This is a genomic window from Neorhizobium sp. 05N33, assembly GCF_056397445.1.
In genome coordinates this window covers 721,208-774,929 of record NZ_JBFTNK010000002.1, presented here as the reverse complement: position 1 = coordinate 774,929, position 53,722 = coordinate 721,208, and the positions used below count along the sequence as shown (strand labels likewise).

Genomic DNA, 53,722 nt, shown 5'->3' with positions numbered 1-53,722 from the left:
TGCCATGGCAAATTCGCGGCTGCGTGAAAAGCTGACCAGCGAATCGATCGTCCGCCTGTCCTTCCTGGGTTTCGCCGCGAGCGCCGCGATCATAGGCCTGAGTTCAAGCACGGCGCTGACGGCGATCGTCCTCCTCGTGCCGGGTGCCTGCTGGGTGCTGGCTCTGTCGTTGTTCAACACGACGGTGCAGCTTTCGACGCCGCGTTGGGTGGTCGCCCGCGCGCTTTCTTTCTACCAGACGGCGACGTTCGGCGGCATTGCCGGCGGCAGCTGGGTGTGGGGCATCCTGTCCGATACGTTCGGAGTGTCGATCGCGCTGACACTGTCGAGCCTTGTCATGCTGCTTGGCGCCGTGATCGGCATGCGCCTGCCGCTGCCACAGTTCAGCGATGCCAATCTCGATCCGCTCAACCGGTTCAACGTGCCGCTGCTGAGCCTCGACCTGCAGCCGCGCAGCGGCCCGATCGTTTCCCTGGTGGATTACACCATCGCCGACGAGGATGTGCCGGAATTCCTGGCACTGATGTCGCAGCGACGCCGTATTCGCATTCGCGACGGTGCGCGGCAATGGGCGCTGATGCGCGATCTGGAACATCCGGAAATCTGGACGGAGACATACCATACCGCGACCTGGGCCGATTACGTACGCCACAACCAGCGCCGCACCCAGGCGGATGCCGAGGCCTGGGATGCGATCCGCAGTCTTCATCGCGGCGAAGAAGGCCCGCGCGTCCACCGGATGATCGAGCGACAGGCGATCCCGCCGAGCGACGACATATTCCATAAATCGCCCCCCGACCTGCACCACTGACTATCTGATCTTTCCCTTGAGCGACGGATCGGGAAAACACGTTGGAGCAAGGCCGTTCTTTGCCTGCCAGTCGCCGAGCGCACGGCGGGTCTTGTAGCCCGGCAGGCCGTCGACATTGCCCACGTCATAACCCTTGGCGACCAGCGCCTTCTGCATCGCGAGAACGTCGGAGCGCAGCATCTTGCCGACATCGCCCCAGGGTGCCTGGAATGGTCCTGCGCCCGAGGCGATCCGGTCGGCGAGATTGCCGATGAACAGTGCGTAGAGGTCGGAATTGTTGTATTCCTTGATCACGTAGAAATTCGGCGTGACGACGAATTCCGGTCCACTGCGCCCCGCCGGCACCAGCATCATGCCGTCCGCCTTGAGGTCTGCCGCGGGAAAGCCCTTGCCGGAAATGCGGGTGATGCCGGTTGCCGCCCAGGCCGAGATCGGCCTGGCAAGATCCGGCCCTTCCTGCGCGCAGGAAACTTTTGCGGGGATCGTCACTTCGAACCCCCAGTCGCGGCCGCGCTGCCAGCCTTCCTTCTGCAGGTAGTGGGCGATCGAGGCAAGCGCATCCGGCACCGAATTCCAGATGTCCGGGCGACCGTCGCCGTCGAAGTCGACGGCATATTTCAGGTAGCTCGACGGCATGAACTGCGGCTGGCCGAGCGCGCCGGCCCAGGACCCCTTCATCGTCGCCGCATCGACATCGCCTCGTTCGATCATCTTCAGCGCTGCGATCAGCTCTTCGCGGAACATGTCCTTGCGGGTCGACATGAAGGCCTTGGTGGCCAGAACCTGCACGGCGGAATAGGGCATCCGCGCCTTGCCGAACCCGGATTCACGGCCCCAGATAGCGACGACGATCTCGCCCGGCACGCCATAGACCGCCTCGATCTTCTTCAGCGTCGCCGAATAGGTGGAGGCAAGCCCGCGGCCGGTCTCGGCGAGCCCCTGCAGCCGCTTTTCGGAAAAATAGGCGCCGGGCGAGGAAAATTCCGCCTGGCTCTGGTCCTGCTGCTTTGGCGGCTCCGAACCCGGCGGCACAAGGTCCGGCAGGTCCCAGTTGAGCGTCACGCCCTGGAAGGCGGCCTTCATCGTCTTCTCGGAGATACCGGCCTTCTTGGCCACCGGAGCCAGATCGCCGGTGATCCACCGTTGGAACTGCTTTTCGACGTCGGGACGGTTTTGGGCGAGCGCGGGGAGGGGGAGGAGGGTTGTGAATATGGCGAAAGCCAATGCTACCGCTCGTCTGGAGGCACCCCCCTCTGTCCTGCCGGACATCTCCCCCACAAGGGGGGAGATTGACCTGTTGCGACGCCTCGACCACCTCGAGCGCAGCGATAGAAGTGATGCCGGTGCCTCGGGCCGATCTCCCCACCCGTGGGGGAGATGGCCGGCAGGCCAGAGGGGGGCGGGCTTGCTCAACGTTATCCTCATCAAGGCTCCAACCAGCGAGGCAGATGCGGCACGTCTCCACATACTCAAGGCCTTCCTCTAAATCACCGTCCGCGCCCGAAGCGCGGCCGTCAGCGTGCCCTCGTCGAGATAATCAAGCTCTCCGCCGACCGGCACGCCATGCGCCAGCCGCGTGATCTTCACATCGATGCCGGAGAGCTGGTCGGTAATATAGTGGGCCGTGGTCTGCCCCTCGACGGTCGCGTTGACGGCGATGATGATCTCGCGGATGACGCCCTCGTTCACCCGGTCGATCAGTCCGCGGATGTTGAGGTCGTCGGGGCCGATGCCGTCGAGCGGCGAAAGCGTGCCGCCGAGCACGTGATAGGCGGTGTTCATCGCGCCCGTCCGCTCCAGCGCCCAGAGGTCGGAAACGTCTTCGACGACGATCAGCATCGTCTGGTCGCGGTGGAGATCGGTGCAAACGGTGCAGGGGTCGACGGTGTCGACATTGCCGCAGCGCGAACAGATCTTCACCTTGTCATAGGCCTCGCCCATGGCGCTCGAAAGCGGCCCGAGCAGCTGTTCCTTCTTCTTGATCAGATGCAGCGCCGCCCGGCGCGCCGAGCGCGGTCCGAGACCGGGGACCTTTGCCAGAAGCTGGATGAGTTTTTCGATTTCGGGGCCGGTGACTCGCTTTGCCATTTTCTCCCTTTAGCCCATATGCCTTAAAAACGGAATCGCGGAAGGGCCGCTTATGAAACTTCTCGCCGTCTGCCTCGGACATCCGGAAAGGCTACCGGGCAAGAGCTTCAAGACCGGCATCTACAAACACGCCGTCAACGGCGCCGTCATGATCGATAGCCTCGGCCTCGTCGGCGATGCGGTCTGCAACACGAAACACCACGGCGGCGAGGATCAGGCGATCCTGCTCGAAGGCTCGCTGACGTTGGACTGGTGGGCGGCCGAACTCGGCCGCGATTTTTCGCCCGGCACGTTTGGCGAGAACCTGATCGTCGAAGGCCTCGACAACCGCGATGTCGCCGCCGGCGACCGTTTTCACATAGGCGAAGTCGTCCTGGAAGCCAGCTGCGCCCGCTCTCCCTGCAACACGCTCGCGGTAAAGATGGGCGATCCGAAATTCCTGAAGACCTATACCAAAGCCGGCCGCCCCGGCATCTATTGCCGCGTCATCAAGCCGGGCATGGTTTCCGCCGGCGATCCTGTCCGCCACGAACTTTATGCCGGTGAGCGCGTCATGATCGCGGAAATGCTGGCGGCCGTCGGCAGAGCCATGTCCGACACCGAAAGAGCCCGCTTCCTGGCCGCACCCATCGGCCACCGCTGGAGGCCGACGTTCGAGACCTAGCGCGTCGCGATCGCCGCTGCCGCACTGGCCATCGCGCCGGCCGAAACCCGGTTGGCGATCCTCACGGCCCGAGGGCTCTTCAGGAACTGACGCGCCTTGGCGGCAAGCAGCACCCATGCAAGATCGACGACCACGAGCACCAGGAACATCGCGACGACCAGTTCCAGCCACCCGGTCAGCGTCACGCCGCCGAGATCGATGATCGAAGGCAGCAGCGCCACATAGAACATCATGATCTTCGGGTTGCCGAGCGTCACGGTGAGGCCGGCGAAAAACATCTTCGGCACGGAGCGATTTTCCGGAAGGTCTTCGCCGGAGCCGGCGGGTTCGGTGAACCACATCTTCCATGCGAGATAGAGGAGATAGGCGACACCGATCCACTTGATTGCCACGAACACGACATGAAAGCTTTCGGCGATGGCGGCAAGACCCGCGACCGCAAACGAAAGCCACACGGCTTCGCCGACCCACATTGCCGCGAGAAACGGCAGTACGTCGCGATAACCCTTGGACAGGACGCGCGCTACAAGCGCAGCGATGCTGGGACCGGGCGAACCTGCGGCGACGAAAAGTGCTGCCGCGAAAACCAGAAGCGATGCAAGCGTCATCAGAGCCTCCCTATTCCATCAGACCAGGATCAGAACGGCATCTTGAAGCCCGGCGGGATCGGCAGGCCGGCGGTCAGTTCCTTGGTCTTTTCGGCGGCGATCGCCTCGGCGCGCTCCTTGGCGGCCTTGTGGGCGGCGACGATCAGGTCCTCGAGGATCTCGACATCGTCTTCCTTGAACAGCGACGGATCGATCTTGAGGCCGAGCATGTCGCCCTTGCCGTTGAGACGCACGGTCACCAGCCCGCCGCCCGATGTGCCTTCGACGTCAAGAGCGGCGATTTCCGCCTGCATCTGCTCCATCTTGGCCTGCATTTCCTTGACCTTGCCCATCATGCCCATGATGTCGCGCATCTGTCTGTCCTCTTCTCTTATAGCTCGATGTCGTCGCCGGGCAGGATGTCGCCCTCTTCGGATTCCGCGGTCGCCGCTGCCGGCATGTCCTCGGCCTCGTTCTCATCCTCTTCCGCCACGCGGATGCGCACGTCGGTGATCCTGGCGCCGGGGAACTGGGCGAGGATCGCCGCCACGTCAGGATCGGCGCGGGCGTCGGTGAACTGCGCCTCCCGCACGCTCTTTTCGGATTCGACCAGCGTCGGCTCTCCGGCCTCGTTGCTGAGCGTCACCCACCAGGTAATCCCGGTCCATTCCTCCAGCCGCGCCTTCAGGTCGCCGGCAATTGTTTTCGGTGCATCGCCGGAAAGGTTGATCTCCAGCCGGCCCGGCTCGATCTTCACCAGCCGCACAAAATTGCGCAGCAGCGCCTTCAGCCGCGGGTCGCGGTTCTTGGAGCAGAGATCGGCGATATCCTGGATCGAATTGACGGGTACCTTGGGAACGGGCTTTTCGGCTGGCTGTTCTTCCGCGCGGCCGACGGGCATTTCGCGCGGCGTCGTATTCGGCACGGCCTGCAGCATCGCGGTCGGGCCGCCGGAAGGAACGCGCGGGCTCGCCATCTCGGTGCCGCGGGCATTGACAGGCGATTGCGGCGGCGAAACGGGCCGTCCACCGCCATTGCCGTTCGGAGCCGGCGCCCGCTGGCCGTCGCCATTGGAGAAATCGGCAAGACGGCGGGCTGCATCTTCCGGCGAGGGCAGATGGGCCGCATGCGTCAGCCGGATCAGCACCATTTCGGCGGCACCCGCCGGGCGCGAGGAGTTTTCCGCTTCCGGAATGCCCTTCAGGAGCATCTGCCAGATGCGCGACAGCGTGCTCACCGCCACGCCGTCCGCAAATTCGCGGCCGCGCACGCGCTCCACTTCGCTGATCGAAGGATCGTTGGCGGCGTCCGGGATATATTTGAAACGGGTGGTCAGATGGGTGAAATCGGCAAGGTCGGTCAAAACGACGACCGGATTGGCGCCGGCCTCGTATTGCGCCGTGAATTCCGAAAGCGCCGCCGTCACGTCGCCGCGCACGATATGCTCGAACAGGTCGACGATGCGGGCGCGGTCGGCGAGCCCCAGCATGCCGCGCACGGTCTCGGCGATCACCTGGCCGCCGCCATGGGCGATCGCCTGGTCGAGCAGCGACAGCCCGTCGCGCGCCGACCCTTCTGCTGCACGTGCGACCATGGCAAGCGCTTCCGGTTCGGCCGGAATGCCTTCCTTTTCCAGGATCGAGGTGAACAGGTGAACCAGGTCCGCGGCGCTGATGCGGCGCAGGTCGAACCGCTGGCAGCGCGACAGCACGGTGATCGGAACCTTGCGGATTTCGGTCGTCGCGAAGATGAATTTCACATGCTCCGGCGGCTCTTCGAGCGTCTTCAACAGGCCGTTGAAAGCCTGTGTCGAGAGCATGTGCACTTCGTCGATGATATAGACTTTGTAGCGCGCCGAGACCGGGCGGTAGCGTACCTGCTCGATGATCTCTCTTATATCGTCGATGCCCGTATGGGAGGCGGCGTCCATCTCGATCACGTCGACATGCCGGCCTTCCATGATTGCCTGGCAGTGTTCGCCGGGGATCCTGAGGTCGATGGTCGGCTTGTCGATATCGGGCGTCTTGTAGTTCAGCGCGCGGGCGAGAATGCGGGCGGTCGTCGTCTTGCCGACCCCGCGAACGCCGGTCAGCATATAGGCCTGGGCGATGCGGCCGGTCTCGAACGCGTTGGTCAGCGTGCGGACCATCGGCTCCTGGCCGACCATCAGGTCCGAGAAATCCTTAGGTCGGTATTTGCGGGCGAGCACCCGGTATCCGCTGCCTGTGGCGGGATTGGCGGCGGAAGTGCTTGAAGATGTTGGCCCGGTATCGCTCATTCAGTCCTGCCAGCCTGCGCGGGCCAATCCTGAGCACGGTCTTGACCGGGCCGGAAGCTGACCAAGATGGTAGTACAAGTAAAAGGGTGGGAGGCTGGCACGGCGACCCGTGCCTGGCTCGTTAGGGCTGCTTCCTTCCGGACCTGACCCGGTTGGCGAGTGGCTCGTCCACCACCAACCTCCCACCGTCCATATCGTCAATAACGCTTCCAAATGCAAGCCAACCCTGTAAAAAACTGCTATCGAACAGAAAAACAAGGGAGGAAAGTTTGAGCGAATTCGAACTGGACGGGAGGATAACCCGCGATTCCGATCTTGTGACGATGCTTACCCTCTGTCAGCTGCGCATCCAGAACGACAGCCGTTGGCCTTGGCTGGTCATGGTGCCGCAGCGCTCCGGCTTGACCGAGATCTTCGATCTCTCACCCGCGGAACAAGCGCTGCTCTCGGTCGAGGTGAACAGGGTGGCAGCAGCCCTCAAGACGGCGACCGGTGCCACCAAGATCAATGTCGGCGCACTCGGCAATATCGTCCGCCAGCTGCATGTCCATGTCATCGCCCGCTTCGAGGAAGATCCGAACTGGCCCGGCCCGATCTGGGGTTTCGGTCAGGCGGTGACCTACGAAGAGCAACAAAAGCAAGATTTTCTCAACAAACTGGTTGAAGCCCTTTCATGACAGCGAACCTTTTCGACACCGACGCACCCCATCCCGAACCGAGCAAGCTGACGGCTTTTTCCGGCAACAAGCTGGATCGCCGCGCCGAATACCGTGAGGACGATTGCGTCGAGAAGGCGCTCGCCGTCGAAGGCGCCCATATCCTCGCCTTCACCGGCAGCCGGCTGATCCTGAAACACGACAGCCAGATCCTCGACCCACTGTTTTCGCCCTATGAGCTTGCCGAATTGAAGCCGGATTTCGACAACGCCGTTTTGCTCGGTTATCGCGAGACGGGTGAACCGCGCATCGCCGTGCCGATGCTAATCCCGGCGGAAGAACTGGCAAGCCACTACAAGCCAACCGAGGCGCGGGCGCTCTTTCGCGACCAGCTTATCGAGGGCGAATTGCAGGGCGAGGTCGCACAGGCGGTCGCGCTGCTCAATTGGAACGCGGCCAACAAGTTCTGCGGCAAATGCGGATCGCCGACCGAAACTAGGATCGGCGGTTACAAGCGGGTCTGCACCCAGTGCCAGCACATGATGTTTCCGCGCACCGACCCAGTTGTCATCATGCTCACGATCGACACGGAGCGCGACCGCTGCCTGCTCGGCCGCAGCCACCATTTCCAGGAGGGCATGTATTCCTGCCTCGCCGGTTTCGTGGAACCTGGCGAGACGATCGAGGATGCGGTGCGCCGCGAGACCTTCGAGGAATCCGGCATCGAGACCGGCCGGGTCCGCTATCACGCCTCGCAGCCCTGGCCGATGCCGCATTCGCTGATGATCGGCTGTTACGCCGAGGCGAAATCCACTGAGATCAAGATCGATCCGCAGGAAATGGCCGATGTCCGCTGGTTCGAGCGGGCCGAGGCCGCCGCCATGCTCGATGCCGGCCCGGATGCCCCGCTTTTCGCTCCGGTCAAGGGTGCGATCGCCCATCGCTTGCTTCGCGACTGGATTGAGTGGGGTGACGAACGGTCAGGCGAAGCCTGAGCAATCGATCCTGTGAATCGATTGCAGTGAGTGAGGACTGGTCGGCGTAGCCGACGGAATGATCCAGTGAATCATTCCGAAGGACGAACGCCCGGAGCGCAAGCGAAGGGCCGGGCGATCCCATCGAATCGAGATCGACTTCATCATCGGGCCGGAGGGTTTCAGCAAAATGACCGTTGCCCGCTCGGAGCGCTTGCTGGCTCTTCTCCAGACGCTCCGGCGCTACCGCCAGCCGGTCAGCGGCGCCAAACTTGCCGCCGAGACCGGCGTCAGCCTGCGCACGCTCTACCGCGATATCGCCAGCCTCCAGGCCCAAGGCGCCTTCATCGAAGGCGAGGCCGGTCTCGGCTACGTGCTGAGGCCCGGTTTCATGCTGCCGCCGATGATGTTTTCGCAAGAAGAGATCGAGGCGCTGGTGCTCGGCTCCCGCTGGGTGGCGAAAACCGCCGATCCGCGGCTGGCTGCCGGCGCCGTCGATGCGCTCGCCAAGATCGCCGCCGTGCTGCCGCCGGATCTGAAACAGGACCTCGACAATTCGACGCTGCTTGTCGCTTCGCCGCGGCGAGGTGAGGACAGGACCGATCTCGGCCTGATCCGAAGGGCGATCCGCGCCGAGCATATCCTTGAACTCGCATATGAAGATGAAAAGGGGGCTCTGACCCATCGAAAAGTCTGGCCATTCGCCCTCGGCTTCTTCGACAGCGTCAGGGTGATGGTTGCCTGGTGTGAACTCAGGCAGGATTTCCGGCATTTCCGCACCGACCGCATTTCCTCTGCGGCTTGGACGGAAACGCGTTATCCGCGCCGCCGGCCGGTCTTGCTCAAGGAGTGGCGAGAAGCTGAAGGAATTCCGCCCCAGCCATGAACGCTGCTGCCATTATCTGACAGTAGGCTGCGATAATCTCCGGTCAGTCCCAACCAGGAGCAATTCCCGGCAGAGGGAATTGCGTCACAAGGAGAACTGACATGGTCCACCCCGATTTCACCATCCTCTTCGTTGACAATCCGCTGACCAGTGCGGATTTCTACCAGGCCCTCTTCGGCGCCGAACCCGTGGAAAAGTCACCGACCTTTGCGCTCTTTGTGCTGAATACCGGCATGAAGCTCGGCCTGTGGTCACGACACACCGCCGAGCCTTCGGTAACGGCCGGCAGCGGCGGATCGGAAATCTGCTTCAGGCATAACGATGCCGCCAGCGTCGACAAGATCTATGCCGACTGGTCGGGCCGTGGCCTGCGCGTGCTGCAGACGCCGGTCGAGATGGATTTCGGCTACACGTTCGTCGTGACCGATCCGGACGGGCATAGGCTGCGGGTCTATGCGATGAGCGCCGAGTAAGCGCGAAAGGCAGTCGGCGGGTGTCGCACCCCCCTCTGCCCTGCCGGGCATCTCCCCCTCAAGGGGGGAGATCACAAGCGGCACGACCGTTGCTTCCAGATAGGCATCATGCAGCCAGATAACGCAGAATGAGACGTGGGATAGGAAGCGGTGAGCAAGCCCCCAGCCAATCTCCCCACCCGAGGGGGAGATGCCCGGCAGGGCAGAGGGGGCTTGCTTAGGCAAATCAGTCACTTGGGAAACAAAAGCATAAAAATACACCCTCGCTCATCCCCACCCCTCGACCCCGTGCCTACAATCCACCCGTCCCGTTTCGGCTACACCGGCCCGCATGACCGGCGAGACGGGACCGGTGCCCTGGTGGTCTGCCGTCATGCAGGCGGATTGCCAGGGGCTGCGCAGAAAATGGTCTCCCTCTCGCCCTGAGGCGGGGCGTGCGTGTGTCGCACACAACCCGGTATGGCATTCCGCAAGGACGTAAGACCATGCCGCCGCAGAGGGACCGGAGTTGCGCGGAAAAACAGACCGAACGGGACACGTCGCGTGTCATTATTAAAATTTCAATTCGAGGCACACGACGTGTCCCGGCCGAACTGAAAACCGCAAACACCAAGGGGTTATTATGCCCAGCTGTCAGCTTCCAGGCCGATTGCATCTCCTCCGGCATGGTGCACGCCCGGCACTTCGCTTTTGCTCAGCGCGTTCGAGGCTCAAAACGCTCCACCGGAGCGTTTTGCCGGCTAAACGCCGTCGCCCCTCACCCCTTCTGCAGCGCGCCCCGCATCGGGTGGCCCTTATAGGTGCCGAGAACCCGCACCTTTTCCGAAAAGAACCGCAGCTCTTCCAGCGCCCGGCGCACCGGGGCGTCGTCCGGGTGGCCTTCGATATCCGCATAGAACTGGGTTGCCACGAACTTGCCACCGAGCTGGTAGCTTTCGAGCTTGGTCATGTTGATGCCGTTGGTGGCAAAGCCGCCCATTGCCTTGTAGAGCGCAGCCGGGATGTTGCGGACGTTGAATACGAAAGTGGTGACCAGCACCTCGTCTGGATCGTTCCGCTGCACCCATTTTTCGTCGCGGGAGAGCACCACGAAACGGGTGACGTTGTCGTCCCGGTCCTCGACATTCTCCGCCAGGATCTCAAGCCCGTAAAGATCGGCCGCAAGCCGCGGTGCGAGCGCCGCCATCGTGCGGTCGCCCTTTTCGGCCACCATCTTGGCCGAACCCGCCGTGTCGCCGGCAACGACGGCCTTCCAACCGTTCGAGCGGATGATCTTGCGGCACTGGCCGAGCGCATGGATATGGCTGTGGACGGTGCGGATTTCCTCGCGGGTCACGCCGGGCAGCACCATCAGCTGGAAGCGGATCGGCATGAAATATTCGCCGATGATATGCAGCCGCGATTCCGGCAGCAGGTGATGAATATCGGCGACGCGGCCGGCGATCGTGTTCTCGATCGGGATCATCGCCAGGTCCGCATCGCCGTTTTCGAGCGCCTGGAAGGCGTCCTCGAACGTCGGGCAGGGAAGCGGTTCCATGGTCGGGAACATGTCGCGGCAGGCCATGTCGGAATTGGCGCCGAAATCGCCCTGGAAGGCGATGCGATTCGTAAGTGCATTCATGGGATTATCCGTTACGAGGAGGCACGGGCGAACAGGATCGCACGGGCCTTTTCAAGGTCGGCGGGAGTATCGACGCCTAATGGAACCGAGTCAACGATCTCGGCATCAATGCGCATGCCGGCTTCGAGGGCTCTAAGCTGTTCCAGCGATTCGCGCCTTTCGAGCACGGAAGGGCCGAGCGACACGAATTTTTCGAGCGCCGCGCGGCGATAGGCGTAGAGCCCGATATGATGATAGAGCGGGCCGTTCCCGTAAGGCGCGGTGGCGCGGGTAAAATAGAGCGCCTTCAGCCGCGTCGGCGACAGCGGCGAACCGACGATCTTCACCACGTTCGGATTGGTCTTCTCGTGTTCGTCAGTGATCACGACGGTGAGGGTGGCGATGTCGGTCGAGGGATTGTCGAGCGGCCTCAGCGAAGCGCGCACCGCTTCCGGCTCGATCGTCGGCAGGTCGCCCTGGACGTTGATCACGAAATCCATTTTCGCATCCGGATCGGCCTTCTGCACCGCCTCGAAAATGCGGTCCGAACCGGATTGATGGTCCTGCCGGGTCATCACCACGTCGAAGCCTGCGGCGGCCACCGCATCGTAGACGTCCTGGTGGTCGACGGCGACGATGATTCGCCCGACCTGCGCTTCCTCGGCCCGTTTTGCTACCTGCACGATCATCGGCAGGCCGGCAATATCAGCCAGAGGTTTTCCCGGCAGGCGTGTTGAGGCCATTCGTGCCGGGATCAACACCAGCGTCCGGTCAAAAGCCGAATTCTTCATGGAAAGACCCTTCTATTCCCGCGTGAACAGTGTCAAAAAGTCTCACGCGCGGGACGATAATCGTGTTGCAACAACCATGCAAAAGACATAGGTTCCGCGCGATTTCAAGATGGTCCGCTTTCTCATGAGGCGGTTGCGAAGGAGCATTTGCGGATGAACCCCAATGTCAACATGGCGGCAGGCGCCCTGCTTGCTACTGTTTTCGTCATGATGTCGGTGTCCATTGCCTCGGAAGGGATTTTCCATTCGGAGGTACCCGAGAAGGCAGGTTTTGCCATCATCGCCGCCGAAGAGCCCGCAGCCGGTGAAGCCGCGGCACCCGCTGCCGCCGCCGTTCCGATCGCGCAGCTTCTGGTGAAGGCCGACGCCAAGGCTGGCGAAGCCACGTTCAAGAAGTGTCAGAGCTGTCATTCCGGCGAGAAGGGCGGACCGAACAAGGTCGGCCCGGATCTTTGGGGCGTTGTCGATCGTCCGGTCGGCGAACATGAAGGTTTCGCCTATTCGGCCGGCATGAAGGAATTCTCCAAGGGCGGTGCCGAGCACTGGACCTTCGACAATCTCAACCACTTCCTCACCGCTCCGAAGGCCTTCGTGAAGGGCACGGCGATGGGCTTTGCCGGTATCAAGAACGATTCCGAGCGCGCCAACCTGATCGCTTATCTGCGCACGCTGGCTGATTCGCCGGTTCCGCTCCCGGACCCGAACGCCGCACCGGCGCCCGCCACCAACTGATCGGCGGCTTTTTAGAGTTCCCAAATGAAAATGCCCGGCGTCAGTCGGGCATTTTCATTTCCAGCAGTCGATCCGGCGCGGCAATTCAGCCGAGAAGCCAGGCCCAGAAGCCGACAGTGAAGACCCCGAATGCGGTGGTCATGCTGATCACCGATGCTGCAAGGCTATGTCCCGAACGGAATCGCTGGGCGATCAGCCAGGCATTGATGCCGGTCGGAACCGACGCGGTCAGCACCAGCGCTGTCGCCCAGTCTTTCGGCAGGGCAAACAGATGGCTCATCAGGAAGACGAGTGTCGGGAGCAGCATCAGCTTGAGTACGGCCGCGGTGCCCGAAAGGCCGATATCGCCCCGGATCGGATATCGCGTCAGAGCCATGCCGATCGATATCAGAGCGACCGGACTTGCCGCGGCGGAAATCTGATCGACGACAATGGCGATCGCCGATGGGAAATGCAGGCCGAGGAAGTTGAAGGCGACGCCGATGATAAGCGCAATCACCAGGGGATTGCGGGCAAGGTTGGAGCCCACCTGCTTGAGCACCGCAGCAATGCCGCGCTTTTCGCCGCCGTCGACCTTGGCGGCCGCACCCTCCATCAGGATCGTGCCGGCCACCATCATCAGCGGCAGGTGGATCGCAAGCAGGATCGAGATCGCCACCAGTCCGTCCTTGCCGACCACATGCGCGACCAGCGGCAGGCCGATGAAGACGTTGTTGGCAAACGAGCCGGACATGCCGGCGATCACGCCGATCTTCGCATCCCGGCCGAAAACGCGGGTGGTGAGGACATGACCGATCGCCCAGGTCATGGCGACACCGAGAAAATAGACGGTCCACAGTCGGAACGGCGAGGCGCCCTCGAAATGCGCATCCGCCAGCGTCCGGAAGATCAGCATCGGCACGGCGATCTTGAAGACGAATTCGCCGAGCGCGTCGCCGGTCTCCTCCTTCAATATCCCGGTTTTCGCCGCCATCCAGCCGATCAGGATCAGGATGAAGAGGGGCACGACATTCAGGAACACGGAGGACAAGAGGCAGGCTTTCTGTGGGGACGGTTTTATGCGTCTAACCCATGTCGCGGCTTGCCACAAATGCGTTGATGTAGAAAAGCCGCTTGAAAGCGAGGCGTGGCGATCGGCGCCGAACAAAAAAGCGGGGCAATCCCCGCTTTCCCTCCTGGTCTCGTCCAGGACATCCGATGGTCGGCCGCCAGTTCATCCGTGGTCGGCAACACAACCGGATCGCCAATTCTATAATCTGTGATCGTGACACCAGAGTGACGGCCCAAAATGCCCTGGATAGCCGGCATCGCGGTTATTTTCCCTTCCAATCAGTGGAAAACCCGAATACCGATTTTCGCGACAAACTGTTTCCCAAGAGGATCAAGACCGGATGCCCAAGTTCGACGTGCTCACCATCGGCAATGCCATCGTGGATATTCTCGCCCGCTGCGACGACGATTTCCTGAGCGAGAATGCGATCACCAAGGGTGCGATGAACCTGATCGATGCCGAACGCGCCGAGCTCCTTTATTCGAAGATGGGCCCGGCTGTGGAAGCGTCCGGCGGGTCGGCGGGCAACACGGCGGCCGGCATTGCCGGTTTCGGCGGCAAGGCGGCCTATTTCGGCAAGGTTGCGGAAGACCAGCTCGGCAACATCTTCCAGCACGACATCCGCGCCCAGGGCGTTCATTATCGGACCAGGCCGGAAGGCACCAATCCGCCGACCGCCCGCTCGATGATCTTCGTGACGCCGGATGGCGAGCGTTCGATGAACACCTATCTCGGTGCCTGCGTCGATCTCGGCCCGGAACATGTGGAAGAGGACGTCGTCGCCGAAGCCAAGGTCACCTATTTCGAAGGTTACCTCTGGGATCCGCCGCGCGCCAAGGAAGCGATCCGCGAATCGGCCCGCATCGCCCATGAGCATGGCCGGGAAGTGTCGATGACGCTGTCCGACCCCTTCTGCGTCGGCCGCTACCGCGCCGAGTTCCTCGACCTAATGCGCTCCGGCACCGTCGACATCGTGTTTGCCAACAAACAGGAAGCGCTGTCGCTCTACGAGACAGAGGATTTCGAGCTGGCGCTGAAGAAGATTTCTGAAGATTGCAAGCTGGCGGCGGTGACGCTCAGCGAGGAAGGCGCGATCATCGTTCGCGGCGACGAACGCGTGAAGGTCGCGGCCTATCCGATCAGGGAACTGGTCGATACGACCGGCGCCGGCGATCTGTTCGCGGCCGGTTTCCTGTTCGGTTACACCCAGGATCGTTCGCTGGAGGATTGCGGCAAGCTCGGCTGCCTGGCGGCTGCCATCTGCATCCAGCAGATCGGCCCGCGCCCGATGGCGTCGCTCACCGAAGCTGCGGCGCGCGAAGGCCTCATCTGAGGCCTCGCAGGAAAAATCTTATTTGAACGCCTCGCCGGGATAAGCGCCCCAGACTTCGGCCTGGGCGACCCAGCCCTCGGAGCCGTTGGTCTCGACCCGGCACCAGTCGCCGTTGCATTCCTTGATCTGCAGCACGACGCCCGGCTCCAGCTTGGCGAGGATGGCGGCGGTGCCTTGCGGGTCGCGGCGCATGTTGACGTAGATATCCTTGCCCTTGCCACGCATCCACGGAGCGGCCACCGCAGTCCGCTCGCCTGAAAGCAGGGCCTGGTTCACCCAGCCCTCGGTGCCCTCGGCATCGCGAACCCGCCGCCAGTTTTCGTACTCCTGGATGATTTCCATCGGCGTGCCGGACTTCATATACATCCAGGACACCGCGTAGTCTGTGCTCGGGCCGATGCGGATATTGACCTTCCTCGACTTGAGGCTGACGAAACGCGGCAGCGGCAGGCCGCTCGGGCCTTTTGCCGCGCCCTGCGCAAAACTCGGGGCGGTTGCAGAAAGGGAGGCGACAAGCCCGAAGGAAAGAGCGATGAAGGAAGAGAGAATGGCGCGACGCATGTGTTTGGTTCCGGCTGAGCGATCTCGGGCTTTCGGGAACCTCGCGAGGTTTTGTTTGTCTTCGCTGACGGGTCTGGTAGAAAACGCCCTGGATGAACTGAATATCGCGCGACTTGGTTAAGGACCTCCTAAAGCAGGCCGCCCGAAAGCGGGTACCGGTTTCGGGATAACGACAAGCGTCGAACAAAAGCTTGAAGCACGAAACCCGGATACGTTCAGGTTTCGCGCTTCAGGGCGTCAGGCAGAGAGTTTCATGACGGCGAAGAAGAAACCCAAGGTCTATATCACCCGTAAGCTGCCGGATGCGGTGGAAACCCGCATGCGCGAGCTGTTCGAGGCCGAGCTCAATATCGACGACGCGCCCCGTACCCGCGACGAGCTGGCGGCGGCGATGAAATCGGCCGACGTGCTGGTGCCGACGGTGACCGACCGTATCGACGAGGCGCTGATCGAAGAGGCCGGCCCGCAGCTGAAGCTGATCGCCAGCTTCTCCAACGGCTTCGACCATATCGATGTCGATGCGGCCGCCAGAAAAGGCATCACCGTCACCAATACGCCGAACGTGCTGACCGAGGACACGGCCGACATGACCGTGGCGCTGATCCTTGCCGTCAACCGGCGGCTCGCGGAGGGCTCGCGCATCCTGACCGACAAGCCGGGCGAGTGGACCGGCTGGAGCCCGACCTGGATGCTCGGCCGACGGATCTGGGGCAAACGTATCGGCATCGTCGGCATGGGCCGCATCGGCACTGCCGTCGCCCGCCGTGCCAAGGCTTTCGGCCTGTCGATCCACTACCACAACCGCAAGCGCGTCAGCCCGGCGACGGAAGAGGAGCTCGAGGCGACCTATTGGGACAGCCTCGACCAGATGCTCGCCCGCGTCGATATCGTCTCGGTCAATTGCCCCTCGACGCCGGCGACCTTCCATCTTCTGTCGGCACGACGGCTCGCGCTGATGCAGCCGAGTTCGATCATCGTCAACACTGCCCGCGGTGACGTCATCGACGAGGCGGCGATGATCCAGCTTTTGCGCGACAACAAGATCGCCGGCGCCGGGCTGGACGTCTACCAGAACGAGCCGGCGGTGAACCCGAAACTGGTCAAGCTCGCTCATCAGGGCCGGGTCGTGCTGCTGCCGCATATGGGCTCGGCGACAATCGAGGGCCGGATCGACATGGGCGACAAGGTGATCATCAACATCCGCACCTTCTTCGACGGCCACCGCCCGCCGAACCGGGTGCTCCCGGGCCGCAACTGATCAGTCGAGACGCTTCTGCATCTCGATCGAGGTGGTGCGGGTGAAGCCAGGATGGGAGTTTTCCGCCGTCCTGGCGAAACCCCATCTTGCGAAGGTCGCATGATTGTCGGTGAGCTCGATGCGGGTTTCGAGCCGCAGGGCGGGCAAGCCTTTTTCCCGAGCAATCCCTTCCGCGACGGTCAACAGCCGGCGGCCTATGCCCTTGCTCTGGCTCGCCGGGGCGATGGCGAGCTTGCCGATATAGAGGAAGCCCGGCTCCGGTTTGCAGAAGACGCAGCCGGTCAGCCTGCCGCCCTCGATTGCCGCAAACGCGATCTCGTCGCGAGCCTTCTGGGCGAGCGACGCCAGCGTCAGCCGATGTGCCGAGGAGGGCGGATCGACGATGTCGTCCATGTAAGCGAAGGAAGACAGGATAAGCGCCAGAAGTTCGTCCCAGCGCCCGAAATCCTCGTCTATGCGGGCAATCTCGATTACTGGCTCAATCGCTGGCGGCTCGATCACTCGGCGGCTGCCTTGGCCGTGCGGCGCTTGTATTTGATCGTGTCGAAACGGGCAGACAGCGAATCGTAGAGCATCAGCCGCCCTACCAGCGGTTCGCCGATGCCGGTGACGAGCTTGATCGCCTCCATCGCCATCAGCGTGCCGATGACGCCCGTCAGTGCACCCACGACGCCGGTCTCGGCGCAGGAGGGGATCAGCCCCGCTGGCGGCTTTTCCGGAAACAGATCGCGATAGCCGGGGTTGAGAACGCCGTCCGGCCCCGTCTCATAGGGTTTCATCACCGTCACCGACCCGTCGAACCGGCCGACCGCGCCTGTCACCAGCGGTATCCGCGTGAGTTCCGCGGCATCGGCCGCCGCGTAGCGGGTATCGAAATTGTCGGATCCGTCGATCAGCAGGTCGAAAAGGGCGAGCTTGCGTGCCGCCCATTCGGCGGAAAAACGCTCCTCGAAATCGACGACCCGGACATGCGGATTGAGACGGGCGATCGCCTCGCGGGCACTCCTCGTCTTCAGCTCGCCGATCGTGCCGGTATCGTGGATGACCTGCCGCTGCAGATTGGAAAGGGAAACCAGGTCGTCATCGATGATCCCCAGCGTACCGATGCCGGCCGCCGCCAGATATTCGAGGATCGGCGCGCCGAGCCCGCCGGCGCCGATCACCAGCACGCGGGCATTCTTCATCCTCTGCTGCCCCGTGCCGCCGATTTCCGGCAGCAGGATATGACGGCGGTACCGCTCGATCTCGTCTTGGCTCAATTTTTCCGGGGTCAGGCTCTCCATCACGCAATCATATCACCGGCTGCCAAGTCGCGTAAGGTGGATTTCAAACGCTGATGCCGCCATGGGCGACGGTAAAGAACTGTGCCCGGTCGGCCAGCGCGGAAAACATTGCCCGATCGGTGCCGGTCATGAAGGACTGGCCGCCGAGACCATGGACGAGATCGAAAAGAGCCGCCCTCCGGCCTTCGTCGAGATGGGCGGCGATCTCGTCGAGCAGAAGGATCGGTGCGTAACCGGTCATGTCGGCCGTCAGCCGCGCGTGGGCAAGCACGAGGCCGATCAGCAGCGCCTTCTGTTCGCCGGTCGAACAGCGTGCGGCCTCCATGTCCTTTTCGCGGTGGCGCACCAGCAGGTCGGTACGGTGCGGCCCGTCGAGCGTGCGGCCGGCCGCGGCATCGCGACTGCGGCCGCTGCGCAGCATGTCGAGATAGTTTTCTTCAAGATCGGCTGCCGGGCGGTCCATCGCACCGTCCATGAAGCCTTCGAGTGTCAGAACGGGGGTGGGGAACGGCGTCTCGCCGGAATTGCCGGATAGGGCCCTCAAAAGCCCGAGCATCTCCTGCCTGGCGGCGGCCATGGCGATGCCGAGGCCGGCCATCTGCGCCTCGATGGCCGACAGCCAGGAAGGGTCGAAGCGGCCTTCCGACAGCAGCCTATTGCGGCTCCTCATGGCGCGCTCGAAATCGCTCGCCCGCCGGCCATGGGCGGGATCGAGCGACAGGACGAGGCGATCGAGGAAACGGCGGCGGTCTGAGGAGGCGCCGGTGAAGAGGCCGTCCATAGCCGGCGTCAGCCACAGGACGCTCAGGTGGTCGGTAAGCTCCTCGGTCGATTTGGCGGGGGTGCCGTTGATCCTGAGCTTGCGGGTGACGCTTTCGCCTTCGCCCGGCTCGATGCCCGTGCCGATCGAGACCTCGCCGTCCATGCCGTCGACATCGGCAAAGATGGTGAACCCGGCGGCGGCGCCGACGCGTGTCACGTCGGACAGCACGGCGCGGCGCAGTCCGCGGCCGGGCGACAGGAAGGAGACGGCTTCCAGGAGATTGGTCTTGCCCGCGCCGTTCTCGCCGGTCAGCACCACATGCCGCCCGTCGAGCGACAGCGCCGCTTCCGCATAATTGCGGAAATCGGTGAGCTTCAGCCGGGAGAGGGAAGTTTTCTGCGCCATCGGGAATCTTAAGGTTTCGTGAAACAGGAGCTAAGGGCTCAAGGCCCGGATGGCAAGCGCTTGCTTCGGTGAGGCTTTGCAACTGGCCTTGCGCCGGACGCCGTCGCTCAGCCCTGCAACCCATCCGGTTGCTTATAGTCGAGGGATCGCATTGATTGAAAAGACGAATTCCGATCCGTGCCATTCCTGCTAAAAGGTTGTCCCGACGAGAATTTCGCGCCTTGCCGTCGACACCGAAACCTCTCCAATGCAACACCAATTTATGATTACCCAAAAACTAGGGGGTATGGCTAACAGCCCGTTAAAGCTTGGCTCCTAGAGATGCCTGAGCACGCATACGCATCTTATGTCCGGATGGCCGCGTGGATCCTTTTAACTCCGGAGACCTCCCATGAAAGACCAGAACCACAAAGCCGATCTCGCCGAGCGCCTTGACTTCATCGGCCTTGGCCAAGAGCAGCGCCGGTCTCTGGCCGAGATCCGGCCGGCCATCAAGGACGCGATCGGCGGTGCGCTGGATGCCTTCTACCGCAAGGTCAAGGGCAATCCGCAGACGGCGAAATTCTTCTCCAGCGACAGCCATATCGCCCAGGCCAAGAGCCGCCAGGCCACCCATTGGGATGCGATCGCATCCGGCAAATACGATGACAATTATGTGGACGCGGTTTCCACGATCGGACGCACCCATGCCCGGCTTGGTCTCGAACCGCGCTGGTATATCGGCGGTTACGCGCTGATCCTCGACGGTGTCATTCGCGCCGTTGTGAGCCGGGAGCTGTCTGGCTTCTTCCAGGAGAAGAAGGCGAAGATGCTGTCCGAACATCTCTCCTCGGTCGTCAAAGCGGCCATGCTGGACATGGATTACGCCATCTCGGTCTATCTCGAGGTGCTGGGTGACGAGCGCAGAGAGGTCGAAGCCAAACAGGAAAAAGCCAAGGTCGAGCAGGATGCAGCCCTTGCGGCGCTCGAAGCGGCACTGACGAGCCTTTCCGGCGGCGACCTGACATCCGAACTCTGGCAGGAACTGGCGCCGAGCTTCGCCAAGCTGCAGCAGAACTACAATTCCTCGATTTCCGAACTCGACACGGCAATGCGCGAGATCAGCAGCTCGGTCGAACAAGTGCGCGCCGAAGCTGGCGGCATTTCGTCGGCTTCCGAAAACATGGCCAAGCGCACCGAGCAGCAGGCTTCGGCGATCGAACAGACGGCGGCAGCACTCGAAGAGATCACCACGATTTCCGGCCAGGCCGCACAGCGGACCCGCGAAGTGCAGGAAATCGTGCGCGAATCCGCTTCCGAGACGGTTCGTTCCGGCAAGGTGGTCGAGGAGGCGATTGCCGCGATGGGCGACATCGAGCAGTCCTCGCAGAAGATGACCCAAATCATCGGCGCCATCGACGAGATTGCCTTCCAGACCAATCTTCTGGCGCTGAATGCAGGCGTGGAAGCGGCCCGCGCTGGGGAGCAAGGCAAGGGTTTCGCCGTCGTCGCCCAGGAAGTCCGCGAACTGGCGCAGCGCTCCGCCGCTGCCGCCAAGGAGATCAAGGAACTGATCGACCAGTCTTCGACGGACGTCCATCGTGGCGTCGAGCTCGTCAACAAGACCGGCCAGGCTCTGGTCGGCATCGGCGGGCGCGTGAAATCGATCGACGAACATATCTCGTCGATCGCCCGCTCGGCGCAGGAACAGGCTTCCGGCATCGAGGAGATCAATTCCGCGATCCGCAGCATGGACCAGATCACCCAGCAGAACGCGGCGCTGATGGAAGAGACCAATGCCTCGACCCAGAGCCTGGTCGGTATCAGCAGCCGGCTGGCGTCGCTGCTCGGCCGCTTCAAGACAAGGGCTGTCCGCGAAACCCGCACCGAGCGCCCGCGCCTGCGCGCCTGATCCTCGGCTTGAAACATGGACCGGGCGGTTCCGGTCGGCTAGTGTAGCTCCGCTTTCAGAGGAGCAGCACATGACCGACCAGGACCGCCCTTCCTGCATTACCCACTGGAGCGAGGTAGAAAAGCCCCAGGAGAAACACTATCGCGGTGATGACGAGCTGATGGGCTTCGGCGCCGCGCTCGCCCGGCAGTTCGGCCTCACGCGGCTCGGCATTCACCATCATCGCCTGCCACCCGGCCGCCGCACCTCCTTTCCGCATGCGGAGGAACTCGAGGAAGAATTCATCTACGTGATCGAAGGCAATCCGGAGGTCTGGCTGGATGGCGAGGTCTATCCGCTGAAACCGGGCGACTCGGTCGGTTTCCCGGCCGGCACTGGGATTGCTCATACCTTCATCAACAACACGGATGCGGAAGTGCGCCTTTTGGTGATCGGGGAGGCCAACAAGGACGAAAACCGGCTGTTCTATCCGAAGAATCTCGAACTGAAGGCGATCCGTTCGGATTGGTGGGACGACGCCCCTCGACGCCCGCTCGGGGACCATGACGGCATGCCGGACAAGGTGCGGGTCCGGAAAGCCGGTCAGAAAGCAGCGAAGGAAACGACAGGTGAGTGACGAGGAAAGACTGGTCAAGCTCGAGGAGCTTGCCGCCCATCAGGCCAAGGTGATCGAGGAATTGTCCGACCAGCTCGCCGAGCAGTGGAAGGTGATGGAACAGACGCGCGCCAAGCTCGACCGGCTGACCGAGCGGTTCCTCTCGCTGGAGGAGACCTCGCTGGACGCGCCGGCCATCACCAGACCGCCGCATTATTGACCGCCCGGTTGCCGCTCAGGCGGCGCGGGGCTTGCGTCGCCTGAGCGCGACATATTTCCTCGGCCGATTGGACACGGGCGGGCGGATGTTCCGGAGACCTACTGTGCCTTTAAGCCGTGCACGAGGTGCCGAACCACCAGGCGCAGCTGTTCAGATGCAATCTCCAGCCGGTCGGTGAGCAGCCGTTTCCACACGAAACTCGTTATGATCTCCATGGCAAGCTCGGGTACGACCCAATCGGCCACTTCGTTTCGGGCCTTTGCCCGGCGGAATATCTCGCCGCCCTGCTGGTATCGCTCGGCCATGTAGGCCGCGAGCGCCTTGCTGGCCGCCGGGTCGGTCTGGGCCTCGGCGATGACGGAGCGGAAAACCGCGCCTCCATGGCCGGTATTCCAGAACTCGAGCAAGTCGCTCAGGAGTTGGAAGATATCCGTCTCGATCGCGCCGGTATCGGGTGCGATATCGACGAATTTCTGGCGATGGTAGACGTCCAGAAGCAGGATCGTACGCGTCGGCCACCACCGATAAATCGTCGGTTTGCCCGCATGGGCTCGCCGGGCGACGGCCTCGATCGAAAACGATCCGAGCCCGCCCTCGACAAGGATTTCCTCCGCAGCCTGGAGAATGGCGTCCTGGCTGGCAGGATTGCGCTGGGCGCCGATCGAGGTGCGGCGGGCGTCCGCAGCCTTTTTCCCAGTCATGCGGACCCCCCAAGCAAAATTTTATTCGACATCACAAGAGTCCTACTTGAACGAAACGGATCGTTTCGTTATATGAGCTCCATAGAAACGGACCGTTTCTATGGAGCTCATAGTGACCACAGCAACTTTAACCCTCAGTTCCGATAGCAGAAATCAAGCCATGGAGGCGCAATTGCAGACCGTACCCGCTCGCGTCAACCCTTCGAAGGCGCGTCTCGCCCTCGTAATGATCCTCGCCATCTATCCGTTGATCACCGTACTTCTCTATATCCTCGCGCCACTCACCGAAGGTTGGGCCGTGTGGCATCGAACGATCCTGATCGCGCCGATCATGGTGCTGTCGATCGTATTTGTCGTCTCGCCGGCAATCCAGAGATATTTCGGCTGGTTCGTGGCCCGCATGCCTTCGCCGACAAAATAAGCTGATTTGACGGGTGTCAATCGGCGTGCCGAAAATGCTGATAGAGAGGAAGAGCCGGACAATGCCGGTCATTTCGACAGGCACTTGCATGACCCCTCCGGAATTCATCCTCGCCATTCTTCTGCTTCTCTGTACGCCAGGACCAACCAATACGCTGATGGCGCTCGGCGGATACTCGCGCGGCTGGCTGAAGAGCCTGCCGCTGATCGGCAGGTCTTCGTCACCACGGTGCTGAACCCCAAGGCGTTGATCATCGCGCTCGTCATCATGCCGCAAGGCGGCCTCACCGAACTCGCGCCCTGGCTTGCGCTGTTTGCCGGGCTGGTGCTTTTGGCCGCTAACGGCTGGATCGCCTTCGGCAACCTGATGCGGCGGACCGAGCTTTTTGAGGTGAAACCGATCGTCATACGTCGCGCCGCCGCCGTCTGTCTCCTCCTCTTCGCAATGATCCTCGCCAGCGCGTCGATCCAGTCGCTGGCCTGAAATAGACGGTCTCCACCCGAGTTGACGAATCAAGGCCTGATTGGCATCTTTTGCCTTGCGTGGCCCACGCCGAACCTCCCCGGACCTTCCCCAGCATGGTCCTGAAACGGAGGCAAAGGGACTTCAGTCTCGGGTCGCTCTCTTGGTCCGACCGTTTCGGATGTGGTTGCTGGGGAACTCCGTCCGGGACGTGAAAGGCTCAAGATGACCCAGAATGGAAATTTCAAGCGCCGTGTCCGTGCCCGTGCCGAAAAGACAGGCGAATCCTATACCGCAGCCCTCAGCCATATCCGCGACAGTGCCCCGAGCGATCCGGTGCCGCAGGCCAGATCGGTGCGCCTGGCGGTGGCGCAGACCACTCCCTATGTCGATCCCCGCAGCGTGGCCGAGCTTCGTGCAAGCGGCGAGGAGATGCGACGCCTGATGCGCGAAGCGCAAAAGGCGAGCGTGAGGGTGATACACTTCCCCGAAGGAGCGACCTGCTCTCCCAACAAACGCATCATGTCCTCGACTGGCCGCGATCCCGTCGGGCCGTCCGACTGGAGCCGGTTCGAATGGACCGTGCTGCGCGAGGAACTGGATGCCACGCGAGCGCTGGCGCGCGAACTCGGGCTGTTTGCGGTGATCGGTTCCGTGCATCAGCTCACCGAGCCGCATCGGCCGCACAACAGCCTCTATATCGTCTCCGACAGGGGAGAGCTGGTAACCCGCTACGACGAGCGCCTGCTCTCGAACACCAAGATCTCGTTCATGTATACGCCGGGTTCGACCCCGGTGACCTTCGAGGTCGATGGCGTCCGCTTCGGCTGCTCGCTCGGCATGGAGACGCATTTTCCCGAGATTTTCAGGGAATACGAGCAGCTCGACGTCGATTGCGTCCTGTTCTCGACCACCGGCGCAACGCCGGCCTTCGCGGCCGAAGCACTGGGGCATGCGGCGAGCAACCGCTATTGGGTGAGTTTCTCGGTGCTGGCCTATGCCGGTTTCATGCCGCCTTCCGGAATCGCTGCGCCCAGTGGAGAATGGGTGGCCCAATGCCGGGCCGATGCGACGCCTTCGCTTGCGATCGTCGATGTCGACCACAATCCGGGAGAGATCGCCCGCCCCTGGAGGCGAACCGCACGTGCCGGCATCTATGAGCCGCATATGGTCAAGGACCCGCGCAGCGGCGTCCGTGATACGTTCTAGACGCTCAACGAAAAAGCCGCCCGCAACGGTCTGTTGCGGGCGGCTTCAAAATTGGGTTCCAGAAGCTCAGTTCTCGAAGAACTCCTTCATCCGGGCGAAGAAGCCCGTCGATTCCGGATTGTTCTCCTTCGAGGACAGTTCCTCGAATTCCTGCAGCAGTTCGCGCTGCCGCTTGGTGAGCTTCTGCGGCGTCTCGATCTGGATCTGGATATAGAGATCGCCCGTCTGGCTGGACCGCAGCACCGGCATGCCCTTGCCCTTTAGGCGGAACTGTTTGCCCGGCTGGGTGCCTTCCGGCACCGTCACGCGGGATTTGGTTCCGTCGAGAGTGGCGACGTCGAATGTGCCGCCGAGGGCGGCCGTCGTCATCGAGATCGGCACGGCGCAATAAAGGTCGGCGCCGTCGCGCTGGAAGAACTGGTGCGGTTTCACCGACAGGAAGATGTAGAGATCTCCCGCAGGGCCGCCGCGCGTACCGGCTTCGCCTTCGCCCTGCAGGCGGATGCGGGTGCCGTCTTCGATGCCGGCTGGAATGTTGACCGACAGCGACCGCTCTTCGGTGACGCGGCCCTGGCCGTGGCATTTGCCGCAGGGATCGGTGATCGTCTGGCCGCGGCCGTGGCAGGTCGGGCAGGTACGCTCGACCGAGAAGAAACCCTGGCTTGCGCGCACACGACCGGAACCCTGGCAGGTACCGCAGGTCTTCGGCTGCGTGCCGGGCTTGGCGCCCGAGCCGGAACAGACGTCGCAGGTGATCGAGGTCGGAACCCGGATCTGCGCCGTCTTGCCGGCAAACGCTTCTTCCAGCGTGATTTCCATATTGTAGCGAAGATCGGCGCCGCGTTCACGACCGCCAGATGACCGGCGGGCGCGTCCGCCGCCCATCATTTCGCCAAAAATGTCTTCGAAGATATCGGAGAAGCCACCGGCGCCCGCGCCCGAGAAGCCACCGCCACCGCCGCCCATTCCGCCGTGTTCGAAGGCGGCGTGGCCGAAGCGGTCGTAGGCCGCACGCTTCTGGGGATCCTTCAAGGTCTCGTAGGCCTCGCCGAGTTCCTTGAACTTCTTTTCGGCTTCTGCGTCGCCCGGATTCTTGTCGGGATGATATTTCATCGCGAGCTTGCGGAAGGCGCTTTTGAGCTCCTTCTCGTCGGCGGTCTTGCCGACACCCAGCGTTTCGTAAAAGTCTGCTTTTGCCATGGAGGTAACCGGCTCCGGAAAGGATTCCGGCTGCACGAAGGCAGCCGGATACTCTAGTCAACTATGGTCGAGGTCTGGCCATCAGGCAACCGGCGGATCAAGCGGACTTCTTGTCGTCCTTGACTTCCTCGTAGTCGGCATCGACGATATCGTCCTTGCCGCCCGTGGAGCCTTCGCCGCCTTCGGCCTGCTGGGCCTCATAAATGGCCTGACCAAGCTTCATGGATACGTCCATCAGGATCTGCGTCTTCGCCTGGATGTCATCGGCATCCGGTTCCGGAGCTTCGACGGCAGCCTTCAGCGAAGCTATCGCATCTTCGATCGCCTTGCGGTCGGTTTCGGAAACCTTGTCGCCATATTCCTTCAGCGACTTCTCGCTGGAATGGACGAGGCTTTCGGCCTGGTTCTTGGCTTCGACGCCGGCACGGCGCTTCTTGTCGGCTTCGGCATTGGCCTCGGCGTCCTTGACCATCTTTTCGATCTCGGCGTCGGAGAGACCGCCGGAAGCCTGGATGCGGATCTGCTGTTCCTTGCCGGTGCCCTTGTCTTTGGCCGAAACCTGGACGATGCCGTTGGCGTCGATGTCGAACGTGACTTCGATCTGCGGCATGCCGCGCGGTGACGGCGGCAGGCCGACGAGGTCGAACTGGCCGAGCAGCTTGTTGTCCTGGGCCATTTCGCGTTCGCCCTGCGATACGCGGATGGTCACAGCCTGCTGGTTGTCTTCGGCGGTCGAGAAGGTCTGGCTCTTCTTGGTTGGGATCGTCGTGTTGCGGTCGATCAGGCGGGTGAAGACGCCACCGAGCGTTTCGATGCCAAGCGACAGCGGGGTCACGTCGAGCAGCAGAACGTCCTTGACGTCGCCCTGCAGAACGCCGGCCTGGATGGCGGCGCCGAGAGCGACGACTTCATCCGGGTTGACGCCCTTGTGCGGCTCCTTGCCGAACAGCTGCTTGACGACTTCCTGAACCTTCGGCATGCGGCTCATGCCGCCGACGAGAACCACTTCATCGATTTCGGCTGCGGTGACGCCGGCATCCTTGAGGGCTGCCTTGCACGGCGCGATGGTGCGCTGGACGAGATCGTCGACCAGGCTTTCGAACTTGGCGCGGGTCAGCTTCAGCGTCAGGTGCTTCGGACCGGAAGCGTCGGCCGTGATGAACGGCAGGTTGATTTCGGTCTGCTGCGAAGATGAGAGTTCGATCTTGGCCTTTTCGGCAGCTTCCTTGAGGCGCTGCAGCGCGAGCTTGTCGTTCTTCAGGTCGATGCCCTGGTCCTTCTTGAACTCGTTGGCAAGATATTCGACGAGACGCATGTCGAAGTCTTCACCGCCGAGGAAGGTGTCGCCGTTGGTCGACTTCACTTCGAAGACGCCATCGCCGATTTCGAGGACCGAGATGTCGAACGTGCCGCCGCCAAGATCGTAGACGGCGATCGTCTTGCCGTCCTTCTTGTCGAGGCCATAGGCGAGAGCGGCAGCGGTCGGCTCGTTGATGATGCGCAGCACTTCGAGACCTGCAATGCGGCCGGCATCCTTGGTTGCCTGGCGCTGCGCGTCGTTGAAGTAGGCCGGTACAGTGATGACGGCCTTTTCGACCTTTTCACCGAGGTAGGATTCGGCGGTTTCCTTCATCTTCTGAAGGATCATCGCGGAAACCTGTGCGGGGGAATAGTTCTTGCCCTGAGCCTTGACCCAGGCATCGCCATTGTCGCCCTTGACGATATCGAAGGGGACGAGGCCCTTGTCTTTTTCAACCGTCGGATCTTCGTAGCGGCGGCCGATAAGGCGCTTCACGGCGAAGAGGGTATTGGTGGGGTTGGTCACTGCCTGGCGCTTGGCCGGCTGCCCGACGAGGCGTTCGCCGTCATCGGAAAATGCGACCATGGAGGGCGTGGTACGCGCGCCTTCGGCGTTCTCGATCACCTTCGCATCTTTGCCGTCCATGATGGCGACGCAGGAGTTGGTGGTACCGAGGTCGATGCCAATTACTTTTGCCATTTTCTTCTCTCTCCTTTAAGCGAACCATCGGAACCCCTCAAAGGCATTCCACTGACAGTTCCTCGACTGGGATGGTACGCAGCATCGGCTGCGGTCATGCGGCGTATATAAGGACGGGTTTTTAGGACTGCAAGGCGAGAAATCGCCCGGATCCTAGCAAAAAGAACAGTTTGCCGAGCAATACTGTGAATACGCTTCACTGCCCCATGATCAGGTCGAAAAGCGTGGTCTGCCGGGGCTGCCCTCTGGAGCCCGCAACGCCCACGTCGCCGGGCGGAACGGGGCCGCCGCCGATCGCTCCCGGGGGCACCGGAGTGGGCGAATCATAAGGGCCGCGATACTGGCGATAGTCACGGGCCGGAACGTCGCCAGGCGGTATCACGTCGCTATGACGACCGCGGTCGCCATAGACCGGCCGATTGTCGTAGATCTGTCTGTTGTCCCTGTTGTCATACCCCTGATTGTCGCCATAGACGGGCCGCACGCGGGCCGGTTCCCGTTCGATCGAGGCGGAATCCTGGGCGGGAGGGCGCGGCGCCGGCGGATAATCGGCGGGGAGTTCGTCCTGGGTCCGGCGCCCGCCGGGCAGGATGCCGGAAATGATATCGCCGATCGTCGTCGACGGCGAATCCGGCTGGACTGCGGCAGGGGGCAGATCGAGGCCGCGGCCGGTGCCGAACAGCGGCGTCGGCGTATAACCCTTCATCGCCGACGTCATATATTCCTTCCAGGCTTTTGCGGGCAGCCCGCCGCCGGTCACCTTCTTCATGAAGGCGCCGTCGTCGTTGCCGAACCAGATGCCGGTCGTCATGATGCTGGTATAACCGACGAACAGTGCGTCGCGGAACGACTGGGTGGTGCCCGACTTGCCGGCTGCCTGCCAGCCGTCGATCCTGGCGGCCTTGCCGGTGCCCTCGTTGATGACGCGGTTCATCATGCCGTTCATCGTCGCAGCCACCGGCTCGCTGAGCACGCGCGGCGGGTTGGCATAATCGGCCTCGTAAAGCACCTTGCCGTCCGGATCGGTGATGCGCTTGACGATATGCGGCGTCGCCTTGTAACCGCCGTTCATGAAGGACGCGTAGGCAGACGTCAGCTCGACCAGCGAGACTTCCGAGGTGCCGAGCGCGATCGAAGCATTTGCCTGGATGTCGGAATCGATGCCGAGCCGGTGGGCGAGGCTCACCACCTTGTCGGGGCCGACCTGCATGACGAGCTGCGCGGCGACCGTATTGAGCGACTGCGCGAAGGCCGAGGCGAGCGTTACTGGACCGCGGTATTTCTCGTCGAAATTCTCCGGCGACCAGTTGCCGATCTTGACCGGCGCATCGTTGACCATCGAATCCGGCCGGGCGCCGGCTTCGAGTGCCGCTGCATAGACGAAGGGTTTGAAAGCCGAACCCGGCTGGCGTTTCGCCTTGACGGCGCGGTTGAACTGGCTTGTCGCATAATCGCGGCCGCCGACCAGCGCCCGGATCGCGCCGGTCGCATCGACCGAAACGAGGGCCGCTTGCGAGGCGTTGAGCTTGCCGCCTTCCTTCTTCAGAACATCGTTCAGCGATTTTTCGGCGGCGGCTTCGAGGCGCATGTCGAGCGTCGTTTCGATGGTCACGTCGACCTTCGGCTCGCCGATCAGGCTCTTCACCTCGTCGACGACCATATCGGCGGCATAATGCTGGGCGCCGGTCCAGTAGCTCTTCGCTTTGGCTGGCGGTTGCGACATGGCGGTCTTGAGGTCGCTGTCGGTGACATAGCCCTCTTCGCGCATCGTGCCGAGCACGACCTGGGCGCGGGTTTCCGCAGCCTTCGGGTCCCGGGCCGGCGACAGGCGGGACGGAGCCTTGAGCAGGCCGGCAAGCGTTGCCGCTTCGCCGAGGTTCACGTCGCGGGCGGACTTGTTGAAATACCGCCGCGAGGCGGCCTCCACGCCATAGGCGTTCGAACCGAAGAACACCCGGTTCAGGTACATGGCGAGGATCTGGTCCTTGGTGAACTTGTGCTCCAGCCAGAAGGACAGGAGCACCTCCTGGATCTTGCGTTCGAACGTGCGGTCCGGCGACAGGAACAGGTTCTTGGCGAGCTGCTGGGTAATCGTTGAGCCACCCTGGATCGGCTGGCCGGTCAGGTTGTTGACGAAGGCGCGGGCCAGGCCGAGCGGATCGACGCCGAAATGCGAATAGAAGCGCCGGTCCTCGATGGCGATCACCGCCTGCGGCAGGTAGGGCGACATTTCCTCCAGCGCCAGGGCCTCGCCGCCGGTCGAGCCGCGATTGGCGACGACCGAGCCGTCGACGGCGGTGATCTTCATGTTCGGCGGCCGATCCGGGATAGCCCAGGTGCTGGCGGCCGGCATTCTGGCACCGTAATAGAGCACCAGCCCGCCGACGGCGATGCCGACCCAGATGCCGAGTACGAAGCACCAGTAGACGAGCCTTCTGAGCGGCGCGAAGAACCCGCCGCCTTCGCGACGCGGTGGAACCTTCCTGTTGCGGGAGGAACGGACACGTTCCGGGCGCTCGGAACGCTCGTCGCGATCTTCGCTTTCGGCTTTCGATGGACGTCTGCCAGGCCGGCCGTTGCCCACGATCCGCTCGTCCGCGTCGAGACGTAAATCGCCGCTCGGCCGCGAACCTTCGAAGGATGGTTCAACGCGTTTGTCTGATTTGCCTCTGGCTGCCATGGTGAGCTGGCATACCCCCGTTACACGCCTGTCAAAACAGGCTGTTACTCGATGTCTGATCGCCCAAGCCTTGGCTGGACTTTAAATGCGGCGATTTAAGGAGGGGTAAAGGGCGTGTTTATCCGGATGATCTTGAACCGCTTGACTTCCATCGCTATTTGTGAGAACAAACAGAGAACATGTGGAGGTACTGATGAGCAGAACCGAACAGGTGATCGAACGCGCAATGGCTGCAGTCGCGGCCTCTAGGGCTCTGCGCGAGGCTGAAGCGCAACGCCGCCGCGAGACGTTCCAGAAGATACAGATCGCCAACCAGCGACGCCCGAATATTCCCAAGGGCATCCAGCTGCCGCTGGACCTTCATTGAAAAGCCGCAACGCCCTGGATGGCCGGGCGTTGGCCTATGTTACAAAAGCCCTCCAATACCGCATCCAACCTTAAAAAAATCCGATTCCTGATGGAACAAGGAGGCAAGATCCGCGTTACGACGGATTCCACCTTGGAGGAGGGGAGGATATGCAGAAAGTCGTCGAGGCAGTCGTCCGGAATGGCGACCAGCGTGTCCCGGTCGGGCTGGTCACCGTCAAGCAGGCGCTTGAAATGCCTGAAAGGGGAATGGTGGAGTTCAGCCACCCCGCTTATGAAGCCGGAAAGACTGATATTTTCGTCAATCGCGAAACCCTTTCGAAGCTGATGTAATCGCGGCGGACGGCAAAAAGCCGGCAGTTTGAGACGACCCGAAACGCGAATTCGTGATTTCGGGTTTATGAATCTGCGGGTTATTTTACGCCCGCAACCACAGCGAAAGGAGAATGGCATGAAGACAATTCTCGTCATCGCCGCCGTGCTCGGCCTGTCGTCGACCGCAGCTCTTGCGGAATGCGCCGGCCACAACGTCACGGCTTCCGCCAAGGTGGACAAGGAAGTCACCACGGCAAGCATTGCGGCTCCGAAAATGGATCCGCGCGAGGAAGCTGCCGTGCTGAAGCAGTCCGAAGGACAGGCTAAAGCCACCGAATAATCGTTTTGCCCGCGCCGGCTCCCCGCCGGTGCGGGTTTTCATTTTGCTTCAGATAGAGACCCGCCCTCTCGGATAGATCGAGCAACGGAACCTCGCGTTCCGCTTGGTGTTGTTTCCGAAAAGGAGACTCTGATGGCTAAAAAAACTCTCGCTGCCGGCTTTACAGGCGACGTCGCCGAAGAGGCAGGCGTTAGCGTTCGTACGAAATCTGCTGTTCATCGTGTCAAGGACGAGGCGGGTATGGTCGGCGCTCATGCCGTCGATCATCCGGCGGCTACCGGTTCGGCAATTGCCGTCGTCGGCCTGCTCGGCTTGGCGGTCGGCTACATGCTCGGCATGTCTTCGGCCTCTCGCGACCGGCGCTGGTATCGCCAGAGGTGAGTGAGGTTTTCCTCAGAATCCTATCCGCTCCTGGAACAGTGGCGGGCCTCAGTCGTTGGTTTCCTGACACGAAAGGAGACCATCATGCCCAATCGAGACCCTATCCCGACTCCGAGCCCTCAGCCGCGCGGGCCGACGCCGGCGGGCGGAGTTCCCGATCGCACCCAGGAAAAGCCGCCATTGACGCCGGCGCAGGATCCCGGCGACAGCAAGAACCCGCAGGATCCGACGCTTGATCCCGCACTCCTGCCGACCGGCGATCCGGCCGGCATGGCATAACCGGGCCGAACCCTCTGCCCAGCCCGCGGACGCTCGCGACGGACCCGTATAGGTAGTAACCCGTACGGGTCCACCCTTATATTGCACCCCTCTATTATTGTTATTGTCAATTTATTAGCCAAGGCTCAAAATCCCCTCTCCTGTGGCTTGCAGACCTTTTTCCCCGGGCGCTGACAAGGCCGGCGCAAGACTGTCGCAATAAAAGGCCGCTGGTAATTTTCTCCGGCCGCCATTGCTGAATGGGGCGAGGGGAGTGGTCCGCCGGTCGGGCACCGTATGATCGGGAGGGTTATATGCCTACACAGATGGTTCGAAATCCGGTCAATCCCGAGCAGCTCAGCCTGCTGCAGCAGGTCTTTGACCAGGCTTGTGCCGAACACCAGATCGACAAGGCGAGCCCCGATGCGGAGGCGCTCGCACTGATCCTCGTGAACTCGCTTCAAAAAGGCTCGGATGACAAGCAAAAGCTCTCGGCGCTCGCCGAGGCGCTGGCGAAAAGCCGATAGCTCCTCGCCTAAACGAGGAACCTATCAGTCCTTCAACAGTTGAACGGTCTCTCGAACAACTCAAGGAGGCCGGTAATGGCAGAGTCCGCCAGAAACCTGAATACACCCGCGAGGCCGGATACGCCCTCTTTCGACTACGAGCCCAGCGAAGACGTCAGGACCGAGATTGCGACGCTTCGTTCCGAGATCGCCAATCTACGCGAGATGCTCGCCGAAAAGACCGGCGCTGCCTATGGCAGGGTCGCCGAGCGTGCCGGCAATGCTGCGCACTACGTCCAGAATGAAGCAAGCTCGGTTGCCGGCACCATCCGCGAACACCCTGCCGCCACCACGACGCTGTTCACCCTGATCGGTGCCATCGGTTTTGCGATCGGCTATGTGGTGGCCACCGCTTCTGCCGACAGCAAACATGCCTGGTATGACCGCTATCTGAGCGGCCGCCTTTAGGCGACGCCGCCATCTGGTACCGGATCCTGACCGACATCGACCCAGATCGCTGCGGTCAGGTCCGCCATCCGGTCGGGGCTGATACGCACCGCGGCATTGACGGCGCCGGCAGCAGGCACGACTTCCGGAAATTTTAAAAGCGATACGTCGCAGTAGATCGGCATCGGCGAAGGCAGGCCGAACGGGCATACGCCGCCGACAGGATGCCCGGTGATCGCCACGACGTCGTCGCCGCCGAGCATGCGTGGCTTTGCGCCGAACCGATCCCGGAACTTGCGATTGTCGAGACGGCTGGTTCCTGACATGACCACCAGTGCGGTAGTTTCGCCAGCGCGCACGCAGATCGTCTTGGCGATCTGTTCGGGCGCCACCCCGTGGGCGGCAGCGGCAAGCGGCACGGTCGCCGAGCTTTCCTCGGTAATGATGACGTGGATATCGGGGGCGTTGGTGGCGAAGAAGGCGCGGACGGATTCGAGGCTCATGGCCGCAAAATTGGCGCAGGATCACGCCAGCCGCAAGAGAACAATAGAGCTATGCGAGAATTGCAATGCTGCACTGCGATATCGTGACTGTTTTTTGAGCTTCGATCCTGTATGTTTAATTCATCGACGGGCGCACTCCTCCTCCCAGCGCCCTTGATGGGACCGACAACACCTCCTCCTCCCAGTTGTTGGTCAGTTTCAGAAACCCGGCGCACCTCCTCCCGCGCCGGGTTTTCTGTTTTATATGCCTTGAAATCGCTGGCGATTTCGCTTTTTAAGGCAAGCCTGAATTTTCCCGATCTTGACCTTTTTGCGCGAAGACCCTATTTGGTTCGCCATCGATATTTGTTTGATAGCCAGCACTATGCGCCTCACGGCGTTTGCGACGATCTCTCTTCAAATACGAAACTTCAACGTTCCAAGCGCTCGAGCGTGGAATAGTCGGTCATATTTGCAAGGGAAAGGCATCGTTATGGCTACCGGTACTGTAAAGTGGTTCAACGCAACCAAGGGCTACGGCTTCATTCAGCCTGACGACGGTTCGCAGGACGTATTCGTTCACATCTCTGCCGTTGAGCGCGCCGGACTCGGCCAGCTCAAGGATGGTCAGAAGATCTCCTACGAACTCGTCAGCGACAAGCGTTCGGGCAAGGTTTCCGCAGACCGCCTCCAGGGCGCATGAGCTGCTGAAGACTTCAGGTCTTTAAGATTGCGAAAGGCCGGCTCGTCCGGCCTTTCTGCTTTTGGGAAGCTAGGTTTTATTATTTAGAGTAATTCTAAATTGGAGCCCCTTGTAAACGGAAATCCCAACTCCCATTTAGGGTACAATAGCGTTTCCGACGCACCCACATGGTCGGGCTCCAAAGAGCTTCAGCGACCATGTGTGTTACGGCAAATACGGGCGACCGTGCCGTCTTGAGGCAGTTTCCATATCCGCGTTAACGGAATGTTTACCTCACCGAGAGACGATGACCGCTAGAGCCGTGGTGATCTGAAAAGGTCGAAAGCGGCCGCGTCGGAAATGCTTGTCCCATTTAGAGTGACCACGGATGTACTGGCACCGGTGAATGGGAGTGGAAAGGTCGGGCTTGCCCCGGCCTTTTTGTTTTTTAGGGCTCGACGCGAAGACGCGTCGGGCCTTTTCAGTTTTAAGCATCAAGTTCAGCCAGCCAGCGCCGCGATGATGCGTGCCCAGGAGCGGATGCCCTTGTGGAAGGAGCGCAGGTCGTATTTCTCGTTCGGCGAGTGGATACGGTCGTCGCTGAGGCCGAAGCCGACCAGCAGCGATTCCATGCCGAGCGTCTTCTGGAAATCGCCGACGATCGGGATAGAGCCGCCGACGCCGACGAGCAGTGCTGGCTTAGGCCACTCTTCGGAAAGCGCGGTCTTCGCCTTGGTGAGCACCGGCGAGTCGTAGCCGAGCTGGATCGCCGGCGAGCCGCCATGCTTCAGGAATTCCACCGAGCAATCGGCAGGGATTTTCGAGCGTACATAGGCGCGAAAACTTTCGCGGATCTTTTCCGGATCCTGGCCGCCGACGAGACGGCAGGAGACCTTGGCCGATGCCTTCGAGGCGATGACCGTCTTGAAGCCCTGGCCTTCGTAACCGCCGCTGATGCCGTTGAATTCGCAGGTCGGCCGTGCCCAGATGAGTTCGAGCAGCGATCGGCCCCTCTCGCCGGCCAGTTCCGACAGCCCCACCTCGCCGAGGAAATCGTCGCGTCCGGCGACAAGGCTTTCCCAGGCCGCCTTGATGTTGGACGGGGTCTCCTCGATGCCGTCATAAAAGCCTTCGAGCGTCACGCGGCCGGTATCGTCATGCAGTCCGGCGAGGATCTTCGACAGAATCTGGATCGGGTTTGCGGCTGCACCTCCATACATGCCGGAATGCAGGTCGCGATTGGCGGCGGTGACGATGATTTCCTCGCCCACCAGGCCGCGCAGCGACGCGGTGATCGCCGGCGTATCGGCGTCCCACATGCCGGTATCGCAGACCAGCGCATAATCAGCCTTCAACTCGGCAGCATTGGCATCGAGGAAGGGTTTGAGCGACGGCGAGCCGGATTCTTCCTCGCCTTCGAAGAGGATGGTGACACGCACCGGCAGCGAGCCATGCACATCCTTGTAGGCGCGGCAGGCTTCGACGAAGGTCATCAACTGGCCCTTGTCGTCGGCAACGCCGCGGCCCGTCACCACTTTGCGACCGGGACCGAGTTCCTTGACCTTGGGATCGAAGGGATCATCCTCCCAGAGTTCGATCGGATCGATCGGCTGGACGTCGTAATGGCCATAAAACAGCACATGCGGCGCGTCGGCGCTGGCGCCCGGATGATGGCCGACAACCATCGGATGGCCGGTCGTATCACGAACCGACGCCTCGAAGCCGAGATCCTTGAGTTCGGCCACCAGCCACTCGGCAGCCTTGCGGCAATCCGGCTTGAAGGCGGGGTCGGTGGAAATCGACTTGATGCGGACGAGGCCGAACAGGCGCTCGAGGCTTTCGGGAAGATTGCGGTCGGCGCGGTCGAGGACGGAGGAAAGATCGGTCATGGGGAATCCTGTCTTTGAAGTGCGAGACCCTTGAGCCCAGGAGGCGAGAAGCGGCCCATCGTTTCGGATGCCCGACCTTGTTAGCAAGTCCGGGGTGGAAGAGACAATGGCAAAGACGTCCATGGCACGCGGGATGGGCATCCTAGCCGAAGCGCGTTCCGTTCCGGACGAGCCCATCGATGGCGCGGAAGGCGAGGACGGCAAGAGCGCCAAGCGCCGCCGTGATCGAAAGCGACCAGATAAAACCCAGCCGCTGCATGGAAAGCGCCAGGACGAAGGGGGCAATCGCCGAGACGATCAACCGGGCTGACATCATCTTGCCCTGCAATTTGCCGTAGCCGTCACTGCCGAACAGCGTCAGCGGAAGGGTACCCGTCACGATGCTCAAAAGTCCGTTACCCATGCCGAAGATGACCGCAAACAGCATCGCTCCGGGTACCGATGGCGCCGTGAGGACAAGAACGACAACGCCGGCCGGCAGCAGCGCCGCGGCGATTAGCGCGAGCCGAAGGGGCTGCAGGTTTCGGCCGAACGTCATGTTGATAAGCCGGCTAAGCACCTGGGAAGGGCCGAACAATGTGCCGACCAGCGCAGCACTCGTGCCGAGACCGAGGCCGGAGAGCAGCGGCACCATATGGACGAGCACGGCGGAACTCACCAGCGACTGCAGCGAAAATCCGGCGACCATCAGCGTAAAGCCGATGAACCGCAGGTCGGGCGTCAAAATGCCCTCGGTCTGGGTGGGGAGGGCGGAAGATGCCGCCTTTCGTCGCGCGGCTCCATGAGACAGCCAGGCATGCAGCGGCAGGCAGACCAGCAGATTGAGCGCCGCAAAGACGAGATAGACGTGCTGCCAGGAGAGATAGGCATGCAGCGCTGCGGTGATCGGCCAGAAGATCGTCGAGGCGAATCCGGCGATCAGGGTGAGATAGGTGATGCTGCGTTGCGCGACCTGTGGCCGAAGCTGCACCAGAAGGGCGAAGGCGGCGCCATATTGCACGAGATTGGCGGCCACCTCGATCGCGATCAGCGCCACGACAAAGGTGGTCTTGCCGGGCGCCATCGCGCAGGCGACCAATGCGACAGCGGCCGCGGCAGAACCGATAGTCATGACGCGGCCGGCGCCGATCCGGTCGAACAGCGCGCCGAGCCATGGAGCACTGAGCCCGCCGATCAGAAGCGCGACCGAAAGCGCCCCGAAGATCCATTCGCTGGACCACGAGAAATGCGCCGCCATATCCGGTGCAAGGATGCTGAAACTGTAATAGAGGGTGCCATACCCGATGATCTGCGTGACGCCGAGTGCGACGACGGCGGCAACGGGCATGCGTTCAGACAATGCGTTTACCTTCAGCATCGAGCACCTGCTCGCCGTCTTCCTTGGCGAACGGACCCTGGTGGGTATCCGGCAGAATATCCAGCGCGGCCTCCGACGGTCGCGCCAGACGCGTGCCGAGCGGCGTGATGACGAACGGGCGGTTGATCAGGATCGGATCCTTCAGCATCGCGTCCAGCAATTGATCGTCGGAAAGGACCGGATCGTCGAGACCGAGCTCCGCGTAGGGCGTGCCCTTTTCGCGGATCGCCTCTCGCACGGTGAGACCCGCATCCGCGATCATCTGGACGAGCTGGTCGCGCGCCGGCGGTGTTTTTAGATATTCGATCACGGTCGGCTCGATGCCGGCGTTGCGGATCATGGCCAGCGTGTTGCGCGAGGTGCCGCAATCCGGATTGTGATAGATGGTGACGTTCATGGTCATTCTGCGCCCTTCATGTGTGCGAGCGGTTGGGTGAGGGGTTTTGTCTCTACCAGCAGCCAGCCGGCCAGCAGCAGGGCCACGAGGGCGCCGACAATCTCGGCCAGGATGAAGCCGGCGAGATCGTCCGGCCGGATTCCGGCAAAGGTATCGGTGAGCGATCGCGCCAGCGCGACGGCGGGATTGGCAAACGAGGTCGAGGCGGTGAACCAGTAGGCGGCGGTGATATAGAGGCCGACCAGCCACGGGATAGCCTCGGAACGGAACCGGATTCCGGCGAGGATCGTCAGAACCAGGCCGAACGTGGCGACCACCTCGGCGAGCCACTGGCCCGGTCCGGTCCGGATCGTGGCGGACACCTGCAGCAGCGGCAGATCGAACATCGCATGCGCCAGGAAAGTTCCCGCGACGCCGCCTGCAAATTGCGCGGCGAGATAGAAGAACGCCGAGCGGACATCAATCTCGCGTCTCAGGGCAAACACCATTGTCACCGCCGGATTGAAATGCGCTCCGGAAATCGGCCCCAGTAGAGTGATTAGGACAACGAGAATTGCGCCGGTCGGAAGGGTATTGCCGAGCAGCGAAACCGCCGTGTCCACTGAGAGCCGGTCGGCCATGATGCCGGAACCGACCACGGTGGCGACCAGCATGGCGGTGCCGAGGGCTTCGGCCGTCAGTCTGCGGGGCAGGTCGAACATGGCCGTCAGCCCTCCAACGCGGCAGGTGCAGAGGTACAGCAGGCGGCCACCTCGGCGGCTGGCGCGCAGATTTCCGGATGCCCGGCGCAGCAGTCTTCCATCAGGAAGCGGACAAGGCCGCCGAGTGCTTCGTAATTGGCGGAATAGATAATCGAGCGGGATTCCCGCTGCTGGGAGATCAGCCCGGCCCGGTCCAGTTCCTTGAGATGGAAGGAGACGTTCGATGGCGATACATCCAATTGCTCGGCGATCGTGCCGGCCGCCATGCCGGAGGGTCCGGCAACAACCAGCATCCGGACAATCTGCAGGCGGGTATCCTGCGAGAGTGCTCCGAATGACGCGAGGGCTTGACGTTCGTCCATATTTCAACAATCCTTGAACAGTTGAAATATGGAGTAGCCGAAATGAACGCGATAGACAAGCCGGTTCTGCAGGACGACATCAGCCTGGGCTTCCTGCTCGACACATTGGCGGGTGTCAGCGACCAGCCGCTGGTGTTTCACTACGATGGCCGGCCGGTAAAGCCGGGCTACCATGTCACCGAGGTCAAGGCGGGACAGTTCTCGGCGCTCGACTGTGGTGCCAACCCGGAGGCCTGGTCGGAAATTTTCGTGCAGCTCTGGGACATCGAGGAAGGCGACCGCGCCCATATGACGGCGGACAAGTTTTCGGCGATCATCCGTAAGTTCTCCGAACACGTGAAGATCGAGGGCACCGCCAAATTGACGTTCGAAGTCAGCGACGGGATCCGGCCGATGCAGCTTTATTGCGCTTCGACGCCGGTCCTAGAGGGCGGGGAATTGCATGTGGAACTGGCTGCGCGCCCGGCGAGCTGCAAACCTCGCGACCGCTGGCTGGCGGAGGAAACCCGCAAGGCTGTTTCCTGCTGCGCACCGTCAGCCGGAACCAGCGCCTGCTGCCCCTAACGGCGAGGTCTGACGAAAGGCGCGGCCTCAGTCAAACCTTGCGGGCGTTCTCGACGATCATCCGCATATATTCGATCATCAGTTCGCGCTCGAAGCGGCGGAAGCCTGAAAAAAGCGCTGCATCCGCCTCGGAAGCGGCTTCGACGGCCTGGATTTCCAGCTCGCGGCCGAGCGGGGTGAGGGTGATGATCTGCGCTCGCCGGTCGTTCGGATGAGGGGTGCGCTGGATCAGCCCATCGCGCTCCATGCGGGCGAGCGTATTGGCGAGTGTTGCCTGTTCGACTTCCAGCTTGTCGAGGAGCTGCTTCTGTGTGAGCCCGTCTTCCTGCCAGAGTTCGAGCAGGACAGGAAACTGCCCGGGAGAAAAGCCAAGCACCATGGCCCGCTTCTGCAAGGAGCGCGCAAAGCCTTTGGCGAGTTGGCCCGCCAGGTATGTCGCCGAATGCGAGCGGTCGAATCCCATGGCTGGTCTTCATCCCTCCCTGAACGAGCCCGTTTGCGAGCGTTATCTACCAGATATATCGCACGCCATGCTTTCGCCAAGCCTGTGCGAAGATGGGCAAAATGACAAGTCTTTCCTGCAAAAGGGCAATAAAAAACCGCCACGGCAGGGAGGGGACAGCCGTGGCGGTTCTGATGGAGGGACAAAGGCCCGGAGAGGGGGATAGGCCTTTGTCCGGTCTGGGTGCGGCGGGGGACAGGCCGGCTGCCAGACTGCGGCGTGATCAATCGCCGGTAACAAGGAAATGTGGAACCGCGACGGGCTTTTCAAGAGAAAGCATATTACAAATCGGTAACGTTCCGGTGAGGGCGGGAGGCTTCGCGGCAGCGAAGTTTTCGTGGACGGATCAAATGCCCCACGCTATTCCTTGCGCCATGAAAAAAGGCGATCATCTTTTCCTTATCGACGGTTCCGGCTTCATTTTCCGCGCCTTCCACGCGTTGCCGCCGCTCACCCGCAAATCCGACGGCCTGCCGGTCGGCGCCGTCTCCGGCTTCTGCAACATGTTGTGGAAGCTGCTGACCGACGCGCGCGACACCTCGGTCGGCGTGACGCCCAGCCATTTCGCCGTCATTTTCGACTATTCCGCCAGAACCTTCCGCAAGGACCTATACGACGCCTACAAGGCGAACCGTTCGGCGCCGCCGGAAGAGCTGATCCCGCAATTCGGCCTGATCCGCCAGGCGACACGCGCATTCAATCTGCCCTGCATCGAGACCGAAGGTTTCGAGGCGGACGACATCATCGCCACCTACGCTCGCCAGGCGGAGGCCACCGGCGCCGATGTGACGATCGTCTCGTCCGACAAGGACCTGATGCAGCTGGTGACGCCGAACGTCCATATGTATGACAGCATGAAGGACAAGCAGATCGGCGTTCCGGACGTCATCGAGAAATGGGGCGTCCCGCCGGAGAAGATGATCGACCTGCAGGCGATGGTCGGCGATTCGGTTGACAACGTGCCGGGCATTCCGGGCATCGGCCCGAAGACGGCAGCCCAGCTTCTCGAGGAATTCGGCGATCTCGACACGCTGCTCGCCCGCGCCGGCGAAATCAAGCAGGTGAAGCGCCGCGAAAACATCGTCGCCAATGCCGATCTCGCCCGCCTTTCGCGCCGGCTCGTCTCGCTGCGTCTCGATGTGCCCTTGGACCTTGATCTCGACGCGCTGGTGCTGGAGCCGCAGGACGGCCCGAAACTGGTAGGCTTCCTGAAAACCATGGAATTCGGCACGCTGACGCGCCGCGTCGCCGCCGCCTGCAATTGCGATGCCGATGCCATCGAACCCGCCGTCGTGAACGTCGAATGGGGTCAGGCCGCTCGCGGCCCGGATCTCGATGCCGGCGGTGCGGCAGCGGTCGACACCGGCGAGGCAGCGGCCGAAGCGCCGCCTCATCCGGCCAAGGCGCCGGTCGCCAAGGGCATGGAGGCGGCAACGCCGACCGCACTCGCTGAGGCCCGCATCGAAGCCTTCGCCAATGCCAAGCTCGATCCGACCTCCTATGTGACCATCCGGGACCTGACGGTGCTCGACGACTGGATCCGCGCGGCGCAGGAAACCGGCCTTGTCGCCTTCGATACGGAAACCACGTCGCTTGATCCGATGCAGGCGGAATTGGTTGGTTTTTCGCTGGCGCTTGCCGACAATATCGCCAACCCGTCCGGCCTAGAAGTCCGCGCGGCCTATGTGCCGCTGATCCACAAGACCGGCGTCGGCGATCTGCTCGGCGGCGGGCTTGCCGAAAACCAGATCTCGACCAGGGAAGCGCTGGCGCGTCTGAAGCCGCTGCTGGAGGACCCGTCGGTCCTCAAAGTGGCGCAGAACCTGAAATTCGATTACCTGCTGATGAGACGTCATGGCATCACCGTCGAGGGTTACGACGATACGATGCTGATGTCCTATGTGCTGGAAGCCGGCAAGGCGAACCACGGCATGGACGCCCTGTCAGAGCGCTGGCTGAACCACAAGCCGATCACCTTCAAGGAAGTTGCCGGCAGCGGCAAGGCGGGCGTCACCTTCGATTTCGTCGATATCGACAAGGCGACCGCCTATGCCGCGGAAGATGCGGACGTGACGCTGCGCCTGTGGATGGTGCTGAAACCGCAGCTGGCGGCCGCGGGCCTGACCCGCATCTATGAACGGCTCGAGCGGCCGCTGGTTTCGGTGCTCGCCCGCATGGAAGAGCGCGGCATCACCATCGACCGGCAGATCCTGTCCAGGCTTTCGGGAGAGCTTGCCCAGCGGGCCGCCGCCTTCGAAGACGAGATCTACCAATTGGCGGGAGAAAAATTCACGATCGGTTCGCCAAAGCAGCTCGGCGACATCCTGTTCGGGAAGATGGGCCTGCCGGGCGGCGCCAAGACCAAGACCGGCCAATGGTCGACCTCGGCCAGCGTGCTGGAAGACCTGGCCGCCGAAGGTCATCCCCTGCCGCGCAAGATCGTCGACTGGCGCCAGCTGACAAAGCTGAAATCCACCTACACGGACGCGTTGCCGGGTTATGTCCACCCGGAGACGAAGCGGGTCCACACCTGCTACTCGCTTGCCTCCACTACAACAGGCCGCCTTTCCTCTTCGGAACCGAACCTGCAGAACATCCCGGTGCGTACGGCGGAAGGCCGCAAGATCCGCACCGCCTTCATCTCGACGCCCGGCCACAAGCTGGTTTCCGCCGACTACAGCCAGATCGAGCTGCGCGTGCTTGCGCACGTGGCGGACATTCCGCAGCTGCGTCAGGCCTTTGCCGATGGGATCGACATTCACGCGATGACGGCCTCGGAAATGTTCGGCGTGCCGGTCGAGGGCATGCCGAGCGAAGTGCGCCGCCGCGCCAAGGCGATCAACTTCGGCATCATCTACGGCATCTCGGCGTTCGGGTTGGCCAACCAGCTGTCGATCGAGCGCTCCGAAGCGGGCGACTACATCAAGAAATATTTCGAGCGCTTCCCAGGCATCCGCGATTACATGGAAAGCACCAAGACCTTCGCCCGCGAGAACGGTTACGTCGAGACGATCTTCGGCCGCCGGGCGCATTATCCCGAGATCAAGTCCTCCAACCCTTCGGTGCGCGCCTTCAACGAACGTGCGTCGATCAATGCGCCGATCCAGGGTTCGGCCGCAGATATCATCCGCAGGGCGATGGCGAAGATGGAATCGGCGCTCCAAACGGCCGGACTGAACGGAAAGGCCCGCATGCTGCTGCAGGTGCACGACGAACTGATCTTCGAAGTCGAGGACGAAGAGATCGACAAGACCTTGCCTGTGATCATCTCGACCATGGAGCACGCGGCCATGCCCGCGATCTCGATGCGGGTGCCGCTGAAGGTCGATGCTCGCGCCGCCAGCAATTGGGACGAGGCGCATTGAGCTTGAGGCTCAGTGTTCCTGCGGGTAGAGGGACATAAGCGCGGTCGAAAGCAGCTCGTCGGCATAGGTGCAGGCGGTGAGCCGCGCATCCTCCGGCATGTTCATCTCGTGACAGCGCTGGTGCACGGCTTCGAGAACGAGGTTGCTGATCCCACGGGCGTGTTCGACATCCGCATTTTCGGACGTGTCCATGGCGAGCGCCAAAGCCGTCATGGAGACGATTTCGAGAACAACGACTCGCGCTTCCAGATCGATGGCTGTTGCCCCATCGGAATGGTGCCTGTCGCGCGGTTTGTTCTGCCCCATGGTTTTTTCCTTTCATAATATAAGGAAAGGCACATAGAGCCGGATCAGGGACTTTAAAGAACGATCGAACGTTTTTCGCTAACCAGTCGGGTGGCTCGCAAAGCAACCGTTGAGAGCGTCGACCAGGGCCTTGCCGGCATCTTCGAGCGATCCGCTATTGTCGATCGTCACCACCTGGTAGTCGCCGGTCACGGCAAGCGAACTGCGTTCGAGACGCCGAAGTATCTCCTCGCGCGTTTCCCGTCCGCGCGCTTCGAGCCGGGCGGCGAGCACGTTCAGGCTGGCGGTGATGTTGATGACCACGAGCGACGGATAGGTATCTTTGAACCGGGCAAGCGCGGAACGCGAGCCGTTGGCGACGACCAGCTGGCCTCTTGCCATGGCCTCTTTCGTCTCGGCGGGAATGCCGTATCGCAGGCCGTGGGCACCCCAGGAGACCGCAAAACGGCCGGCCCTTTCCAGAGCTTCGAATTCCGCTTCGGAAACGCCGTCGTGATCCTCGCCGCCGGCGGCGGCATTGCGGGTGATAATCCGCCGCACGAAGACGACGTCATCGCGGCCCTCGAAGAACCGGGCGGCATAGGCCATCAGCGTGTCCTTGCCGGCCCCGCTCGGGCCGACGACGGCGACCATGCAGCCGCGTCGCTCCGATTCCACTGTTGTCGGCCTGGCGTCCATCAGGCGACCCGCCGGCCTTCCCGCCAGACGGCGCGGGAGACGGGAACGCCCTCTTCGTGGTGGACGCGGACGATATCGGCGCGCAGGCCGGTCGCGATCCGGCCGCGATCATCGAGGCTGACGGTACGGGCAGGGGTCGATGTGACCATGGCGAGCGCCTTCGGCAGCGAGATGCTTTCAACCTCCGCGGCGAGCACGAAGGGCGCATGCAGCAGGCTGAGCGGCACGTAATCGGAGGAGAGCACGTCGAGCACGCCGCGCTCGGCCAGATCGCGGGCGGCGATATTGCCGGAATGCGACTTGCCGCGAACGATGTTCGGCGCACCCATCAGCACGCTCATGCCCGCTTCGTGGGAAGCCTTTGCCGCATCGAAACTGGTCGGGAATTCCGCCAGCCGAACGCCATTGTCGATCGCTTCGCCCACATGAGAAAGCGTCGCGTCGTCATGGCTTGCGACGGTGATGCCACGCTCGGCGCAGACCTTCGAGATCGCAGCGCGGTGCGGTGTCGCGTTGCGTGCCGATTCTCCCTGGCGTTTGGCCACGAAGGCGGCGAATGCCTCGTCGCTGAGGCCGCGCTTCTTCTGGTAATACAAGGTGTACTGATCCATCGTCTGGAACTGCCGCTGGCCCGGCGCGTGATCCATCAGCGAGACGAGCCGGACATGCGGATCGTTCTCGAAGTCGACGAAATGCTCCATGCAATTGTCGGCGGAGACTTCGCAGCGCAGATGCAGGAAGTGTTCGGAGCGCAGGCGGCCGTAGGCGCCGGCGGCGGCAATCGCATCCGCCATGGCGCGCATTTCGCCGTGGGCAAAACCGCCGTCCTCGTCGGCGCCCATGCGCAGGCAGTCGAAGACGGTAGTGATGCCGGAGGTAGCGATCTGTGCGTCATGGGCCTGGATCGCCGCCGTGGTGTTCCAGCGCACGCCCGGACGCGGCGAATAATGCTGTTCCAGATGGTCGGTATGAAGTTCGACCAGGCCCGGGATCAGATAATCGCCCTCGAAATCCTCGCCGGTATGGACATTACCTTCCGAGATATCGGTGATCTTGCCGTTCCGGATCTGGACTGAACCGGAGATCACGCTGTCCTCGAGCACGATGCGGGCATTGGTGAGCACGAGTTCGGCGGTCATGATGCGGTCTTTCTGTTTTCGAAGGCGGACGCCAGCCGAAGCCAGCGATGGGCGATGAAGGGGGCACCGCGCTCGGGCTCGGCGAAGATGGCAAGCCCATCGACGGTCAGCGGTGCGTTGGCGAAATCGGCGAAGCGCCGATCGAGCTCGCGGCGCATGGCAGGTGCCTCCTCGGCCGGGACTTGGCCCGTCAGCGTCATGTGGAAGCGGAACTCGTCCATGACATAAGGATAACCCCAGCGATCAAGATTGGCGCGCTGGGCAGAGCTTAACATATCAGGTTTCCGCCGTGCGATATCGTCCTCCGACAGCGGCGCGCGAAAATGTTCGAACTCTTCGACGACGCGTCCGGCGAAATACTGGAGCTCCGGATAAATCGTGTCAGGCACCAGCGCGAAGAACCGCCCCAGCTGGCCGACGATGACGTTCGGGATGTCGAACTCCGTGGTCTCTGCGGCAAAGCGTTCGGCGGCATCGATGAGCTCGGCCTCCGTCCGGTCGGGATGCAGTTCGAACGGCGCCTTGAGCGTCGCATGAAAGGCATAGCGGCGCGGATCGGCAGTCAGTTCATGGACGGTGTCGCGGGACAGGCCTTCGACATCAGGCGTCGGAAACGTCTCGGCGGTAAAGGCGTCACGGCCGAGCCAACGCGCTGCCGCCTTCGTCAGCGGATGGTTTTCGGCGGGCGAAAAATAGAGAGCGTAGCGCAAAACGGGATTCCGGAATCAGGAGAAGGCCGGCTGACCTTAGCTGTCTACCGGCCGGCGAAACAGGACCTTCGGCTAAAAGATTTCCGTGACAGAATGATGATAATCCGGCCGGTCAGTGACCCTTTTTGCCCATGACCCGCGAACGCAGCGCATTCGAGAGGTTGTCGAAGACGAAGACCACGAGAAGGATCAGCAGGACCATGTAGGCGACCTTATCCCAGTCGGCATTGGTCTTCATGGATTCGAGCAGCTTGAGACCGATTCCGCCTGCGCCGACGGCGCCGATGACAGTCGCCGAGCGGGTGTTGGACTCCCAGAAATACAGCGATTGCGAGATGAAAATAGGCAGCACCTGCGGCACGACGCCGTAGCGCTGCACGATGACCGGTGCGGCCCCCACCGACTTGACGCCCTCGCGCTGCTTGTCGTCGACATTCTCCAGCGCTTCCGAATAGACCTTGCCGAGCGCGCCGGTGTCCGTGAAGAAGATGGCGGCGATCCCCGGCAACGGCCCCGGGCCGAAGGCGCGGGTGAAGAACAAGGCCCAGATCAGCATGTCGATGGAGCGCAGAAAGTCGAAGAAGCGCTTCATCCCCCAGTTCATCGGCCGGCTTGTGGTGATATTGCGCGCCGCGACGAAGGCGAGCGGGAAGGCGACGAGGGTGGCAAACAGCGTGCCGACAAAGGCCATGACCAGCGTCTGCATTAGCTTGGAGAGAATATCGCCGTGCTGCCAGCTGCCATTGTTCAGGAAGTTGTCGAGCGCCAGCGAGGCATTGGATTGAGCCGGATCGAGCCGTTCGCCGAAGAACATAAGCCCGGCGATATCGGTGAAGCTGCGGCCCCAGAACGGCGAGTGCGTGTCGAAGAAAAAATTCGCCCAGCCGAGAAAACGCCGCTGGATATAGACCTGGTTGCTGCGGATTTCCGCCTGGCCGGCAAAACCGAACCGGACATTGACCTTGTTGTCGTCCTGCTCCATCCGCGCCGGCGCACCTGCCGGCAGAGACGCGCGGTCGCCGTTGATCGCAACGGGATAGAATTTGCCGTCGATATAGACGTCGATCTGGCTCGGGGTGACTTCAAGCCGGTTTTCACCGCCGAAGAGGACCGTGTAGCCGCCGTTCGAGGTCGGCTTCAGCCAGTCGATCGTCGCACCCTCGGGATATTGGCGGCGGCTCGTCCATTGCGGCACGACCTGGCCGTTCTGAAAGCGCAGGCGCGGCTGGGCCCGCCAGGAATACCAGTCCTGGATGTAGATCGCCGCGCGGTCCCAGTTGCCGTTCACGAAGGTCGGGATGACGTTGAAGAAGGAAAAGCAGAAGGCGAGGTAAACGAAGACCGCAACGGCGGCGATCGCCAGGCCCCAGCGCTGCATGAAGCTGCGGTGAAAGACTTCCGGATAGGCGGTGAGCAGGCGTTCGCGATCGGCGGCATTGACGGCGAGATTGGACATCAGGCAGCTCCCCGGCCGAATTCGAACGATTGCTTGCCGATCAGCCGGCGGCGCAGCCAGGCCGAGAACTGGTCGACGCAGATGACCGTAATCAGAAGTAGAATGATGATCGCATAGGTCTTGGCGGCGTGGTCGCGGCCGATCGACAGGCTGAACACCTCGCCGATGCCGCCGCCGCCGACGGCGCCGATAATGGTCGAGGCTCGCACGTTGATCTCGGTGCGCAGCAGCGTGTAGGACACGAAATTCGGCAGGACCTGCGGCAGGATCGCGAAACGGACGCGCTCCAGCCAGCTGGCGCCCGAGGCCCGCAGGCCCTCGTCCGGCCTCATGCCGGCATTCTCGACCACTTCGAAGAACAGCTTTCCGAGCGCGCCGATGGTGTGGAAGGAGACCGCGATGATCGCCGCGATCGGACCGATCGACAGGATGGCGGCGAGAAGGCCGGCGATGACGATCTCCGGGAAGGCGCGCATGATTTCCATGATCCGCCGCACTCCCCAACGCACTGCCCGCGAGCCGACGAGGTTGGAAGAGGCGAAGAAGCAGAGCAGGAAGGCGCCGGTCGAACCGAGAATGGTCGAAACGATCGCGATATTGAGGGTAATGGCGAGCTGGTAGAAGAAGTTCGGAATGTAGAAGCTGTCGGTGATCCAGACGCGATCGCTCGTATAGTCGAACTTGATCGAGCCGTCCGCATAGGGCGACGGCAGGTCGAACATGGCGCGGAAGATCTCCAGCGGGCTGTTCGGCACGAAGCTCTTGATGAAGTCGAAGAAATACGGAAGGCGTTCGAAGAACTTGCCGGAATTGGCTTCGTTGGCGAAATCCAGCGACGCAGCGAGCACGATCAGGAAAACCACTATGGAGACGACGGTATAGATCCGCCGGGTCCGCACCTGTTGCTGATAATGGTCGAGGATGGTGCGGGAGCTTTCCTGCAGCCCGCTGAGTTGAGCGGGTTCGGCCACGTGCGCCATTCTGGGCATCCTTGTTGAACGAGCGGCGGCATCGTCATGATGCCGCCGCCAAGATATTGATCAGACGTTGGATCAGCCGCCGATGACGGCCTTACGAGCGTCGATGATGGTCTGGTAGAACTTCTGGTCGACCGGCGACCAATCGACGTAACCGCCGCCCRTGAAGCTCTCGAAGCAGGCCTTGTCCTTCTTCGGCAGTTCGGCGAAGTAGGCGGTCACCTTCTTCTTCATGTCGTCCGAAAGCTTGTTGGAAACCATCAGCGGGCCGTTCGGGATGAGCGGGGACTTCCAGACCTGGACGATGTCGTCCATGTCGAGCAGGCCCTTAGTGACCATGATGTGCAGGTTGCCGGACGAGTAGCCCTGCGCCCAGTCGCCGACAGCCGAACCGAAGGTGGTGCCGACGTCAAACTTCTTGTCGAGAATGCCGAGAACGAGGTTCTCGTGGCCGCCGCCGAAACCGGTTTCGGAGAAGTACTGCTTGACCGGCATGCCGATGTCCTTCGGCAGGGAGACGTTAGGTACGAGGTAACCGGAGGTCGAGTCCGGATCGGCAAAGCCGATCTTCTTGCCCTTGGCATCGGCGAGCGTCTTGATGCCCGAATCTTTGCGGGCAACCATGATCGAGTAGTAGCCGGTCGAACCGTCGGCCTGTTTGGTTGTCAGGACCGGGGTAACGGCGTTCGGGTCCTTGATGTAGATCGAAGCGTAGGAGGATGCACCCATGACGGCGAGGTCGATCGTGCCGCCGAGCAGGCCTTGGATGACGCCGTTATAGTTCGGCGACGGGAAAAGCTTGACGTCCGAAGCGCCGGTCGCGGCGATCAGGCCCGGCTTGACGCATTCGGTGCGGCGAACCTGGTCGGCTTCGTTTTCGCCGCCATCGAGGCCGATGCGCAGAACGGGTGCGCTCTGGGCGTGGGCCTGGCCGGCGACGGCAGCGATGGCGATCGTCGCCATCAGGATCTTGCGGAATGCAGACATGGAAGTCTCCTTTGGTGATTGGGGTGGTCAACCCGGAAAGGGCGTCAGTCTTCCGGCCGCGGGTCGGCAGCCGGAAACGGGTCAGCGCATGGCGGCGGCTTCGGCCATCATGCCGGATGTGTCGATCACGACCGGAGCCTCGCCGCGACGGGTGGAGGCGAGGCTGGTCGACGTCATCGTCTCGTCGATCCCGGCGCCATCCCTGTCGGAGCCGTAGATCTCGCGCACCGCATTGGCATTGAGCTCCTGCGGCGGTCCGTCGAAGACGACGCGGCCGCCCGCCATGCCGATAATCCGTTCGCAATAGCTGCGGGCAGTGTCGAGCGTGTGCAGATTGGTGATGACAGTGATGCCTTCGCGCTCGTTGATGTCGCGTAACGCGTCCATGACGATCTTGGCATTGAGCGGATCGAGCGAGGCGATCGGCTCGTCGGCGAGCATCATTTTCGGCGCCTGCACCAGCGCACGGGCAATCGCCACGCGCTGTTGCTGTCCGCCCGACAATGTTCCGGCAGCCTGCAACGCCGTCTGTTCGATGCCGAGCCGCTCGAGCGCCGCCATCGCCATGACGCGCTCGTCACGGCTGAAGATTTTCAAGAGGCTCATGGTCGTCGAACGGTGATTGAGACGGCCGAGCAGCACATTGGTCATCACGTCGAGGCGCGGCACCAGGTTGAACTGCTGGAAGATCATCGCGCAGTCGCGCTGCCAGTTGCGCAATGCCCGGCCCTTGAGGGAGGAGACTTCGGCGCCGTTGAAGTAGATGGAGCCGGAACTGGGCTCCTGCAGACGGTTGATCATGCGCAGCAGGGTCGATTTGCCGGCGCCGGAGCGGCCGATGATGCCGACCATCTGGCCTTGGGGAATCTCGACGTTCACGGCGCTCACCGCGATACGGTCGCCGAAACGGCGGGTGATGTCCCTCAACTCGAACTTCATGCTCTCTCGCCAATTCAGCCTTTTTCTGAGTGCTCGATAGCGATGGTTGATGAAGTCTGAATGTCGGTTTTATGTCGATTTTATTATATTCCGAAAGTGCCCGTCACGCTTCCGTTACGTGGCATGACGGGACACGAATTCCTCTGCCGAAAGTGCCCGGAAATCATCGAGAGCACCTCTCAGTTTCAGGTGATCCCAGTCCCACCAGGCAAGCCGGTCCATCGCCTCGCCGACCGCTTTTGTGAAACGTTCGCGGATGAGTTTCGCCGGCACGCCGCCGACGATCGTATAGGGCGCGACGTCCTTCGAGACGACCGCACCGGCGCCGATCACAGCGCCGTTGCCGACAGTGACGCCCGGCAGCACCGTGGCGCCATGGCCGATCCATACGTCATGGCCGATGGTGACGCGATGGTCGCGCCGCCATTCGAAGAAGCTCTTTTCGTCTTCCGCGTCGTCCCAGTAGTTGGCGGCGCGATAGGTGAAATGATGCAGCGTCGCCCGCCAGGTCGGGTGGTTGGTGGCGTTGATGCGCACCGAGGCCGCCATGTTGACGAACTTGCCGATCGTCGCACACCAGATCGAGCCGTCCTGCATGATGTAGGAATAGGCGCCGATCTCGGCCTCGCTGATGCGGCAGCGCTCGGAAACTTCCGTATACGGGCCGAGCGTGGAATTGCTGACATTTGCCGTTTCGTGGATTGCGGGCTCGAGCCCCACCTTGACGCTCATGCGGCGACTGCCTTTCGCGGAGAAAATTGGGAGACGTCGAGAACGCGGTCTGCCACCGCCTCGCGCACTTCCTCGTCGTGGAAGATGCCGAGAAGGGCGACGCCCTCGCGTTTCTTGTCCGCGATCATGTCCACGACGACGCGGCGGTTGATGGCGTCGAGCGAAGCGGTCGGCTCGTCGAGGAGCAGGATACGGTGGCTGGTGATGAAACCGCGGGCGATGTTGACCCGCTGCTGTTCGCCACCCGAAAACGTCGCGGGCGGCAGGGTCCAGAGCTCCTGCGGCAGGTTGAGCTTGCCCAGCAGCTCGGCCGCCTTGCCGCGCGCTTCCACTGCCGGGATACCGCGGGCGACGAGCGGTTCGGCGACCACGTCGAGCGCGGAGACCCGCGGCACGGTGCGCAGGAACTGGCTGACATAACCGAGCGTATGGCGGCGCACGTCGAGCACGGTGCGCGGATCGGCACGAGCGATATCGACGAGCCGGTCCTTGTGATCGACAAGGATCTGGCCGGCATCGACGGCATAGTTGCCATAGAGCATCTTCAGGATCGAGCTCTTGCCGATGCCTGACGGGCCGCCGAGCACGACGCATTCGCCGCTCGCGACGGAAAAGTTCACATCGTTGACGACCGGCAGCTTGATGCCATCGCGCAGATGCATGGTGAAGCTCTTGAAGACCTCGGAAACGACGAGGGGAGTTGCCATGATCGTTTTTCCTCAGACCTGAAGAATGGAAGAGACGAGAAGCTGGGTATAAGGCTCGCGCGGATCGTCGAGCACCCGGTCCGTCAGCCCGTGCTCGATCACATAGCCGTCCTTCATCACCATCATCCGGTGGGACAGGAGGCGGGCGACCGCAAGATCGTGGGTGACGACGATCGCCGACAGGCCGAGATCGTTGACGAGGCCGCGCACGAGATCGAGCAGGCGAGCCTGGACCGAGACGTCGAGGCCGCCGGTCGGCTCGTCCATGAACACGAGGCGCGGGCCGGTGACGAGGTTGCGGGCGATCTGCAGGCGCTGGCGCATCCCGCCGGAAAAGGCGCGCGGCTGATCGTCGATGCGGTCGGTGCCGATTTCGACGCGGGTCAGCCAGTCGCTCGCCGTCTCGCGGATCTTGCCGTAATGCCGGTCGCCGACGGCCATCAGCCGCTCGCCGACATTGGCGCCGGCCGAAACCGTCATCCGCAGGCCGTCGGCCGGGTTCTGGTGCACGAAGCCCCAGTCGGTGCGCATCAGGAAGCGTCGCTCGGCCTCGCTCATATGGTAGAGGTCGCGGAAATTGCCGTCGCGCATCCGGTATTCGACACTGCCGGCCGTCGGCATCAGCCGGGTCGACAGGCAGTTGAGCAGCGTCGTCTTGCCGGAGCCGGATTCACCGACGATGGCAAGCACTTCGCCCGGCCACAGATCGAAGGAAACATCCTTGCAGCCGATCCGGCTGCCATAGAATTTCGAGACGCCGCTGACTTTGAGAAGAGGGGTGTCGGTCATGGCGTTTTGTCCTTGAATGTCGGCGCGTGGGGTTCACCCCCCTCTGTCCTGCCGGACATCTCCCCCTCAAGGGGGGAGATCGGCAAGCGGGTAAGCCTCAGCCCCAAATGGGATCGGGCAGTTCGATAAGCGGTGTCTTCAAGAGGGATCGAGCGGGCGTGTCTATCCAATCTCCCCCCTTGAGGGGGAGATGTCCGGCAGGACAGAGGGGGGTAAGCCACAACCAGTGTCATTCAGCTGCCTCATTGACGGGTGCCAGCAGAGCGCCGGCATGGCCGTGTTCGCGGCGGTCCTCGCAATTGTCGGTGTCCGAGCAGACGAACATGCGGCCACCCCTGTCGTCCAGCACCACCTCGTCGAGATAAACGTTCTCGGCGCCGCAGAGCGCGCAGGGCTTGTCGAAGGTCTGGATTTCGAACGGATGATCCTCGAAGTCGAGGCTCACGACGTCCGTATAGGGCGGCACCGCGTAGATGCGCTTTTCGCGGCCGGCGCCGAACAGCTGCAGCGCCTCCGAGCGGTGCATTTTCGGATTGTCGAATTTTGGCGTCGGCGACGGGTCCATCACGTAGCGGCCCGCGACCTTCACCGGATAAGCATAGGTCTTCGAAATGCGGCCGTTATGGGCGATGTCCTCGTAGAGCTTCACATGCATGAGCCCGTATTCTTCGAGCGCATGCATCTTGCGGGTCTCGGTCTCGCGCGGCTCGAGGAAGCGCAAGGGTTCCGGGATCGGCACCTGGTAGACGAGGACTTGGCCCTCGGCGAGCTTGTGCTCGGGAATGCGGTGGCGGGTCTGGATGATCGTCGCGTCCT

At 62.2% G+C, this 53,722-nt stretch carries 60 protein-coding genes and 1 other RNA gene (2 of these 61 cut by a window edge); 25 read left to right on the top strand and 36 right to left on the bottom strand.

The features are described 5' to 3' along the window. Window positions 1–811, top strand: the 3' portion of a protein-coding gene (locus AC1DLT_RS08270) for an MFS transporter (RefSeq protein ID WP_477486426.1). 821 nt of this gene lie to the left of the window's left edge; only the last 811 of its 1,632 coding nucleotides appear in the window; the start codon falls outside the window, past its left edge; it ends in the stop codon at window positions 809–811. On the opposite strand, the gene AC1DLT_RS08265 is transcribed toward AC1DLT_RS08270, so the two are convergent. Together AC1DLT_RS08265 and recR are read right to left on the bottom strand one after the other, a co-directional pair. Then, window positions 812–2,080, bottom strand: a complete 1,269-nt coding sequence (locus tag AC1DLT_RS08265) for a lytic murein transglycosylase (protein ID WP_477486425.1) — start codon at window positions 2,078–2,080, stop codon at window positions 812–814. 213 nt (window positions 2,081–2,293) lie between these two features. Continuing rightward, the gene (recR, locus tag AC1DLT_RS08260; RefSeq protein ID WP_038592100.1) at window positions 2,294–2,899 is read right to left on the bottom strand and encodes a recombination mediator RecR; all 606 of its coding nucleotides are present in this window, start codon (window positions 2,897–2,899) and stop codon (window positions 2,294–2,296) included. Window positions 2,900–2,951: 52 nt separating this feature from the next. On the opposite strand from recR, the gene AC1DLT_RS08255 reads away from it, so the two are divergent. After that, complete coding sequence (locus AC1DLT_RS08255) at window positions 2,952–3,563, top strand: MOSC domain-containing protein (protein WP_477486424.1); 612 nt, start codon at window positions 2,952–2,954, stop codon at window positions 3,561–3,563. Here the strand turns inward: AC1DLT_RS08255 and AC1DLT_RS08250 are convergent. The 4 genes from AC1DLT_RS08250 to ffs all read right to left on the bottom strand — a co-directional run bounded on the left by AC1DLT_RS08250 (window position 3,560) and on the right by ffs (window position 6,611). Continuing rightward, window positions 3,560–4,171 carry a LysE family translocator gene (locus AC1DLT_RS08250; protein ID WP_477486423.1) on the bottom strand — a complete coding sequence of 204 codons (612 nt, stop codon included), beginning with the start codon at window positions 4,169–4,171 and terminating at the stop codon, window positions 3,560–3,562. The genes AC1DLT_RS08255 and AC1DLT_RS08250 overlap by 4 nt on opposite strands. A gap of 29 nt (window positions 4,172–4,200) precedes the next feature. Beyond that, window positions 4,201–4,524: a YbaB/EbfC family nucleoid-associated protein gene (locus AC1DLT_RS08245; RefSeq protein WP_038547916.1), complete on the bottom strand. Its 324-nt coding sequence runs from the start codon at window positions 4,522–4,524 to the stop codon at window positions 4,201–4,203. A gap of 17 nt (window positions 4,525–4,541) precedes the next feature. Next, complete coding sequence (locus AC1DLT_RS08240; RefSeq protein ID WP_477486422.1) at window positions 4,542–6,428, bottom strand: DNA polymerase III subunit gamma/tau; 1,887 nt, start codon at window positions 6,426–6,428, stop codon at window positions 4,542–4,544. Window positions 6,429–6,514: 86 nt separating this feature from the next. Continuing rightward, window positions 6,515–6,611, bottom strand: an RNA gene (gene ffs, locus AC1DLT_RS08235) — signal recognition particle sRNA small type. A gap of 86 nt (window positions 6,612–6,697) precedes the next feature. Between ffs and AC1DLT_RS08230 the strand changes: the two genes are divergently transcribed. The 4 genes from AC1DLT_RS08230 to AC1DLT_RS08215 all read left to right on the top strand — a co-directional run bounded on the left by AC1DLT_RS08230 (window position 6,698) and on the right by AC1DLT_RS08215 (window position 9,417). Then, on the top strand, window positions 6,698–7,105 hold the full coding sequence (locus tag AC1DLT_RS08230; RefSeq protein ID WP_477486421.1) for an HIT domain-containing protein: 408 nt from the start codon (window positions 6,698–6,700) through the stop codon (window positions 7,103–7,105). Then, entirely contained in the window at window positions 7,102–8,079 is a 978-nt protein-coding gene (gene nudC / locus AC1DLT_RS08225; protein ID WP_477486420.1) for an NAD(+) diphosphatase, read from the top strand. The genes AC1DLT_RS08230 and nudC overlap by 4 nt, the downstream gene beginning before the upstream one ends. Before the next feature lie 169 nt (window positions 8,080–8,248). Beyond that, window positions 8,249–8,944, top strand: a complete 696-nt coding sequence (locus AC1DLT_RS08220; protein WP_477486419.1) for a helix-turn-helix transcriptional regulator — start codon at window positions 8,249–8,251, stop codon at window positions 8,942–8,944. Window positions 8,945–9,045: 101 nt separating this feature from the next. After that, window positions 9,046–9,417 (top strand): VOC family protein, encoded by a 372-nt coding sequence (locus tag AC1DLT_RS08215; protein ID WP_477486418.1) that lies wholly within the window; start codon window positions 9,046–9,048, stop codon window positions 9,415–9,417. A 757-nt stretch (window positions 9,418–10,174) separates the two neighbouring features. On the opposite strand, the gene AC1DLT_RS08210 is transcribed toward AC1DLT_RS08215, so the two are convergent. Next, complete coding sequence (locus AC1DLT_RS08210) at window positions 10,175–11,038, bottom strand: prephenate dehydratase (RefSeq protein WP_247138265.1); 864 nt, start codon at window positions 11,036–11,038, stop codon at window positions 10,175–10,177. Window positions 11,039–11,049: 11 nt separating this feature from the next. After that, complete coding sequence (locus AC1DLT_RS08205; RefSeq protein ID WP_477486417.1) at window positions 11,050–11,808, bottom strand: 3-deoxy-manno-octulosonate cytidylyltransferase; 759 nt, start codon at window positions 11,806–11,808, stop codon at window positions 11,050–11,052. Between the two features lie 153 nt (window positions 11,809–11,961). Here AC1DLT_RS08205 and AC1DLT_RS08200 point away from each other — a divergent pair, with 153 nt between their 5' ends. After that, window positions 11,962–12,540 carry a c-type cytochrome gene (locus AC1DLT_RS08200; protein WP_038547936.1) on the top strand — a complete coding sequence of 193 codons (579 nt, stop codon included), beginning with the start codon at window positions 11,962–11,964 and terminating at the stop codon, window positions 12,538–12,540. Window positions 12,541–12,625: 85 nt separating this feature from the next. Here AC1DLT_RS08200 and AC1DLT_RS08195 read toward each other — a convergent pair whose 3' ends face one another. Next, window positions 12,626–13,570, bottom strand: coding sequence for an AEC family transporter (locus AC1DLT_RS08195; RefSeq protein ID WP_247037477.1), 945 nt, complete (start codon window positions 13,568–13,570; stop codon window positions 12,626–12,628). Window positions 13,571–13,931: 361 nt separating this feature from the next. On the opposite strand from AC1DLT_RS08195, the gene AC1DLT_RS08190 reads away from it, so the two are divergent. Continuing rightward, complete coding sequence (locus AC1DLT_RS08190) at window positions 13,932–14,924, top strand: adenosine kinase (protein ID WP_477486416.1); 993 nt, start codon at window positions 13,932–13,934, stop codon at window positions 14,922–14,924. Between the two features lie 18 nt (window positions 14,925–14,942). Here the strand turns inward: AC1DLT_RS08190 and AC1DLT_RS08185 are convergent, their stop codons facing one another. Next, entirely contained in the window at window positions 14,943–15,485 is a 543-nt protein-coding gene (locus AC1DLT_RS08185; protein ID WP_247037486.1) for an SH3 domain-containing protein, read from the bottom strand. A 253-nt stretch (window positions 15,486–15,738) separates the two neighbouring features. Between AC1DLT_RS08185 and AC1DLT_RS08180 the strand changes: the two genes are divergently transcribed. Then, entirely contained in the window at window positions 15,739–16,743 is a 1,005-nt protein-coding gene (locus tag AC1DLT_RS08180; RefSeq protein ID WP_477486415.1) for a 2-hydroxyacid dehydrogenase, read from the top strand. On the opposite strand, the gene AC1DLT_RS08175 is transcribed toward AC1DLT_RS08180, so the two are convergent. The 3 genes from AC1DLT_RS08175 to recF are packed head-to-tail and all read right to left on the bottom strand — an operon-like array spanning window position 16,744 to window position 19,194. Next, window positions 16,744–17,214: a GNAT family N-acetyltransferase gene (locus AC1DLT_RS08175; protein ID WP_477486496.1), complete on the bottom strand. Its 471-nt coding sequence runs from the start codon at window positions 17,212–17,214 to the stop codon at window positions 16,744–16,746. Between the two features lie 26 nt (window positions 17,215–17,240). Then, window positions 17,241–18,026, bottom strand: coding sequence for a molybdopterin-synthase adenylyltransferase MoeB (locus tag AC1DLT_RS08170; RefSeq protein WP_247037488.1), 786 nt, complete (start codon window positions 18,024–18,026; stop codon window positions 17,241–17,243). A gap of 43 nt (window positions 18,027–18,069) precedes the next feature. Further along, window positions 18,070–19,194 (bottom strand): DNA replication/repair protein RecF, encoded by a 1,125-nt coding sequence (recF, locus tag AC1DLT_RS08165; RefSeq protein ID WP_477486414.1) that lies wholly within the window; start codon window positions 19,192–19,194, stop codon window positions 18,070–18,072. A 391-nt stretch (window positions 19,195–19,585) separates the two neighbouring features. Between recF and AC1DLT_RS08160 the strand changes: the two genes are divergently transcribed. From AC1DLT_RS08160 to AC1DLT_RS08150, 3 genes are all read left to right on the top strand, one after another. Further along, on the top strand, window positions 19,586–21,085 hold the full coding sequence (locus AC1DLT_RS08160) for a globin-coupled sensor protein (protein ID WP_477486413.1): 1,500 nt from the start codon (window positions 19,586–19,588) through the stop codon (window positions 21,083–21,085). A gap of 70 nt (window positions 21,086–21,155) precedes the next feature. Further along, a complete protein-coding gene (locus AC1DLT_RS08155) occupies window positions 21,156–21,701 on the top strand; it encodes a cupin domain-containing protein (protein ID WP_477486412.1) in 546 nt (181 codons plus the stop codon). Then, entirely contained in the window at window positions 21,694–21,900 is a 207-nt protein-coding gene (locus tag AC1DLT_RS08150) for a SlyX family protein (protein ID WP_477486411.1), read from the top strand. Before AC1DLT_RS08155 ends, AC1DLT_RS08150 begins: the two co-directional genes overlap by 8 nt. Window positions 21,901–21,998: 98 nt before the next feature. Here AC1DLT_RS08150 and AC1DLT_RS08145 read toward each other — a convergent pair whose 3' ends face one another. Further along, window positions 21,999–22,601 carry a TetR/AcrR family transcriptional regulator gene (locus AC1DLT_RS08145; protein ID WP_477486410.1) on the bottom strand — a complete coding sequence of 201 codons (603 nt, stop codon included), beginning with the start codon at window positions 22,599–22,601 and terminating at the stop codon, window positions 21,999–22,001. A 172-nt stretch (window positions 22,602–22,773) separates the two neighbouring features. On the opposite strand from AC1DLT_RS08145, the gene AC1DLT_RS08140 reads away from it, so the two are divergent. The 3 genes from AC1DLT_RS08140 (at window position 22,774) to AC1DLT_RS08130 (ending at window position 24,693) form a co-directional block, all read left to right on the top strand. Then, window positions 22,774–23,022, top strand: a complete 249-nt coding sequence (locus AC1DLT_RS08140) for a putative antibiotic biosynthesis monooxygenase (RefSeq protein WP_105417633.1) — start codon at window positions 22,774–22,776, stop codon at window positions 23,020–23,022. Window positions 23,023–23,106: 84 nt separating this feature from the next. Then, a complete protein-coding gene (locus tag AC1DLT_RS08135; protein ID WP_477486409.1) occupies window positions 23,107–23,505 on the top strand; it encodes a hypothetical protein in 399 nt (132 codons plus the stop codon). A 204-nt stretch (window positions 23,506–23,709) separates the two neighbouring features. Beyond that, window positions 23,710–24,693: a carbon-nitrogen hydrolase family protein gene (locus AC1DLT_RS08130; RefSeq protein WP_477486408.1), complete on the top strand. Its 984-nt coding sequence runs from the start codon at window positions 23,710–23,712 to the stop codon at window positions 24,691–24,693. Between the two features lie 66 nt (window positions 24,694–24,759). On the opposite strand, the gene dnaJ is transcribed toward AC1DLT_RS08130, so the two are convergent. The 3 genes from dnaJ to AC1DLT_RS08115 all read right to left on the bottom strand — a co-directional run bounded on the left by dnaJ (window position 24,760) and on the right by AC1DLT_RS08115 (window position 30,572). Then, complete coding sequence (dnaJ, locus tag AC1DLT_RS08125) at window positions 24,760–25,893, bottom strand: molecular chaperone DnaJ (RefSeq protein WP_477486407.1); 1,134 nt, start codon at window positions 25,891–25,893, stop codon at window positions 24,760–24,762. Window positions 25,894–25,990: 97 nt separating this feature from the next. Beyond that, entirely contained in the window at window positions 25,991–27,892 is a 1,902-nt protein-coding gene (dnaK, locus tag AC1DLT_RS08120; protein ID WP_038547978.1) for a molecular chaperone DnaK, read from the bottom strand. A gap of 196 nt (window positions 27,893–28,088) precedes the next feature. After that, entirely contained in the window at window positions 28,089–30,572 is a 2,484-nt protein-coding gene (locus AC1DLT_RS08115) for a transglycosylase domain-containing protein (protein ID WP_477486406.1), read from the bottom strand. A 193-nt stretch (window positions 30,573–30,765) separates the two neighbouring features. Here AC1DLT_RS08115 and AC1DLT_RS08110 point away from each other — a divergent pair, with 193 nt between their 5' ends. The 7 genes from AC1DLT_RS08110 (at window position 30,766) to AC1DLT_RS08080 (ending at window position 33,206) form a co-directional block, all read left to right on the top strand. Then, window positions 30,766–30,939: a hypothetical protein gene (locus AC1DLT_RS08110; protein ID WP_173426763.1), complete on the top strand. Its 174-nt coding sequence runs from the start codon at window positions 30,766–30,768 to the stop codon at window positions 30,937–30,939. A gap of 149 nt (window positions 30,940–31,088) precedes the next feature. After that, the gene (locus AC1DLT_RS08105; RefSeq protein WP_038547982.1) at window positions 31,089–31,271 is read left to right on the top strand and encodes a hypothetical protein; all 183 of its coding nucleotides are present in this window, start codon (window positions 31,089–31,091) and stop codon (window positions 31,269–31,271) included. Window positions 31,272–31,389: 118 nt separating this feature from the next. Continuing rightward, a complete protein-coding gene (locus tag AC1DLT_RS08100) occupies window positions 31,390–31,593 on the top strand; it encodes a hypothetical protein (RefSeq protein ID WP_038547984.1) in 204 nt (67 codons plus the stop codon). 132 nt (window positions 31,594–31,725) lie between these two features. Further along, the gene (locus AC1DLT_RS08095; RefSeq protein WP_477486405.1) at window positions 31,726–31,974 is read left to right on the top strand and encodes a hypothetical protein; all 249 of its coding nucleotides are present in this window, start codon (window positions 31,726–31,728) and stop codon (window positions 31,972–31,974) included. Window positions 31,975–32,058: 84 nt separating this feature from the next. Then, window positions 32,059–32,253 carry a hypothetical protein gene (locus tag AC1DLT_RS08090; RefSeq protein WP_038549933.1) on the top strand — a complete coding sequence of 65 codons (195 nt, stop codon included), beginning with the start codon at window positions 32,059–32,061 and terminating at the stop codon, window positions 32,251–32,253. Window positions 32,254–32,546: 293 nt separating this feature from the next. Beyond that, complete coding sequence (locus AC1DLT_RS08085) at window positions 32,547–32,759, top strand: hypothetical protein (RefSeq protein WP_151045704.1); 213 nt, start codon at window positions 32,547–32,549, stop codon at window positions 32,757–32,759. A 75-nt stretch (window positions 32,760–32,834) separates the two neighbouring features. Continuing rightward, on the top strand, window positions 32,835–33,206 hold the full coding sequence (locus tag AC1DLT_RS08080) for a hypothetical protein (protein WP_038547989.1): 372 nt from the start codon (window positions 32,835–32,837) through the stop codon (window positions 33,204–33,206). Here the strand turns inward: AC1DLT_RS08080 and AC1DLT_RS08075 are convergent. Beyond that, window positions 33,203–33,688, bottom strand: coding sequence for a YbaK/EbsC family protein (locus AC1DLT_RS08075; protein WP_477486404.1), 486 nt, complete (start codon window positions 33,686–33,688; stop codon window positions 33,203–33,205). The two genes, AC1DLT_RS08080 and AC1DLT_RS08075, sit on opposite strands and share 4 nt — an antisense overlap. 472 nt (window positions 33,689–34,160) lie before the next feature. Between AC1DLT_RS08075 and AC1DLT_RS08070 the strand changes: the two genes are divergently transcribed. Further along, window positions 34,161–34,370 (top strand): cold-shock protein, encoded by a 210-nt coding sequence (locus AC1DLT_RS08070; protein WP_007754264.1) that lies wholly within the window; start codon window positions 34,161–34,163, stop codon window positions 34,368–34,370. 479 nt (window positions 34,371–34,849) lie between these two features. Here the strand turns inward: AC1DLT_RS08070 and AC1DLT_RS08065 are convergent, their stop codons facing one another. The 5 genes from AC1DLT_RS08065 to AC1DLT_RS08045 all read right to left on the bottom strand — a co-directional run bounded on the left by AC1DLT_RS08065 (window position 34,850) and on the right by AC1DLT_RS08045 (window position 39,055). Further along, window positions 34,850–36,238 (bottom strand): M20/M25/M40 family metallo-hydrolase, encoded by a 1,389-nt coding sequence (locus tag AC1DLT_RS08065; protein ID WP_038547995.1) that lies wholly within the window; start codon window positions 36,236–36,238, stop codon window positions 34,850–34,852. A 142-nt stretch (window positions 36,239–36,380) separates the two neighbouring features. Continuing rightward, complete coding sequence (gene arsK / locus AC1DLT_RS08060) at window positions 36,381–37,595, bottom strand: arsenite efflux MFS transporter ArsK (protein WP_477486403.1); 1,215 nt, start codon at window positions 37,593–37,595, stop codon at window positions 36,381–36,383. Then, the gene (arsC, locus tag AC1DLT_RS08055; protein ID WP_477486402.1) at window positions 37,570–37,998 is read right to left on the bottom strand and encodes an arsenate reductase (glutaredoxin); all 429 of its coding nucleotides are present in this window, start codon (window positions 37,996–37,998) and stop codon (window positions 37,570–37,572) included. The genes arsK and arsC overlap by 26 nt, the downstream gene beginning before the upstream one ends. Beyond that, window positions 37,995–38,693 (bottom strand): aquaporin, encoded by a 699-nt coding sequence (locus AC1DLT_RS08050; protein WP_477486401.1) that lies wholly within the window; start codon window positions 38,691–38,693, stop codon window positions 37,995–37,997. The genes arsC and AC1DLT_RS08050 overlap by 4 nt, the downstream gene beginning before the upstream one ends. A 5-nt stretch (window positions 38,694–38,698) precedes the next feature. After that, entirely contained in the window at window positions 38,699–39,055 is a 357-nt protein-coding gene (locus tag AC1DLT_RS08045) for an ArsR/SmtB family transcription factor (protein WP_477486400.1), read from the bottom strand. Between the two features lie 42 nt (window positions 39,056–39,097). Between AC1DLT_RS08045 and AC1DLT_RS08040 the strand changes: the two genes are divergently transcribed. Next, the gene (locus tag AC1DLT_RS08040; RefSeq protein WP_477486399.1) at window positions 39,098–39,619 is read left to right on the top strand and encodes a DUF6428 family protein; all 522 of its coding nucleotides are present in this window, start codon (window positions 39,098–39,100) and stop codon (window positions 39,617–39,619) included. A 31-nt stretch (window positions 39,620–39,650) separates the two neighbouring features. On the opposite strand, the gene AC1DLT_RS08035 is transcribed toward AC1DLT_RS08040, so the two are convergent. Continuing rightward, on the bottom strand, window positions 39,651–40,082 hold the full coding sequence (locus AC1DLT_RS08035; RefSeq protein ID WP_038548012.1) for a MarR family winged helix-turn-helix transcriptional regulator: 432 nt from the start codon (window positions 40,080–40,082) through the stop codon (window positions 39,651–39,653). 389 nt (window positions 40,083–40,471) lie between these two features. Here AC1DLT_RS08035 and polA point away from each other — a divergent pair, with 389 nt between their 5' ends. Next, on the top strand, window positions 40,472–43,486 hold the full coding sequence (gene polA / locus AC1DLT_RS08030) for a DNA polymerase I (RefSeq protein ID WP_477486398.1): 3,015 nt from the start codon (window positions 40,472–40,474) through the stop codon (window positions 43,484–43,486). 9 nt (window positions 43,487–43,495) lie between these two features. Here the strand turns inward: polA and AC1DLT_RS08025 are convergent, their stop codons facing one another. From AC1DLT_RS08025 to AC1DLT_RS07970, 12 genes are all read right to left on the bottom strand, one after another. Beyond that, complete coding sequence (locus AC1DLT_RS08025; protein WP_038548018.1) at window positions 43,496–43,792, bottom strand: hypothetical protein; 297 nt, start codon at window positions 43,790–43,792, stop codon at window positions 43,496–43,498. 78 nt (window positions 43,793–43,870) lie between these two features. Then, window positions 43,871–44,470, bottom strand: coding sequence for a phosphonate metabolism protein/1,5-bisphosphokinase (PRPP-forming) PhnN (gene phnN / locus AC1DLT_RS08020; RefSeq protein WP_477486397.1), 600 nt, complete (start codon window positions 44,468–44,470; stop codon window positions 43,871–43,873). Next, window positions 44,470–45,609, bottom strand: a complete 1,140-nt coding sequence (locus AC1DLT_RS08015; protein WP_477486396.1) for an alpha-D-ribose 1-methylphosphonate 5-triphosphate diphosphatase — start codon at window positions 45,607–45,609, stop codon at window positions 44,470–44,472. Before AC1DLT_RS08015 ends, phnN begins: the two co-directional genes overlap by 1 nt. After that, entirely contained in the window at window positions 45,606–46,319 is a 714-nt protein-coding gene (locus AC1DLT_RS08010) for a DUF1045 domain-containing protein (protein ID WP_477486395.1), read from the bottom strand. The genes AC1DLT_RS08015 and AC1DLT_RS08010 overlap by 4 nt, the downstream gene beginning before the upstream one ends. A gap of 112 nt (window positions 46,320–46,431) precedes the next feature. Beyond that, complete coding sequence (gene phnE / locus AC1DLT_RS08005; protein WP_477486394.1) at window positions 46,432–47,775, bottom strand: phosphonate ABC transporter, permease protein PhnE; 1,344 nt, start codon at window positions 47,773–47,775, stop codon at window positions 46,432–46,434. After that, entirely contained in the window at window positions 47,775–48,755 is a 981-nt protein-coding gene (gene phnE, locus AC1DLT_RS08000) for a phosphonate ABC transporter, permease protein PhnE (protein WP_477486393.1), read from the bottom strand. The genes phnE (AC1DLT_RS08005) and phnE (AC1DLT_RS08000) overlap by 1 nt, the downstream gene beginning before the upstream one ends. Window positions 48,756–48,827: 72 nt before the next feature. Continuing rightward, window positions 48,828–49,739, bottom strand: coding sequence for a phosphonate ABC transporter substrate-binding protein (gene phnD, locus AC1DLT_RS07995; protein WP_477486392.1), 912 nt, complete (start codon window positions 49,737–49,739; stop codon window positions 48,828–48,830). A gap of 81 nt (window positions 49,740–49,820) precedes the next feature. After that, window positions 49,821–50,678 (bottom strand): phosphonate ABC transporter ATP-binding protein, encoded by an 858-nt coding sequence (gene phnC, locus AC1DLT_RS07990; protein ID WP_477486391.1) that lies wholly within the window; start codon window positions 50,676–50,678, stop codon window positions 49,821–49,823. 114 nt (window positions 50,679–50,792) lie between these two features. Further along, window positions 50,793–51,410 carry a DapH/DapD/GlmU-related protein gene (locus tag AC1DLT_RS07985; protein WP_477486390.1) on the bottom strand — a complete coding sequence of 206 codons (618 nt, stop codon included), beginning with the start codon at window positions 51,408–51,410 and terminating at the stop codon, window positions 50,793–50,795. Then, the gene (gene phnL / locus AC1DLT_RS07980; protein WP_038548042.1) at window positions 51,407–52,117 is read right to left on the bottom strand and encodes a phosphonate C-P lyase system protein PhnL; all 711 of its coding nucleotides are present in this window, start codon (window positions 52,115–52,117) and stop codon (window positions 51,407–51,409) included. Before phnL ends, AC1DLT_RS07985 begins: the two co-directional genes overlap by 4 nt. 12 nt (window positions 52,118–52,129) lie before the next feature. Next, window positions 52,130–52,906 (bottom strand): phosphonate C-P lyase system protein PhnK, encoded by a 777-nt coding sequence (gene phnK, locus AC1DLT_RS07975; RefSeq protein ID WP_038548045.1) that lies wholly within the window; start codon window positions 52,904–52,906, stop codon window positions 52,130–52,132. Between the two features lie 229 nt (window positions 52,907–53,135). Next, a protein-coding gene (locus AC1DLT_RS07970; protein ID WP_038548048.1) for an alpha-D-ribose 1-methylphosphonate 5-phosphate C-P-lyase PhnJ crosses the window boundary here: on the bottom strand, window positions 53,136–53,722 show its 3' portion. 295 nt of this gene lie beyond the right edge of the window; only the last 587 of its 882 coding nucleotides appear in the window; its start codon lies beyond the right edge, outside the window — the gene reads right to left on this strand; it ends in the stop codon at window positions 53,136–53,138.

What these genes read in the sequence shown, in the direction of transcription:
- phnE (WP_477486393.1), bottom strand. Translation starts at nt 48,755, where the DNA reads ATGGCGCACGTGGCCGAACCCGCTCAACTCAGCGGGCTGCAGGAAAGC.
- arsC (WP_477486402.1), bottom strand. Translation starts at nt 37,998, where the DNA reads ATGACCATGAACGTCACCATCTATCACAATCCGGATTGCGGCACCTCG.
- phnK (WP_038548045.1), bottom strand. Translation starts at nt 52,906, where the DNA reads ATGACCGACACCCCTCTTCTCAAAGTCAGCGGCGTCTCGAAATTCTAT.
- AC1DLT_RS08080 (WP_038547989.1), top strand. Translation starts at nt 32,835, where the DNA reads ATGGCAGAGTCCGCCAGAAACCTGAATACACCCGCGAGGCCGGATACG.
- arsK (WP_477486403.1), bottom strand. Translation starts at nt 37,595, where the DNA reads ATGCTGAAGGTAAACGCATTGTCTGAACGCATGCCCGTTGCCGCCGTC.
- AC1DLT_RS08200 (WP_038547936.1), top strand. Translation starts at nt 11,962, where the DNA reads ATGAACCCCAATGTCAACATGGCGGCAGGCGCCCTGCTTGCTACTGTT.
- AC1DLT_RS08205 (WP_477486417.1), bottom strand. Translation starts at nt 11,808, where the DNA reads ATGAAGAATTCGGCTTTTGACCGGACGCTGGTGTTGATCCCGGCACGA.
- AC1DLT_RS08145 (WP_477486410.1), bottom strand. Translation starts at nt 22,601, where the DNA reads ATGACTGGGAAAAAGGCTGCGGACGCCCGCCGCACCTCGATCGGCGCC.
- AC1DLT_RS08090 (WP_038549933.1), top strand. Translation starts at nt 32,059, where the DNA reads ATGCCCAATCGAGACCCTATCCCGACTCCGAGCCCTCAGCCGCGCGGG.
- AC1DLT_RS08045 (WP_477486400.1), bottom strand. Translation starts at nt 39,055, where the DNA reads ATGGACGAACGTCAAGCCCTCGCGTCATTCGGAGCACTCTCGCAGGAT.
- AC1DLT_RS08040 (WP_477486399.1), top strand. Translation starts at nt 39,098, where the DNA reads ATGAACGCGATAGACAAGCCGGTTCTGCAGGACGACATCAGCCTGGGC.
- AC1DLT_RS08215 (WP_477486418.1), top strand. Translation starts at nt 9,046, where the DNA reads ATGGTCCACCCCGATTTCACCATCCTCTTCGTTGACAATCCGCTGACC.
- AC1DLT_RS08255 (WP_477486424.1), top strand. Translation starts at nt 2,952, where the DNA reads ATGAAACTTCTCGCCGTCTGCCTCGGACATCCGGAAAGGCTACCGGGC.
- AC1DLT_RS08245 (WP_038547916.1), bottom strand. Translation starts at nt 4,524, where the DNA reads ATGCGCGACATCATGGGCATGATGGGCAAGGTCAAGGAAATGCAGGCC.
- phnE (WP_477486394.1), bottom strand. Translation starts at nt 47,775, where the DNA reads ATGTCCAATCTCGCCGTCAATGCCGCCGATCGCGAACGCCTGCTCACC.
- dnaK (WP_038547978.1), bottom strand. Translation starts at nt 27,892, where the DNA reads ATGGCAAAAGTAATTGGCATCGACCTCGGTACCACCAACTCCTGCGTC.
- AC1DLT_RS08095 (WP_477486405.1), top strand. Translation starts at nt 31,726, where the DNA reads ATGGCTAAAAAAACTCTCGCTGCCGGCTTTACAGGCGACGTCGCCGAA.
- AC1DLT_RS08185 (WP_247037486.1), bottom strand. Translation starts at nt 15,485, where the DNA reads ATGCGTCGCGCCATTCTCTCTTCCTTCATCGCTCTTTCCTTCGGGCTT.
- AC1DLT_RS08115 (WP_477486406.1), bottom strand. Translation starts at nt 30,572, where the DNA reads ATGGCAGCCAGAGGCAAATCAGACAAACGCGTTGAACCATCCTTCGAA.
- AC1DLT_RS08015 (WP_477486396.1), bottom strand. Translation starts at nt 45,609, where the DNA reads ATGACCGCCGAACTCGTGCTCACCAATGCCCGCATCGTGCTCGAGGAC.
- AC1DLT_RS08025 (WP_038548018.1), bottom strand. Translation starts at nt 43,792, where the DNA reads ATGGGGCAGAACAAACCGCGCGACAGGCACCATTCCGATGGGGCAACA.
- AC1DLT_RS08170 (WP_247037488.1), bottom strand. Translation starts at nt 18,026, where the DNA reads ATGGAGAGCCTGACCCCGGAAAAATTGAGCCAAGACGAGATCGAGCGG.
- polA (WP_477486398.1), top strand. Translation starts at nt 40,472, where the DNA reads ATGCCCCACGCTATTCCTTGCGCCATGAAAAAAGGCGATCATCTTTTC.
- AC1DLT_RS08180 (WP_477486415.1), top strand. Translation starts at nt 15,739, where the DNA reads ATGACGGCGAAGAAGAAACCCAAGGTCTATATCACCCGTAAGCTGCCG.
- AC1DLT_RS08105 (WP_038547982.1), top strand. Translation starts at nt 31,089, where the DNA reads ATGCAGAAAGTCGTCGAGGCAGTCGTCCGGAATGGCGACCAGCGTGTC.
- AC1DLT_RS08110 (WP_173426763.1), top strand. Translation starts at nt 30,766, where the DNA reads ATGAGCAGAACCGAACAGGTGATCGAACGCGCAATGGCTGCAGTCGCG.
- AC1DLT_RS08100 (WP_038547984.1), top strand. Translation starts at nt 31,390, where the DNA reads ATGAAGACAATTCTCGTCATCGCCGCCGTGCTCGGCCTGTCGTCGACC.
- recF (WP_477486414.1), bottom strand. Translation starts at nt 19,194, where the DNA reads ATGGCGCAGAAAACTTCCCTCTCCCGGCTGAAGCTCACCGATTTCCGC.
- AC1DLT_RS08250 (WP_477486423.1), bottom strand. Translation starts at nt 4,171, where the DNA reads ATGACGCTTGCATCGCTTCTGGTTTTCGCGGCAGCACTTTTCGTCGCC.
- AC1DLT_RS08155 (WP_477486412.1), top strand. Translation starts at nt 21,156, where the DNA reads ATGACCGACCAGGACCGCCCTTCCTGCATTACCCACTGGAGCGAGGTA.
- AC1DLT_RS08130 (WP_477486408.1), top strand. Translation starts at nt 23,710, where the DNA reads ATGACCCAGAATGGAAATTTCAAGCGCCGTGTCCGTGCCCGTGCCGAA.
- AC1DLT_RS08070 (WP_007754264.1), top strand. Translation starts at nt 34,161, where the DNA reads ATGGCTACCGGTACTGTAAAGTGGTTCAACGCAACCAAGGGCTACGGC.
- AC1DLT_RS08065 (WP_038547995.1), bottom strand. Translation starts at nt 36,238, where the DNA reads ATGACCGATCTTTCCTCCGTCCTCGACCGCGCCGACCGCAATCTTCCC.
- AC1DLT_RS08190 (WP_477486416.1), top strand. Translation starts at nt 13,932, where the DNA reads ATGCCCAAGTTCGACGTGCTCACCATCGGCAATGCCATCGTGGATATT.
- phnC (WP_477486391.1), bottom strand. Translation starts at nt 50,678, where the DNA reads ATGAAGTTCGAGTTGAGGGACATCACCCGCCGTTTCGGCGACCGTATC.
- AC1DLT_RS08075 (WP_477486404.1), bottom strand. Translation starts at nt 33,688, where the DNA reads ATGAGCCTCGAATCCGTCCGCGCCTTCTTCGCCACCAACGCCCCCGAT.
- AC1DLT_RS08035 (WP_038548012.1), bottom strand. Translation starts at nt 40,082, where the DNA reads ATGGGATTCGACCGCTCGCATTCGGCGACATACCTGGCGGGCCAACTC.
- AC1DLT_RS08085 (WP_151045704.1), top strand. Translation starts at nt 32,547, where the DNA reads ATGCCTACACAGATGGTTCGAAATCCGGTCAATCCCGAGCAGCTCAGC.
- phnL (WP_038548042.1), bottom strand. Translation starts at nt 52,117, where the DNA reads ATGGCAACTCCCCTCGTCGTTTCCGAGGTCTTCAAGAGCTTCACCATG.
- AC1DLT_RS08160 (WP_477486413.1), top strand. Translation starts at nt 19,586, where the DNA reads ATGAAAGACCAGAACCACAAAGCCGATCTCGCCGAGCGCCTTGACTTC.
- AC1DLT_RS08210 (WP_247138265.1), bottom strand. Translation starts at nt 11,038, where the DNA reads ATGAATGCACTTACGAATCGCATCGCCTTCCAGGGCGATTTCGGCGCC.
- recR (WP_038592100.1), bottom strand. Translation starts at nt 2,899, where the DNA reads ATGGCAAAGCGAGTCACCGGCCCCGAAATCGAAAAACTCATCCAGCTT.
- nudC (WP_477486420.1), top strand. Translation starts at nt 7,102, where the DNA reads ATGACAGCGAACCTTTTCGACACCGACGCACCCCATCCCGAACCGAGC.
- AC1DLT_RS08265 (WP_477486425.1), bottom strand. Translation starts at nt 2,080, where the DNA reads ATGTCCGGCAGGACAGAGGGGGGTGCCTCCAGACGAGCGGTAGCATTG.
- AC1DLT_RS08050 (WP_477486401.1), bottom strand. Translation starts at nt 38,693, where the DNA reads ATGTTCGACCTGCCCCGCAGACTGACGGCCGAAGCCCTCGGCACCGCC.
- AC1DLT_RS08240 (WP_477486422.1), bottom strand. Translation starts at nt 6,428, where the DNA reads ATGAGCGATACCGGGCCAACATCTTCAAGCACTTCCGCCGCCAATCCC.
- dnaJ (WP_477486407.1), bottom strand. Translation starts at nt 25,893, where the DNA reads ATGGCAAAAGCAGACTTTTACGAAACGCTGGGTGTCGGCAAGACCGCC.
- phnN (WP_477486397.1), bottom strand. Translation starts at nt 44,470, where the DNA reads ATGGACGCCAGGCCGACAACAGTGGAATCGGAGCGACGCGGCTGCATG.
- AC1DLT_RS08220 (WP_477486419.1), top strand. Translation starts at nt 8,249, where the DNA reads ATGACCGTTGCCCGCTCGGAGCGCTTGCTGGCTCTTCTCCAGACGCTC.
- AC1DLT_RS07985 (WP_477486390.1), bottom strand. Translation starts at nt 51,410, where the DNA reads ATGAGCGTCAAGGTGGGGCTCGAGCCCGCAATCCACGAAACGGCAAAT.